At 72.6% G+C, this 55,791-nt stretch carries 60 protein-coding genes, 1 tRNA gene and 1 riboswitch (2 of these 62 running past the window's edge); of the genes, 20 read left to right on the top strand and 41 right to left on the bottom strand.

Translation table 11 applies throughout. The annotated features are described in order from the left end of the window. From AB4Y76_RS13935 to AB4Y76_RS13920, 4 genes are all read left to right on the top strand, one after another. Positions 1-961: part of an SbcC/MukB-like Walker B domain-containing protein coding region (locus AB4Y76_RS13935; protein WP_441926232.1), annotated on the top strand (this coding region is incomplete at its 5' end). Its footprint begins 1,103 nt before the window's first position; the window shows 961 of its 2,064 annotated nt. A 40-nt stretch (positions 962-1,001) separates the two neighbouring features. Beyond that, complete coding sequence (locus AB4Y76_RS13930; protein WP_441926230.1) at positions 1,002-2,564, top strand: TldD/PmbA family protein; 1,563 nt, start codon at positions 1,002-1,004, stop codon at positions 2,562-2,564. Continuing rightward, the gene (locus AB4Y76_RS13925) at positions 2,564-3,949 is read left to right on the top strand and encodes a metallopeptidase TldD-related protein (RefSeq protein WP_441926228.1); all 1,386 of its coding nucleotides are present in this window, start codon (positions 2,564-2,566) and stop codon (positions 3,947-3,949) included. Before AB4Y76_RS13930 ends, AB4Y76_RS13925 begins: the two co-directional genes overlap by 1 nt. A gap of 125 nt (positions 3,950-4,074) precedes the next feature. Further along, positions 4,075-5,283: a hypothetical protein gene (locus AB4Y76_RS13920; RefSeq protein ID WP_441926226.1), complete on the top strand. Its 1,209-nt coding sequence runs from the start codon at positions 4,075-4,077 to the stop codon at positions 5,281-5,283. Between the two features lie 19 nt (positions 5,284-5,302). Here the strand turns inward: AB4Y76_RS13920 and AB4Y76_RS13915 are convergent, their stop codons facing one another. The 11 genes from AB4Y76_RS13915 to AB4Y76_RS13865 all read right to left on the bottom strand — a co-directional run bounded on the left by AB4Y76_RS13915 (position 5,303) and on the right by AB4Y76_RS13865 (position 15,658). Further along, on the bottom strand, positions 5,303-6,562 hold the full coding sequence (locus AB4Y76_RS13915; protein WP_441926224.1) for a serine hydrolase domain-containing protein: 1,260 nt from the start codon (positions 6,560-6,562) through the stop codon (positions 5,303-5,305). Between the two features lie 36 nt (positions 6,563-6,598). Then, complete coding sequence (gene gcvP / locus AB4Y76_RS13910) at positions 6,599-9,433, bottom strand: aminomethyl-transferring glycine dehydrogenase (RefSeq protein WP_441926223.1); 2,835 nt, start codon at positions 9,431-9,433, stop codon at positions 6,599-6,601. A 93-nt stretch (positions 9,434-9,526) separates the two neighbouring features. After that, positions 9,527-9,639: riboswitch (glycine riboswitch) on the bottom strand. A 77-nt stretch (positions 9,640-9,716) separates the two neighbouring features. Continuing rightward, complete coding sequence (locus AB4Y76_RS13905; protein ID WP_441926240.1) at positions 9,717-10,301, bottom strand: MerR family transcriptional regulator; 585 nt, start codon at positions 10,299-10,301, stop codon at positions 9,717-9,719. A gap of 237 nt (positions 10,302-10,538) precedes the next feature. Further along, on the bottom strand, positions 10,539-11,012 hold the full coding sequence (locus AB4Y76_RS13900; RefSeq protein ID WP_441926221.1) for a bifunctional nuclease family protein: 474 nt from the start codon (positions 11,010-11,012) through the stop codon (positions 10,539-10,541). A 28-nt stretch (positions 11,013-11,040) separates the two neighbouring features. Beyond that, positions 11,041-11,763 (bottom strand): transcriptional regulator FtsR, encoded by a 723-nt coding sequence (gene ftsR, locus AB4Y76_RS13895; protein ID WP_441926219.1) that lies wholly within the window; start codon positions 11,761-11,763, stop codon positions 11,041-11,043. Between the two features lies 1 nt (position 11,764). Next, positions 11,765-12,277, bottom strand: coding sequence for an FHA domain-containing protein (locus AB4Y76_RS13890; protein WP_441926217.1), 513 nt, complete (start codon positions 12,275-12,277; stop codon positions 11,765-11,767). 180 nt (positions 12,278-12,457) lie between these two features. Beyond that, entirely contained in the window at positions 12,458-12,844 is a 387-nt protein-coding gene (gcvH, locus tag AB4Y76_RS13885) for a glycine cleavage system protein GcvH (RefSeq protein WP_441926215.1), read from the bottom strand. Positions 12,845-12,946: 102 nt separating this feature from the next. Then, entirely contained in the window at positions 12,947-13,771 is an 825-nt protein-coding gene (locus AB4Y76_RS13880; protein ID WP_441926213.1) for a DUF881 domain-containing protein, read from the bottom strand. A gap of 18 nt (positions 13,772-13,789) precedes the next feature. Next, entirely contained in the window at positions 13,790-14,122 is a 333-nt protein-coding gene (locus tag AB4Y76_RS13875; RefSeq protein ID WP_441926211.1) for a small basic family protein, read from the bottom strand. Then, a complete protein-coding gene (locus tag AB4Y76_RS13870) occupies positions 14,119-14,982 on the bottom strand; it encodes a DUF881 domain-containing protein (RefSeq protein WP_441926209.1) in 864 nt (287 codons plus the stop codon). The genes AB4Y76_RS13875 and AB4Y76_RS13870 overlap by 4 nt, the downstream gene beginning before the upstream one ends. A 1-nt stretch (position 14,983) precedes the next feature. Next, positions 14,984-15,658 (bottom strand): CDP-alcohol phosphatidyltransferase family protein, encoded by a 675-nt coding sequence (locus AB4Y76_RS13865; RefSeq protein ID WP_441926207.1) that lies wholly within the window; start codon positions 15,656-15,658, stop codon positions 14,984-14,986. A gap of 77 nt (positions 15,659-15,735) precedes the next feature. Here AB4Y76_RS13865 and AB4Y76_RS13860 point away from each other — a divergent pair, with 77 nt between their 5' ends. From AB4Y76_RS13860 to AB4Y76_RS13850, 3 genes are read left to right on the top strand one after another with little or no spacing between them, the layout of a single operon-like run. Further along, positions 15,736-16,404: an Abi-alpha family protein gene (locus tag AB4Y76_RS13860; RefSeq protein ID WP_441926205.1), complete on the top strand. Its 669-nt coding sequence runs from the start codon at positions 15,736-15,738 to the stop codon at positions 16,402-16,404. Beyond that, positions 16,401-17,666 (top strand): DUF445 family protein, encoded by a 1,266-nt coding sequence (locus AB4Y76_RS13855; RefSeq protein ID WP_441926203.1) that lies wholly within the window; start codon positions 16,401-16,403, stop codon positions 17,664-17,666. Before AB4Y76_RS13860 ends, AB4Y76_RS13855 begins: the two co-directional genes overlap by 4 nt. Before the next feature lie 6 nt (positions 17,667-17,672). Beyond that, positions 17,673-18,164 (top strand): hypothetical protein, encoded by a 492-nt coding sequence (locus AB4Y76_RS13850; RefSeq protein WP_441926201.1) that lies wholly within the window; start codon positions 17,673-17,675, stop codon positions 18,162-18,164. Here the strand turns inward: AB4Y76_RS13850 and AB4Y76_RS13845 are convergent. From AB4Y76_RS13845 to AB4Y76_RS13830, 4 genes are all read right to left on the bottom strand, one after another. Next, entirely contained in the window at positions 18,112-19,413 is a 1,302-nt protein-coding gene (locus AB4Y76_RS13845; RefSeq protein WP_441926199.1) for a M1 family metallopeptidase, read from the bottom strand. The two genes, AB4Y76_RS13850 and AB4Y76_RS13845, sit on opposite strands and share 53 nt — an antisense overlap. Next, positions 19,410-23,261 (bottom strand): Pls/PosA family non-ribosomal peptide synthetase, encoded by a 3,852-nt coding sequence (locus AB4Y76_RS13840; protein ID WP_441926197.1) that lies wholly within the window; start codon positions 23,259-23,261, stop codon positions 19,410-19,412. The genes AB4Y76_RS13845 and AB4Y76_RS13840 overlap by 4 nt, the downstream gene beginning before the upstream one ends. 94 nt (positions 23,262-23,355) lie before the next feature. After that, positions 23,356-24,225, bottom strand: a complete 870-nt coding sequence (locus tag AB4Y76_RS13835; RefSeq protein WP_441926195.1) for a CHAD domain-containing protein — start codon at positions 24,223-24,225, stop codon at positions 23,356-23,358. Then, the gene (locus tag AB4Y76_RS13830; protein WP_441926193.1) at positions 24,212-24,412 is read right to left on the bottom strand and encodes a three-helix bundle dimerization domain-containing protein; all 201 of its coding nucleotides are present in this window, start codon (positions 24,410-24,412) and stop codon (positions 24,212-24,214) included. The genes AB4Y76_RS13835 and AB4Y76_RS13830 overlap by 14 nt, the downstream gene beginning before the upstream one ends. 395 nt (positions 24,413-24,807) lie before the next feature. On the opposite strand from AB4Y76_RS13830, the gene AB4Y76_RS13825 reads away from it, so the two are divergent. Next, the gene (locus AB4Y76_RS13825; RefSeq protein WP_441926191.1) at positions 24,808-24,975 is read left to right on the top strand and encodes a hypothetical protein; all 168 of its coding nucleotides are present in this window, start codon (positions 24,808-24,810) and stop codon (positions 24,973-24,975) included. Here the strand turns inward: AB4Y76_RS13825 and AB4Y76_RS13820 are convergent. Both AB4Y76_RS13820 and rlmC read right to left on the bottom strand, forming a co-directional pair. Then, positions 24,969-26,312, bottom strand: coding sequence for an alpha-hydroxy-acid oxidizing protein (locus AB4Y76_RS13820; RefSeq protein ID WP_441926189.1), 1,344 nt, complete (start codon positions 26,310-26,312; stop codon positions 24,969-24,971). The genes AB4Y76_RS13825 and AB4Y76_RS13820 overlap by 7 nt on opposite strands. Further along, on the bottom strand, positions 26,309-27,439 hold the full coding sequence (rlmC, locus tag AB4Y76_RS13815) for a 23S rRNA (uracil(747)-C(5))-methyltransferase RlmC (protein WP_441926187.1): 1,131 nt from the start codon (positions 27,437-27,439) through the stop codon (positions 26,309-26,311). The genes AB4Y76_RS13820 and rlmC overlap by 4 nt, the downstream gene beginning before the upstream one ends. Positions 27,440-27,557: 118 nt before the next feature. Between rlmC and AB4Y76_RS13810 the strand changes: the two genes are divergently transcribed. Next, a complete protein-coding gene (locus AB4Y76_RS13810; protein ID WP_441926185.1) occupies positions 27,558-27,938 on the top strand; it encodes an SHOCT domain-containing protein in 381 nt (126 codons plus the stop codon). Between the two features lie 73 nt (positions 27,939-28,011). Here AB4Y76_RS13810 and AB4Y76_RS13805 read toward each other — a convergent pair whose 3' ends face one another. Both AB4Y76_RS13805 and AB4Y76_RS13800 read right to left on the bottom strand, forming a co-directional pair. Continuing rightward, positions 28,012-28,440, bottom strand: a complete 429-nt coding sequence (locus AB4Y76_RS13805) for an SRPBCC family protein (RefSeq protein ID WP_441926183.1) — start codon at positions 28,438-28,440, stop codon at positions 28,012-28,014. A gap of 92 nt (positions 28,441-28,532) precedes the next feature. Then, positions 28,533-28,727: a hypothetical protein gene (locus AB4Y76_RS13800; protein ID WP_441926181.1), complete on the bottom strand. Its 195-nt coding sequence runs from the start codon at positions 28,725-28,727 to the stop codon at positions 28,533-28,535. A gap of 152 nt (positions 28,728-28,879) precedes the next feature. Between AB4Y76_RS13800 and AB4Y76_RS13795 the strand changes: the two genes are divergently transcribed. From AB4Y76_RS13795 to AB4Y76_RS13770, 6 genes are all read left to right on the top strand, one after another. After that, a complete protein-coding gene (locus AB4Y76_RS13795; protein ID WP_441926180.1) occupies positions 28,880-29,443 on the top strand; it encodes a TM7S3/TM198-like domain-containing protein in 564 nt (187 codons plus the stop codon). Further along, positions 29,433-29,942: a DUF1269 domain-containing protein gene (locus AB4Y76_RS13790; protein ID WP_441926178.1), complete on the top strand. Its 510-nt coding sequence runs from the start codon at positions 29,433-29,435 to the stop codon at positions 29,940-29,942. The genes AB4Y76_RS13795 and AB4Y76_RS13790 overlap by 11 nt, the downstream gene beginning before the upstream one ends. A 117-nt stretch (positions 29,943-30,059) precedes the next feature. After that, complete coding sequence (locus AB4Y76_RS13785) at positions 30,060-30,458, top strand: DUF7144 family membrane protein (RefSeq protein WP_441926176.1); 399 nt, start codon at positions 30,060-30,062, stop codon at positions 30,456-30,458. Between the two features lie 313 nt (positions 30,459-30,771). Next, positions 30,772-33,453 carry a LuxR C-terminal-related transcriptional regulator gene (locus AB4Y76_RS13780; RefSeq protein WP_441926174.1) on the top strand — a complete coding sequence of 894 codons (2,682 nt, stop codon included), beginning with the start codon at positions 30,772-30,774 and terminating at the stop codon, positions 33,451-33,453. Between the two features lie 82 nt (positions 33,454-33,535). Then, the gene (locus AB4Y76_RS13775; RefSeq protein ID WP_441926172.1) at positions 33,536-34,153 is read left to right on the top strand and encodes an HdeD family acid-resistance protein; all 618 of its coding nucleotides are present in this window, start codon (positions 33,536-33,538) and stop codon (positions 34,151-34,153) included. Next, a complete protein-coding gene (locus AB4Y76_RS13770; protein WP_441926171.1) occupies positions 34,150-34,935 on the top strand; it encodes an MBL fold metallo-hydrolase in 786 nt (261 codons plus the stop codon). The genes AB4Y76_RS13775 and AB4Y76_RS13770 overlap by 4 nt, the downstream gene beginning before the upstream one ends. On the opposite strand, the gene AB4Y76_RS13765 is transcribed toward AB4Y76_RS13770, so the two are convergent. Further along, positions 34,905-35,672, bottom strand: a complete 768-nt coding sequence (locus AB4Y76_RS13765) for an acyltransferase (RefSeq protein WP_441926169.1) — start codon at positions 35,670-35,672, stop codon at positions 34,905-34,907. The genes AB4Y76_RS13770 and AB4Y76_RS13765 overlap by 31 nt on opposite strands. Positions 35,673-35,757: 85 nt before the next feature. Next, positions 35,758-36,486 (bottom strand): ZIP family metal transporter, encoded by a 729-nt coding sequence (locus tag AB4Y76_RS13760; protein WP_441926167.1) that lies wholly within the window; start codon positions 36,484-36,486, stop codon positions 35,758-35,760. 18 nt (positions 36,487-36,504) lie between these two features. Here AB4Y76_RS13760 and AB4Y76_RS13755 point away from each other — a divergent pair, with 18 nt between their 5' ends. Further along, positions 36,505-36,792 (top strand): hypothetical protein, encoded by a 288-nt coding sequence (locus AB4Y76_RS13755; protein ID WP_441926165.1) that lies wholly within the window; start codon positions 36,505-36,507, stop codon positions 36,790-36,792. 7 nt (positions 36,793-36,799) lie between these two features. On the opposite strand, the gene AB4Y76_RS13750 is transcribed toward AB4Y76_RS13755, so the two are convergent. From AB4Y76_RS13750 to AB4Y76_RS13735, 4 genes are read right to left on the bottom strand one after another with little or no spacing between them, the layout of a single operon-like run. Beyond that, the gene (locus AB4Y76_RS13750) at positions 36,800-37,711 is read right to left on the bottom strand and encodes a hypothetical protein (RefSeq protein ID WP_441926163.1); all 912 of its coding nucleotides are present in this window, start codon (positions 37,709-37,711) and stop codon (positions 36,800-36,802) included. 7 nt (positions 37,712-37,718) lie between these two features. Next, complete coding sequence (locus AB4Y76_RS13745) at positions 37,719-38,087, bottom strand: STAS/SEC14 domain-containing protein (RefSeq protein WP_441926161.1); 369 nt, start codon at positions 38,085-38,087, stop codon at positions 37,719-37,721. 50 nt (positions 38,088-38,137) lie between these two features. Then, on the bottom strand, positions 38,138-38,584 hold the full coding sequence (locus AB4Y76_RS13740; protein WP_441926159.1) for an acyl-CoA thioesterase: 447 nt from the start codon (positions 38,582-38,584) through the stop codon (positions 38,138-38,140). A 27-nt stretch (positions 38,585-38,611) separates the two neighbouring features. After that, positions 38,612-39,274: a GAP family protein gene (locus AB4Y76_RS13735; RefSeq protein WP_441926157.1), complete on the bottom strand. Its 663-nt coding sequence runs from the start codon at positions 39,272-39,274 to the stop codon at positions 38,612-38,614. 100 nt (positions 39,275-39,374) lie between these two features. Between AB4Y76_RS13735 and AB4Y76_RS13730 the strand changes: the two genes are divergently transcribed. Both AB4Y76_RS13730 and AB4Y76_RS13725 read left to right on the top strand, forming a co-directional pair. Continuing rightward, positions 39,375-39,448, top strand: a tRNA-Pro gene (locus AB4Y76_RS13730). 153 nt (positions 39,449-39,601) lie between these two features. Further along, complete coding sequence (locus tag AB4Y76_RS13725; protein ID WP_441926155.1) at positions 39,602-40,009, top strand: hypothetical protein; 408 nt, start codon at positions 39,602-39,604, stop codon at positions 40,007-40,009. Between the two features lie 33 nt (positions 40,010-40,042). On the opposite strand, the gene AB4Y76_RS13720 is transcribed toward AB4Y76_RS13725, so the two are convergent. The 15 genes from AB4Y76_RS13720 to AB4Y76_RS13650 form a co-directional block, all read right to left on the bottom strand. Continuing rightward, a complete protein-coding gene (locus AB4Y76_RS13720) occupies positions 40,043-40,999 on the bottom strand; it encodes a hypothetical protein (RefSeq protein ID WP_441926153.1) in 957 nt (318 codons plus the stop codon). After that, entirely contained in the window at positions 40,996-42,333 is a 1,338-nt protein-coding gene (gene der, locus AB4Y76_RS13715) for a ribosome biogenesis GTPase Der (protein ID WP_441926151.1), read from the bottom strand. Before der ends, AB4Y76_RS13720 begins: the two co-directional genes overlap by 4 nt. Continuing rightward, positions 42,330-43,073, bottom strand: coding sequence for a lysophospholipid acyltransferase family protein (locus AB4Y76_RS13710; RefSeq protein WP_441926149.1), 744 nt, complete (start codon positions 43,071-43,073; stop codon positions 42,330-42,332). The genes der and AB4Y76_RS13710 overlap by 4 nt, the downstream gene beginning before the upstream one ends. After that, a complete protein-coding gene (gene cmk / locus AB4Y76_RS13705) occupies positions 43,070-43,759 on the bottom strand; it encodes a (d)CMP kinase (protein ID WP_441926147.1) in 690 nt (229 codons plus the stop codon). Before cmk ends, AB4Y76_RS13710 begins: the two co-directional genes overlap by 4 nt. Before the next feature lie 81 nt (positions 43,760-43,840). Further along, the gene (locus AB4Y76_RS13700; RefSeq protein WP_441926145.1) at positions 43,841-44,926 is read right to left on the bottom strand and encodes a prephenate dehydrogenase; all 1,086 of its coding nucleotides are present in this window, start codon (positions 44,924-44,926) and stop codon (positions 43,841-43,843) included. Next, the gene (gene aroH / locus AB4Y76_RS13695; protein WP_441926238.1) at positions 44,919-45,296 is read right to left on the bottom strand and encodes a chorismate mutase; all 378 of its coding nucleotides are present in this window, start codon (positions 45,294-45,296) and stop codon (positions 44,919-44,921) included. The genes AB4Y76_RS13700 and aroH overlap by 8 nt, the downstream gene beginning before the upstream one ends. Before the next feature lie 44 nt (positions 45,297-45,340). Beyond that, complete coding sequence (locus tag AB4Y76_RS13690) at positions 45,341-46,090, bottom strand: pseudouridine synthase (RefSeq protein ID WP_441926143.1); 750 nt, start codon at positions 46,088-46,090, stop codon at positions 45,341-45,343. Next, entirely contained in the window at positions 46,083-46,799 is a 717-nt protein-coding gene (gene scpB, locus AB4Y76_RS13685; RefSeq protein ID WP_441926141.1) for an SMC-Scp complex subunit ScpB, read from the bottom strand. Before scpB ends, AB4Y76_RS13690 begins: the two co-directional genes overlap by 8 nt. After that, the gene (locus AB4Y76_RS13680) at positions 46,796-47,656 is read right to left on the bottom strand and encodes a segregation and condensation protein A (RefSeq protein ID WP_441926236.1); all 861 of its coding nucleotides are present in this window, start codon (positions 47,654-47,656) and stop codon (positions 46,796-46,798) included. The genes scpB and AB4Y76_RS13680 overlap by 4 nt, the downstream gene beginning before the upstream one ends. Positions 47,657-47,684: 28 nt before the next feature. After that, the gene (locus tag AB4Y76_RS13675) at positions 47,685-48,071 is read right to left on the bottom strand and encodes a hypothetical protein (protein ID WP_441926139.1); all 387 of its coding nucleotides are present in this window, start codon (positions 48,069-48,071) and stop codon (positions 47,685-47,687) included. Beyond that, the gene (locus AB4Y76_RS13670) at positions 48,068-48,955 is read right to left on the bottom strand and encodes a ParA family protein (protein WP_441926137.1); all 888 of its coding nucleotides are present in this window, start codon (positions 48,953-48,955) and stop codon (positions 48,068-48,070) included. The genes AB4Y76_RS13675 and AB4Y76_RS13670 overlap by 4 nt, the downstream gene beginning before the upstream one ends. A gap of 434 nt (positions 48,956-49,389) precedes the next feature. Further along, the gene (locus AB4Y76_RS13665) at positions 49,390-50,331 is read right to left on the bottom strand and encodes a site-specific tyrosine recombinase XerD (protein WP_441926234.1); all 942 of its coding nucleotides are present in this window, start codon (positions 50,329-50,331) and stop codon (positions 49,390-49,392) included. A gap of 53 nt (positions 50,332-50,384) precedes the next feature. Next, positions 50,385-51,515, bottom strand: a complete 1,131-nt coding sequence (gene ald, locus AB4Y76_RS13660) for an alanine dehydrogenase (RefSeq protein WP_441926135.1) — start codon at positions 51,513-51,515, stop codon at positions 50,385-50,387. Between the two features lie 85 nt (positions 51,516-51,600). Continuing rightward, positions 51,601-52,188, bottom strand: coding sequence for an NUDIX domain-containing protein (locus AB4Y76_RS13655; protein WP_441926133.1), 588 nt, complete (start codon positions 52,186-52,188; stop codon positions 51,601-51,603). Between the two features lie 2 nt (positions 52,189-52,190). Further along, a complete protein-coding gene (locus AB4Y76_RS13650) occupies positions 52,191-53,888 on the bottom strand; it encodes a CTP synthase (RefSeq protein ID WP_441926131.1) in 1,698 nt (565 codons plus the stop codon). A gap of 165 nt (positions 53,889-54,053) precedes the next feature. Here AB4Y76_RS13650 and AB4Y76_RS13645 point away from each other — a divergent pair, with 165 nt between their 5' ends. Then, the gene (locus tag AB4Y76_RS13645; RefSeq protein WP_441926129.1) at positions 54,054-54,404 is read left to right on the top strand and encodes an MmcQ/YjbR family DNA-binding protein; all 351 of its coding nucleotides are present in this window, start codon (positions 54,054-54,056) and stop codon (positions 54,402-54,404) included. Between the two features lie 39 nt (positions 54,405-54,443). Next, the gene (locus AB4Y76_RS13640; protein ID WP_441926127.1) at positions 54,444-55,283 is read left to right on the top strand and encodes a class I SAM-dependent methyltransferase; all 840 of its coding nucleotides are present in this window, start codon (positions 54,444-54,446) and stop codon (positions 55,281-55,283) included. A gap of 22 nt (positions 55,284-55,305) precedes the next feature. Here the strand turns inward: AB4Y76_RS13640 and argH are convergent, their stop codons facing one another. Continuing rightward, positions 55,306-55,791 carry the end of an argininosuccinate lyase gene (argH, locus tag AB4Y76_RS13635; protein WP_441926125.1) on the bottom strand. 939 nt of this gene lie beyond the right edge of the window, so 486 of the gene's 1,425 nt are visible here — the last part of the coding sequence; its start codon lies beyond the right edge, outside the window — the gene reads right to left on this strand; it ends in the stop codon at positions 55,306-55,308.

Genomic DNA, 55,791 nt, shown 5'->3' with positions numbered 1-55,791 from the left:
GCTCACCGCCCGGGACGCGCGCGACGCGGCCCACGCCGCGGCCGCGGACGACGACGCCGCCCTCCGGCAGGCGGTCGCCGAGGCCGGTTTCCCCGACGTCGCGGCAGCGCTGGCGGCCCACCTGGATCCCGCGGCCGCGCACGCACTGGCCGACGTCGTGGCCACCACCGAGGCGCGGAGGATGGCCGCCGAGAGCACCCTGGCCGATCCGGAGATCCGGGCGGCCGCCAACCTGGACCTGCCCGATCTCGAACGGCTCGCCGACGCGCACGCCGGGGCCGCCCGAGCCCTGCGCGACGCCGCCGCCACGGCCGCCGCCACCAGCGCCCGCGCGACGCGCGTCACCGAGCTCGGCAACGGCCTGCGCGCCGCCCTGGCCACCTGGGCCCCGCTGCGCGCCGAGCACCGGCTCACCGCCGACCTGGCAGCCCTGGTCGAGGGACGCAGCGTCGACAACCCGTTGCGGATGCGGCTGGCGGCGTACGTCCTCTCCGAGCGCCTCCGCCAGGTCGTCGCGGCCGCCAACGAGCGGCTGACCCGGATGACCGGCGGTCGCTACGCGCTCGAGCACACCGAGGACCGCGGCGTCGGCGAGCTGCGCGGCGGCCTCAGCCTCCGGGTCCGCGACGACTGGAACGGCGTGCACCGCGACCCGGCGACGCTCTCCGGGGGTGAGACCTTCGTGGTCTCGCTCGCCCTCGCCCTGGGCCTGGCCGACACCGTCGCGCACGAAGCGGGCGGCACCGACATCGACACCCTCTTCATCGACGAGGGCTTCGGATCACTCGACCCGGACACGCTGGAGGACGTGATGGACACCCTGGACGCGCTGCGGGACGGCGGCCGGGTGGTCGGTCTGGTCAGCCACGTCCCCGAGCTCCGCAGCCGGATCACCACGCAGCTCGAGGTCGCCAAGGGCCGGACCGGGTCGACGCTCCGCCCCGTCCACGCCGGGGGCTGACCTGCGTGGATCCGCTGCCGCCTCTGGATAGGGTCGGCAGATGTCCTCGGCTCACGACCGGATCGATCCGACCTTCACCGCACTGCCCTACCGCCGGCTGGCGAGCGCAGCCCTCAGCCGGGCCCGCGACTTCGGCGTCACCCACGCCGACTTCCGCTTCGAACGGGTCCGCTACCAGCACATGTCCGTGCGCGACGGCGTGCTCCAGGGGGCCGAGGACAACGAGGATCTCGGCTTCGCGGTCCGGGTCGTGCACCAGGGCGCGTGGGGCTTCGCCTCCGGCGTCTCGCTGACGACCAGCGAAGCGGTGCGGGTGGCCGAGCAGGCGGTCCACGTCGCCCAGGTGGCCGCGGCGATGACCCGGGTCCCGGTCCTGCTCGCCGACGAACCGGTCTACGACGACGTCGCCTGGTGCTCGGCGTACGAGGTGGACCCGTTCTCGGTGCCGTTGCACGAGAAGGCCGCGCTCCTGGAGGGCTGGACCCGCCGGCTGCAGGCGGACGACACCGTCGAGCACGCCAGCGCCAGCCTGCAGCAGGTCCACGAGTGCAAGTTCTACGCCGACCTGGCCGGCACCACGACGACCCAGCAGCGGGTCCGGCTGCAGCCCTCCGTCGAGGCCTACGGCTCGCACGGCGACCGGTTCGACTCGATGGCCTCGATCGCGCCGCCGGTCGGCCGGGGTTGGGAGTACCTCGTCGGCGGCTACGACTTCGACACCGAGGTGGCGGCACTGCCCGGCCTGCTGGCCGAGAAGCTGGCCGCGCCGAGCGTCGTCGCGGGAACCTACGACCTCGTCGTCCACCCCTCGAACCTGTGGCTGACCATCCACGAGTCGATCGGCCACGCCACCGAGCTCGACCGCGCTCTCGGCTACGAGGCGAACTACGCCGGCACGTCGTTCGCGACGCCGGACAAGCTCGGCACGCTGCGCTACGGCTCGCCCCTGATGCACGTCACCGGCGACCGCACGGTCGAGCACGGCCTCGCCACCGTCGGGTACGACGACGAGGGCGTCGCCACCCAGTCGTGGGACATCGTCAAGGACGGTGTGCTGGTCGGCTACCAGCTCGACCGCCCCATCGCCGGTGCGTTCGGCGCCGGTGCGTTCGGCGCCAGCCTGAACGACGGCCGGTCCAACGGCTGCGCGTACGCCGACTCCCCCGGCCACATCCCGATCCAGCGGATGGCGAACGTCTCGCTCCAGCCCGTCGCGGACGGACCGGACACCGCCGGGTTGATCTCCCAGGTCGAGCGCGGGATCTACGTGGTCGGAGACAAGTCGTGGTCGATCGACATGCAGCGGTTCAACTTCCAGTTCACCGGACAGCGGTTCTACGCGATCGAGGACGGCGAGCTGAAGGGCCAGGTCCGCGACGTCGCCTACCAGGCCACGACCACCGACTTCTGGGGCTCGATGTCGGCGGTCGGCGGGCCGCAGACCTACGAGCTGCACGGCGCGTTCAACTGCGGGAAGGCGCAGCCGGGGCAGGTGGCCGCGGTCAGCCACGGGTGCCCGAGCGCGTTGTTCCGGGACATCCGCATCCTCAACGTGGCCGACGAGTCCGGGGTCGATGGCGGCACCGAGGGAGAGGAGAACTGATGAGCATCGGCACGGTCCGTCCCCAGCAGCTCGTCGAGCACGCCCTGGCCGCCAGTCGCTCCGAGCACTGCGTGGTGATCTTCCGCGACATCACCAGCGCCAACCTGCGCTGGGCCAACAACACCCTGACCACCAACGGGGTGATGCACGGCCTGGACGTCAGCGTGATCGCCTTCGCCGCCGAGGGCAACGCCTCGGTCAGCGGGAGTGCGTCGACCCTCGAGCAGGTCACCGCTCTGGTCGAGCAGGCCGACGCCGCCGCCGCGGTGGCCGAGCCCGCAGAGGACCGCGCCGTGCTCGCCGAGGGCGTCGTCTCCCCCGACTGGGAGGACGCTCCGGTCGACACCTCGATCGAGGTCTACAGCGACTTCGCCCCGGCGCTCGGCCAGGCCTTCGACGAGGCGCAGGCCGGCAGCCGGATCCTCTACGGCTTCGTGAACCACGAGATGACCACGACCTACCTCGGCTCGAGCACCGGCCTCCGGCTGCGGCACGTGCAACCCACCGGGCACTACGGCTGCACCGGCAAGAGCGCGGACCTGGGCAACAGCGCCTGGGTCGGCGGGGCGACGCGGGACTTCTCCGACGTCTCCGCGCACCGGATCGCCGAGGACGTGGCCCGGCGGCTCGCCTGGGGCGCCCGGCGCGTCGATCTCCCGGCGGGCCGCTACGACACCGTGCTGCCGCCGACGGCGGTCGCGGACCTGATGATCGACACCTACTGGAGCGCCGGGGCCCGGGTCGCGCACGAGGGCCAGTCGGTCTACTCCCGGCCCGGCGGCGGCACCAGGATCGGTGAGCCGATCGTCGACGGCGCGGTCACGCTCTTCTCCGACCCCGTGTACGCCGGCCTGGAGTGCGCGCCGTTCGTGGTCGCCAGCGGCTCGTCGAACGAGTCCAGCGTCTACGACAACGGGCTGCCGTTGTCCCGGACGCCCTGGATCGCCGACGGCGTGCTGTCCTCGCTGATCCAGACCCGGCACTCGGCCCGGCTGACGGGCCAGCCGACGACCCCGGGGATCGACAACCTGGTCCTGGAGGTCGCCGGCGGCGCCGGAACCGAGGCCGACCTGGTCGCCGGGGTCGAGGACGGCCTCCTGCTGACCTGCCTGTGGTACATCCGCGAGGTCGACCCGCAGACGCTGCTGCTGACCGGCCTGACCCGCGACGGCGTGTACCGCGTCGAGGGCGGCGAGATCACCGGGGCGGTCAACAACTTCCGCTTCAACGAGAGCCCGGTGGACCTGCTGCGCCGGTTCACCGCCGCGTCGGCGACGGTGCCGAGCTTCTCGCGCGAGTGGGGCGACGACTACTTCTCGCGGACCGCGACGCCCGCGCTCCGGGTCCCGGACTTCAACATGAGCTCGGTGTCGCAGGCGCTCTGACACCGCTGGACGGCGAGGTTACTTAGCAGTCACTAACCAGAAGAACAAGACTGCCGCCGATGTGACCCACACCACTACCTTCCTGCTGGGTCCACCCGGGACCCCTCACCCCCAGGAGGCAGCAGGTGTCATCCCTCTCCCGCGCATTGCTGACCGCGCTCACCGCCGGTTCGCTCGGTCTGGGCGCGCTCGCGCTCGCCGCCCCCGCCCAGGCCGACGGCCCCGGCAGCGGAACCCCGTGGATCGTCTCGGTCGGCGACTCCTACATCTCCGGGGAGGCCGGCCGCTGGGCCGGCAACACCAACAACGGCGAGTCCCTGCACGATGCGCTCGGCAGCACGGCGTACTTCGACAACGCCGCGAACACGGCGGAGCAGATCAACCGCTGCCACCGCAGCAAGGCGGCCGAGATCCACATCGGCGGCGGGGTGAGCTCGCTCAACCTGGCCTGCTCGGGCGCGAAGACCGGGACCTTCACCGACGGCAGCTACTTCAAGCCGGGCATCGACTTCTACAGCAGCGGGGCGGACCAGGGCCAGGCGCTGATGCTGCAGAACTTCGCCGCCGGCCACAACGTGAAGATGGTCCAGATCAGCATCGGCGGCAACAACTTCAACTTCGCCGGCATCGTGACCCAGTGCGTGACCGACTTCCTCGGCTCTCCGTCGTGGTGGCCGGACTACTGCAAGGACGACAGCATCGTCACCAACGCGATGAGCACGTCCTCGGTGAACGCCCGCCGGAGCGAGATCACCACCGCCTTCCAGAACGTCCGGGCCGCGATGCGCAACGCCGGGTACGCCGACAACGCCTGGACCCTGGTCGTGTCCAACTACATGTCGCCGCTCCCGAACGGCTCCGGCATCCGCTACTCCGAGTCCGGCTACACCCGGCAGAGCACCGGTGGCTGCGGCTTCTGGAACGCCGATGCCGACTACGCCAACGGCACCCTCCTCCCGAGGATCAACCAGACGATCGCCGAAGCCGTGACCGCATCGGGGCTGACCAACGTCAAGAGCCTCAACTACGCCAGCGCGTTCAACGGCCGACGGCTCTGCGAGAGCACTGTCGGGCTGCTGGAGGAGAAGGGCCTGTCCAGCTGGACCGGCGCCGGAGCGGTCGACAAGACCGAGTGGATCAACACCATCCGCACCGCCACCGCGACCGGGAACTACTACATCCAGGAGTCGCTGCACCCCAACTACTGGGGTGAGAAGGCGTTGCGCAACTGCGTCCGGCAGGCCTGGAACGGCGGCGCCGTGAAGGGCGGAACCTGCGTCCGTGGAGCCAACGGCCTCAACGCCAACGGCGAGCCGAACATGGTCCTCCAGTAACGCTGCGCCGGGTCGGCGATCAGGGGCCGTCGGGGTAGGGGGTTCGGGTGAAGCGGAAGGTCGCGCACTCGAGGTGGCTGACTGTTCCGTCGGGGCGGCGGGCCACCTCGAGGGTCTCCCCCAGGAGGTAGCCCTCGACGCCGCGGATCCGGTCGGGCTCGACCACGAAGCGGTCCGCGAGCTCGGCCGGCTCCAGCGTGCGCAGCTCGAGCTGCTGGTTGGTCCAGCGCATCTCGTGCGCGCTGTTGCCCCAGAACCACAGGCCGAGCAGCTCGGCCACCCGGTCCGGCACCGGGACCGACGGGGACCACGGCTCGCCGTCGTACGGGTCGGCGCCCTGGAGCAGGCTCGCGGCGAGCCTGTCGGTCGAGACCCCGGTGGTGGCGTTGCAGAGCGCGACGACGCCGGACCGTGTCCCCGGGTCGACGAACGCGGTCGCCAGGAAACCCGGCATCGAGCCGGTGTGACCGACGTGGGTCCGCTCCCCCACGACCAGCCGCCGCAGGCCGAGTCCGTACTCGGCGAACGGCGCCGGCGGCCGCATCTCTGCCACCGTGGCGGCGCTCAGCACGGCCGGGTGCCCGGTCGCCAGGAAGTCGAGCCAGCGTGCCAGGTCCTCCAGCGTGCTCCAGAGCTGGCCGGCCGCGGCCATCGCGCCGGTGTCGGTGTGCGGCTCGCGGGTCAAGGTGCCGTCGAAGTGGCCGACGCTGTAGCCGAGGGCGTGCTCGCCGTCCGGCTGGTACGACGTCCGGGTCATCCCCAGCGGCGCCAGCAGCCGTTCGCAGACCAGGGACCGCCAGTCCTGCCCGCGAAGCCGGGCCACCACCTCGCCGAGCAGACCGAACCCGAGATTGCTGTAGTGGAAGGCCGTCCCCGGCGCCAGCACCCGGCCGCTGCCGTCGTTGGCCGCCAGCAGCTCCGCGGCCGACCCGCCGTCGTTCCGCTCCCACCACGGGCCGACCGGTTCGGCCTGCATCCCCGAGGAGTGACCGAGCAGCGAACGCAGCGACGCGTCGCCGTACCCGGTCCCGGGCAGGTGCAGGCCGAGCGGCTCGTCGAGGTCGAGCAGGCCGTCGTCGCGGCACTGCAGCACCAGGACCGCGGTCAGGGTCTTGGTGATCGAGCCGATCCGGTACTGGGCGTCGACGCCGCCGGCGGCACCGGCGACGCCGCGCCAGGTGATCCGGCCCTGCTCGAACGCCGCGCCGACCACCGACGGCAGCCGTCCTTCGGCCTGGACGCGGTCGAGGACGGCCTGCCGCCCCAGATCAGTCGGCACGCACCTCACCCCGTCTCGACAGGCTCGACGACCGGCTCAGGCGAACGCCTCGGGCGGCGGGCAGGAGCAGACCAGGTTGCGGTCGCCGTACGCCTGGTCGATCCGGTTGACCGGCGGCCAGTACTTGTCCGGGTCGAAGCCGTTCGGGAACACCGCGGTGGCGACGTCGTAGCCGAGGTCCTGGTTGATCGCGTCGGCGGTGTGCGGTGCGCCGGCCAGCGGGTTCGCGGCGGCGTCCCACTCGCCCGAGGCGACCTTGTCGATCTCGCCGCGGATCGCGATCATCGCGTCGCAGAACCGGTCGAGCTCGACGAGGTCCTCGCTCTCGGTCGGCTCCACCATCAGGGTGCCGGCGACCGGGAAACTCATCGTCGGCGCGTGGAAACCGTAGTCGATGAGGCGCTTGGCGACGTCGTCGACGCTGACCCCGGTCTCCTTGGAGATGCCGCGGACGTCGAGGATGCACTCGTGCGCGACGAGGCCGTTGTGACCGCGGTAGAGCACCGGGAAGGCCTCGTCGAGCCGGGCCGCGACGTAGTTGGCCGCGAGCACCGCGACCGCGGTCGCCCGGGTCAGGCCCTCGGCGCCCATCATCCGCACGTAGGCCCACGAGATCGGCAGGATGCCGGCCGAACCGTACGGCGCGGCACTGATCGGACCGATGCCGGCGCGCTTCCCGGACTCCGGGTGCATCGGGTGCGTCGGCAGGTACGGCGCGAGGTGCTCGCGGACCGCCACCGGGCCGACGCCCGGGCCGCCGCCGCCGTGCGGGATGCAGAACGTCTTGTGCAGGTTGAGGTGGCTGACGTCGCCGCCGAACTTGCCGGGCCGGGCGTGGCCGAGCAGGGCGTTGAAGTTGGCCCCGTCGACGTAGACCTGACCGCCGTGGGCGTGCACGATCTCGCAGAGCTCGGAGATGGTGTCCTCGTAGGCTCCGTGCGTCGACGGGTAGGTCACCATGATCGCCGCGAGGTCCGCGGAGTGCGCGTCGCACTGCGCGCGCAGGTCGTCGAGGTCGACGGCGCCGTCGTCGGTCGACTTGACCACGACCACCTTCATGCCGGCCATCACCGCGGAGGCGGCGTTGGTGCCGTGCGCGGAGGACGGGATCAGGCAGACGGTCCGCTCCCCCTGGCCGTTGGCCCGGTGGTAGCCGCGGATCGCGAGCAGCCCGGCGAGCTCGCCCTGCGAGCCGGCGTTCGGCTGGATCGAGACCCGGTCGTAGCCGGTGACCTCGGCGAGCCAGCCCTCCAGGTCCTCGATCAGCGAGAAGTAGCCCTGGGCGTCCTCGGCCGGCACGAACGGGTGCAGGTTCGCGAAGCCCGGCAGGCTGACCGGCTCCATCTCGGTGGTGGCGTTGAGCTTCATGGTGCACGAGCCGAGCGGGATCATGCCGCGGTCCAGCGCGTAGTCGCGGGCCGAGAGCCGGCGCAGGTAGCGCAGCATCGAGGTCTCGGAGCGGTGGGTGTTGAAGACCGGGTGGGTCAGGTACCCGGTGCTGCGGCGCAGCGCCTCCGGGATCACGACCGAGCCGGCCTCGGCGGTGCCGGACGCCGCCGGCGCGAACGCGCGGACCGCCGCGTCCAGCTCGGCCGCGCCGACGTCCTCGCCGACGCTCAGGCCGACGTGGTCGGCGTCGACGAGCCGCAGGTGGACCCCGTTCGCGCGGGCCGCGGCGATGACCTCGGCCGCCCGGCCGGGGACGCGGGCCAGCACGGTGTCGAAGAAGGCGTCGTGAACGACCTCGACACCCTCGGCGCGGAGCGCGGCGGCGAGCGCCGAGGCGCGCAGGTGGATCCCGGTCGCGATCGCCCGGAGCCCGTCGGGACCGTGGTAGACGGCGTACATGCCGGCGACGACGGCCAGCAGCACCTGGGCGGTGCAGATGTTCGAGGTGGCCCGGTCGCGGCGGATGTGCTGCTCGCGGGTCTGCAGCGAGAGCCGGTACGCCGGCCGGCCGGCCTTGTCGACCGAGACGCCGACGAGCCGGCCGGGGAGGTGCCGCTCCAGGCCGGCGCGGACCGCCATGTAGCCGGCGTGCGGACCGCCGTAGAAGAGCGGCACGCCGAAGCGCTGCGAGGAGCCGACGACCACGTCGGCGCCGAGGGTGCCGGGCGCTTCCAGGAGGGTCAACCCGAGCAGGTCGGCCGCGACGACGGCGAGAGCGCCGCGCTCGTGGGTCGCTTCGATCACCGGCCGCGGGTCGACGACCCGGCCGGACGCGCCCGGGTACTGCACCAGGACGCCGCAGACGTCACCGTCGGGCAGGCCGGCGGTCAGGTCGGCGACGACGACCTCGATCCCCATCGCCTCGGCGCGGGTGCGGACCACCTCGATGGTCTGCGGCAGCGCGTCGGCGTCGACGACGAACGGGCCGGCGGCCTTCGGCGCCGCGCGGCGCACCAGGGTCATCGCCTCGGCGGCCGCGGTGCCCTCGTCGAGCAGCGAGGCGTTCGCGGTCGGCAGGCCGGTGAGGTCGGCGACCATCGTCTGGAAGTTGATCAGCGCCTCGAGCCGGCCCTGGCTGATCTCCGGCTGGTACGGCGTGTACGCGGTGTACCAGGACGGGTCCTCGAGAACGTTGCGCCGGACGACCGCCGGGGTGATCGTGCCGTGGTACCCGAGCCCGATCATCGGGACGAGCGGGTTGTTCCGGGCGGCCAGGGCGCGCAGCTCGTCGGCTGCGAGTGCCTCGGAGGCGGCGTCGGCGAGGTCGAGGACCTCCTCGGCACGGATCCGGGTCGGGACCGCGGCCTCCATCAGGGCGTCCAGCGAGTCGAAGCCGACCGCCTTGAGCATCTCGGCGATCGAGGCCTCGTCGGGACCGATGTGGCGGTCGACGAACGGGCGGGCGGCAAGCTGGTCTGACATGAGGCTCCCAAGCATGGAGTGTCGATCGCGCGGACGCGGTCTGCGGGTCACCTCCCCCTCTGTCGTCCACCACATCGTGGTCTCCAGAGTTGCCTGACCCGCACGGTCCTTGCGCCTGAGAGGTTCCGGGGAGGGATTGCCCCTTCGGCGCTCCGGCTCGGCTGCACACGCGGTGCGACCGCCGGAGACTCTCCCATGCAGGGTTGTCAGCGACACAAAAATACCAGCCCCGCCCGCACCTGAGGTGCTGACGGGGCCGGTACGAGACTTCGTGGGAGGAGAGTCAGCCCGACATCCGGGCCTGTCGGCGCGCGGCGAGCTCGTCGCTGGCGTCCGGGGCCGTGGACTCCGAGGCGGTGCGCTCGGACGGGAGCGCGGAGAGCGAGCCCTCGATCTCGCGCCAGACACCGCCGATCGCGATGCCGAAGACGCCCTGGCCGCCCTGGAGGAGGTCGATGACCTCGTCGTTGCTGGTGCACTCGTAGACCGTGGCGCCGTCGCTCATCAGCGTGACGCGGGTCAGGTCGTCGGTGCCGCGGGCGCGGAGGTGGGCGACGGCGGTGCGGATCTGCTGGAGCGAGATGCCGGCGTCCAGGAGGCGCTTGATGACCTTGAGGAGCAGGATGTCGCGGAAGCCGTAGAGGCGCTGGGTGCCGGAGCCGCCGGCGCTGCGGACCGAGGGCTCGACCAGGCCGGTACGGGCCCAGTAGTCGAGCTGGCGGTAGGTGATGCCGGCGGCGTTGCACGCCGTCGGGCCGCGGTACCCGAGGTCGTCCGGCAGCGTCGACACGTCGTCGCTGAAGAGCAGTCCCTGCTCGTCGGCGGTGTGAGCGGCCTCAGCCGCTGCAAGCCGTGCCTGCTCGTCGATCTCGGCTACGGACTTGCCGTCTCCCTGGTTGTTGCCCACTGCGGACCTCCGAAGTCTCCCTCCGCTGAGCGTAACCCCTGGGGAAGGGCGGCGGAACGACTGGCGGGCAGAAGTTTCAACCGTGGAGTTACAGCGAAGACATCCCGAACGGTAAACCTGAGGTTGAAGGTTCGCCAACACGACACGCGGCGTGTCGCGGAAACCTTCAAGCAGTGGTGGAAGGTTTCCGCGGGGCGTTCAGGATTGCGGCTCTTCGAAGTCTTCCGGTGAGACGTGGTCGAGGAACTCGCGGAACGCCTCGACCTCCTCCTCGCGCTCGTCCGGGACCGCGATCCCGACCTCGTCGAGGAGCTCCTCGGCGCAGACGATCCGGGAACCGGTCCGCAGCGCCAGGGCGATCGAGTCGGACGGACGCGCGCTCACCTCGACGCCCGAGCCGAGCACGAGGGTCGCGAAGAAGACGCCGTCGTTGACCTCGGTGATCCGGACCTCCGCCAGGGCGTTGCCGGTGGACTCGAGCACGTCCTTGAGCAGGTCGTGCGTCAGCGGCCGCGGCGGTACGACGCCCTGCTGCGCGAACGCGATCGCGGTGGCCTCGACGGCCCCGATCCAGATCGGCAGGTAGCGCTCGCCGTCGGACTCCCGCAGCAGCACGATGGGTTGGTTGGAGGGCATTTCCACCCGGACTCCGACGACTTCGACCTCGCGCACCCCCTCAGCGTAGCCGGGGAAGGCACGATCAGCGCAGCGAGCGGAGACCGGCGCGCACCAGGGTGGCGTGCAGCCGCAGCGACAGCAGCGCGATGTCGTCCATCGCCTGGGCCGCCCGGCCCTCGGCACCGTCCTCGCGGCTGCGCCGGATCGGTGCGACGACCTGCTCGACCAGGCCGACCTCCCGGTCGGCCGCGGTCTTGAAGGCCCGCAGGTGCCGGGGCTCGATACCGAACGCGGCCAGCTCCCCCGCCGCCTTCGCGACGACCACCGCGTCGCTGTCGTAGTGCTTGGTCCCCGGACGGGTCCGGACCAGGCCGAAGCCCTCGAGCTGGGTCAGCAGCTCCTCGGTGATCTCCGCGGTCTTCACCAGCTCGCGCCGTGAGATCCGGACGTCGCCACGGTCGCCGCGGAGCAGGTCGGCGCTGATGCCGGCGTCGCCCAGCGTCCCGGCCGGGACCGTCGGGCTGCCCCCGGGCGCGGGCGGCTGCAGGCCGCGGTCGATCGCGTCCAGGTGCTCCTTGATGACCTTGAGCGGCAGGTAGTGCTCGCGCTGGGCGCGGATGATGTAGCGCAGCCGCTCCATGTCCTCCACGGAGTACTTGCGGTACCCCGAGGGCGTCCGCTCGGGCTCGACGAGCCCCTCGGACTCGAGGAAGCGGAGCTTGGACTCCTTGATGTCCTCGTCCGGGAACTCCGCGGTGAGGTCGGCGAGCGCCTGTCCGATGCTCTTCCGTGCCGTCTGCCGCACGTCAGGCTCCCGAGGCCGCCGAGGCGAAGAAGACCAGCCGGAACTTGCCGATCCGGACCTCGTCGCCGTTCTGCAGCAGGGCGTCGTCGATCCGGTCCCGGTTCACGTAGGTGCCGTTCAGGCTGCCGACGTCGGCGACGCGGTAGGTGCCCTCGGTGCGGGTGAACTCGACGTGGCGCCGCGAGACCGTGATGTCGTCCAGGAAGATGTCGCTCTCCGGGTGCCGCCCGGCGCTCACCGTCTCGGTGTCGAGCAGGTAGCGGCTGCCGGCGCCGGGACCGCGCTGCACGATGAGCAGCGCGCTGCCGGGCGGGAGCGCGTCGGCCGCTGCCGCGTCGGCCTCGTTGAGCGCGGCGCGCTCGTCGGTGTCCGGCCGGGCCGCCCCGAAGGTGATCGTGGCGGTGGTCTCGGTGGCAGGCACCTCGGCTGCCGCTACCGGCAGCGCTTGACCGCACTGGGAGCAGAACTTCGCGTCGTCGGCGTTCTGGCTCCCGCACTGCGAGCAGGTCTGCATGGTGGTCTGCCTCCCGGTTCCGGCGGTGTCCTGCGGCGGGCTGCTCTCCCGAACCCTCAAGGCTCAGTAGAGGTTCACACTTGGTGCGGCCAACCTATCAGTGCTCGGCAACCGGGAGGCGTACCTCCGTGTACACCTCAGCGCACGCCTCTGCGCACACCTCTGGGCACACCTCTGGGATCAGGACGCGACGGTCGCCTCGTACGCCGCGGCGTCGAGCAGCTCGGAGGTCTCGCCGCCGTCGGCGACGACGACCTCGAACAGCCAGCCGGCGCCGTACGGGTCGCTGTTGACGAGCTCGGGGGTGGCGTCGAGCGACTCGTTGCGGGCGCTGACCTCGCCGGTCACCGGCGAGTAGACGTCGCTGACGGACTTGGTCGACTCCAGCTCACCGACGGCGGCGCCGGCGCTGACCGACTCCCCCACCTCGGGCAGCTGCACGTACACGATGTCGCCCAGCGCGTCCTGCGCGTAGTCGGTGATGCCGATCCGGACCGAGCCGGCGGTCTCGCCCGGGGTGCGGACCCACTCGTGCTCGGCGGTGTACTTCAGGTCATCGGGAAACACGCTGCTGCTCCTCGGGCTGGCGGTGGTCGGTGCTGTCCGGCCCAACCTATCGTCAGCCGACGTGCCTCAACCGCTGGGTCAACCGCTGGGTCAGTCGCTGGGTCAGTCGCTGGGTCGGGCGAACCGCGGCTCGGTCGGCGTGCGCAGCGAGCTCACCTTGACGGCGGGGCTCTTCTTGATCGTCACCTTGCCCTCGTCCAGGGCGATGTCGTCGACGAAGCCGCCCGGGAAGCGGAGCGCGGTGGCGAGGCTCTCCGGGTCACCGATCGCGTCGATCACGAACGGCGCGGTGAGCACCCGGCCGTCGACGTTGACGCCGCCGTCGGCGGTCTCGAACGAGCTCTGCGCGACGATCCGGACCGAGTCGTTGATCTCCATCGCCTCGGCGCCCGCGTCGCGCAGCTCCTCGATCCCGTCGAGCAGGTAGTTCAGGCTGATCCGCGAGTCCGGGACGTCCACGGTGATCCGGACGCCCTGGCCGGTCGCGGGCACGGTGCCGGCGAGCACCCCGAGGGAGGCGAGGTCGCCGCGGGCCTTGTCGAGCGCCGCGGCGCGCTTGTCGGCGTCCGAGCGCAGCGCGTCGCGGGTGTCCTCGAGATCGCGGATGTCCTGCTCGGTGCGCTGGGAGGAGGCCTGCAGACCGTTGAGCGCCTGGACCAGGTCGGCCTGCCGCATCCCGGCGTAGTCGTCGTCGGTCCCGGCGAGCCGCACCTGGGTGACGGCAGCGGCGCCGAGGACGGCGAGCAGGACGGCGGCGGTGACCTGGCCGGGACCCGGGCGCAGCATCGCGCGCTGGAGCCGCTGGCGCGCGGTCGGACGGCCGTGGACCGTGTCGTCGGCGACGGCAGCGGCGGGATCGATCAGGTCCAGCTCGTCGAGCTGGTCGGGATCGGCCCCGTCGGCGGGTGTCTGGTCGTGCTCGTTCATCGGGTCTCGGTCGTCAGGTCAGGCGTGGAAGATGTGCCGGCGGATCGCGGCGACGTTGGCGAAGATGCGGATGCCGAGGACAACGATGACACCCGTGGACAACTGCGCCCCGACGCCGAGCTTGTCCCCGAGGAAGACGATCAGCGCGGCGATGAAGACGTTGCTCACGAACGAGACCACGAAGACCTTGTCGTCGAAGACGCCGTCGAGGAAGGCGCGCAGGGCGCCGAAGACGGCGTCGAGGGCCGCGACGACCGCGATCGGCAGGTACGGCTCGAGGCCGATCGGCACGTCGGGCTTGAGGAACAGCCCGACCGCGACCCCGACGACGAGCCCGATGATGGCGATCACGACAGGTCCTTCCCTCGAGGCTCGGCTTCTCCGTTGTTCGCGTACCGCAGGTTCGGGACGTCGGCCCCCGGCAGCCGCAGCGAGTCCCGGGTCCGCATGCTGAACCGCAGCCCGACCTCCCGCTGGAGATCCAACCACGCCTGCCCGCTGGAGGTGTCCGCGAAGCGCGCCGGCAGCGTGTCGGGGTCGCCGATCGCGAGCACCCGGTAGGGCCGGCTGAGCGAGGTGTAGTTCACCGTGATCGCCTCACCGGCGTGCCGGATCGCGGAGAGCGCGGTGAGCCGTTCGCCGTTGATCGAGACCGCCTCGGCCCCCGACTGCCACAGGCCGTTGACCAGCTTCTGCAGGTCGGTGTCCAGGACCTTGTTCCGGTCGCTCTCGGCGTTCGGTGCGTTGTCCACGACGACCTCGACCCCCGGGCCGCGCACCGGCTCGACCCCGGTCTTCAGCCGGAGCAGCCGGAGGTCGTCGACGACGCCGGAGTCGTTGCTGCCGCGGAGCAGCTCGTCCTGGAGCCGCCGGGTCTCGGCGCGGAGCCCGGCCTGCTGGTCGCGGTCGGAGCCGAGCGCCTTCTTGCGCGCGGTGACCTGCTGGACCAGTGCCTGGCGGTCGTTGTCCTCCGAGGTGCTGTTCTGCGAGGTCTGCAGCGCGGCGGTGGCCAGCAGGACGCCGAACGCGCCGACGACGACCGCCCCCATCCGGCCGACCCGCCGGCGCTCCCGGCCGCTGCCGGTACGCCGCCGCGCGGCGGCCTGGGCGTAGTCCTCGTCGAGGGCGTGCGCGTTGAGGTACGGCAGCAGCCCCATCGTGACCCGGTCGGGGAGCGGCTGCTCCGGCCGGGGCGTCTCGTCCGCGGCCATCTCAGGCGGTCGCTTCCGGACCGACGCCGGGGGCGCCCGGCTCCCGGTCGGCTCCCAGGTCGGGGGCCCGCCGATCACGGTCGGCGAGCAGCTTGCGGACCTGCCAGGCGTAGAGCAGCCCGGCCCACCAGTACAGCCCGATCCCCCAGATCGCGAACGCCCAGCCGAACACCTTGCCGAGCGTCGCGACGGCGCCGGTCCCGTCCCCGACGAACAGCAGCGGGAACGCGTAGAGCAGGTTGAAGGTGGCCGCCTTGCCGAGGAAGTGCACCGGCAGCGCGCTGTAGCCGCGGGTCCGCAGGAACGGCACCAGGCACCAGAGGAACGCGTCCCGCAGCGGCAGCAGGATGACGACCCACCACGGCACGATGTCGCGCAGGCCGAGGCCGACGACCACGGCGAGGATGTAGAGCCGGTCGGCGACCGGGTCGAGGATCTCGCCCAGCCGGGAGGCCTGGTTCAGCCGCCGGGCCAGGTAGCCGTCGAGCCAGTCCGTCACCCCGGAGAGCATGAGCACGACCAGGGCCAGCACGTCGGCCTCGGGACCGAGCACCAGCCAGAGGAACAGCGGCACGCCCAGCAGCCGGAGCAGGCTGATCACGTTCGGCCACGTCCAGATCGCCGAACCGCCGGTCTCGGGGCGTCCGGCAGTTCTGGTGCCTCTCGTCCTGCTCATGTCGGGGCCCACCTTAGCCGTGCACGCACACCTGAGACCGGTCCCCCGGGCCGCTCGCGGCGGGGTACCTTCTCGCCGTGTCCTCCCGCCTCGACCCGTTGCGCCTGTGGGGTACGACCGTCGGTGTCGTACGCCACGTCGGCGGTGCGGTGACCGGTGCCGTCGGGGACGCCGTGGGCGAGGTCGTCGGCAGCTTCGTCGAGGGTCTCGCCGAGGGTTCGGCGGACCGTAAGCAGGAGCAGGTGGTGACCCCCGACGCGGCTCCCGGCACCGGCCTGGACGTGAAGATGCAGGCACTCCTGTCCCGGGCGCTGGAGCAGAGCACGGCATCGGGCCAGGACGAGCTCTTCCACCGGATCCTCGACCAGCTGGTGCCGGACGAGGCCCGGATCATCGGGGCGCTCTCGGACGGGACGCCGTCGCCGCTGGTCAGCGTGCACGCCCTCACCCGGGCCGGACTGCTCGGCGAGGCCCTGATCGAGAACGCCTGTCTGGTGGGCCGCACCGCGAACGTGGCACTCCCCCGCCTCACCCCGACGTACGTCGGCCACCTGATCGCGCTCGGCCTGGCCGAGGTCGGTCCCGAGGACGACGGGCTCAAGGACGAGTACCAGATCCTGATGGCCGAGACCGACGTCCTCGCGGCGCTCCGCACCGGATCCCGCGGACCGGTGCCGGCCCGGGTGGAGAAGCGCACCCTGCGCCTCACCGCGCTCGGGCACGCGCTCTGGGAGGCGAGCACGTGACCGCGCTGCTGCTTCCGATGGTCCAGACCTGGAGCGAGGTCAAGGAGGACTTCGCGGCCAACACCCTGATCTACCTGTCGATGCCCTTCGTGGCGGCCTTCGTCGGCTACACCACGAAGCTGCTCTTCCTGCAGATGATGTACCGGCCGCTGGAGTTCCGCGGGATCGGCTGGTTCGGCTGGCAGGGCATCGTCCCCCGCCGGGCCGGCAAGGTCGCCGCGACCACGATCGACATCCTCACCGAGAAGCTGCTGCGGCCCGAGGAGCTGCTCGACAAGTTCGACGCCCAGCAGGCGCTCGAGGAGCTCCGCGAGCCGCTGGAGGCGACGGTCGACTCGATCGCGCGTGAGCTCGCCGAGCAGTTCCGGCCCGGGCTGTGGGACTCGCTCCCGGAGGCCGGACGGCGCGCGGTGCTGGCCCGGGTGCACGCGCAGGCGCCGGAGATCACCGAGAACCTGCTCGCCGAGATCCGCTCCGACCTGCCCCGCTACGTCGACCTGAAGTACCTGACCGTCACCACCCTGGTGCGGAACAAGGAGCAGCTCAACGACCTGATGAAGACCATCGGCGGACGCGCGATGGGCTTCGTGCGCCGCAGCGGGATCTGGTTCGGCTTCGCGATCGGCCTGGTCCAGATGGTCGCCTGGGGCTTCTTCCAGAACCCGTGGATCATGCCGGTCTTCGGCTTCAGCGTCGGGTTCCTCTCCGACTGGCTGGCACTGACCATGCTGTTCCGGCCGCACGAGACCCAGCGCTACCTGGGGTTGATCCCGTTCCAGGGGATCCTGCACCAGCAGCGGGAGCAGATCACCCGCGACTACGCCCAGATCCTCGCCAAGGACCTCTTCGCCCCGGACGTGCTCTTCGACGGCATCCTGAACGGCCCGACCGCGGACAAGCTCTTCGACACCCTCCAGCGCGAGATCTCCGCGGCGATCGATGCCCAGACCGGCATCGCCCGGCCGCTGGTCGTGCTCGCGGTCGGCACCCGGCGCTACGGCGCGCTCAAGGCCACCCTGTCGCAGATGCTCGTCGAGAGGCTCCCGCAGTCGCTGGACGTGGTCAGCGACTACGCCACCCGGACGCTGGACATCGAGAACACGATCGTCGAGAAGATGAGCGCCCTCGACAGCGAGCAGTACGAGGCGATCCTGCGGCCGGTCTTCAAGGACGACGAGCTCCTCATGATCGGGGTCGGCGGCATCCTCGGCGGCCTGGTCGGTGAGCTCCAGGTCCAGGTCATCGAGCACTTCTCGAAGTAGGCGGAGGTGCCCCAGGTCGTGCCCGAGGTCGTGCCCCAGGTCGTGCCCGAGGTCGTCGTCACCTGGACGGCAGGTGACGCGGTCGCCACAGCGCAGCAGCTCGCCGCCGGGCTGCTCGGGCGCCACCCCGGACCGCTGCACCACGCCTGCCCGACCTGCGGCAGCATCGAGCACGGCCGGCCGTACTTCGACGCCGCGGTCGCCGTCAGCGTGGCCCACGCCGGCGGCCTGCACCTGGTGGCGGTCAGCACCGCCGGCCAGGTCGGGGTCGACCTGGAGCGCAGCGGTGCGGCGGACGCAGCCTGGGTCCGGCACGAGGCCCTCGGCAAGGCGCACGGCACCGGGATCGTCGCGCCTCCGGGCGAAGGCACGGCCTTCGTGCTCGACCTCGACATCCCCGGCCACGTGGCCGCGCTGGTCGTGCTGACCGACGTGGTGCCGTCGGTCAGCCTGCGGCCGGGAGGTCCGGCAGCGCCGTCTCCTCCAGCCACGCGGTGAACAGCTCCCGCAGCGGGCGTCCGGCGATCTCCTCGGCCAGCGCGACGAACTCCGGCGTGCCCGCGGTGCCGAACCGGTACCGCTCGACCCACTGCGCAAGCAGCCGCCACAGGGCGTCGTCGCCGACGGTGAGCCGCAGGGCGTGCAGCAGCAAGGCGCCCCGCTTGTAGACCCGGTCGTCGAACATGTCGGCCGCCCCCGGGTCGCCGAGGACGAGGTCCTGGGGCAGTCCGGACAGCCGGGCGTGGTGCGCACGGGCGTGCTCGTCGGCGCTCTCCCGGCCGCTGCGCTCGGACCAGAGCCACTCCGCGTAGCAGGCGAAACCCTCGTGCAGCCAGATGTCGTCCCAGCCCGGCACGGTGACCGCGTTCCCGAACCACTGGTGGGCGAGCTCGTGGGCGACCAGTCGCTCGCTGCCCCAGTCGTCGTCGAGGTAGTTCAGCCCGAAGACCGAGACCGTCTGGGACTCCAGCGGGATCTCCAGGTCGTCCTCGGTGACCACCACGGTGTAGGACCCGAACGGGTAGGGGCCGAAGAGCTCGGTGAAGGCGGTGAGCATCTCCGGCTGCCGGCGGAACGACTCCGGCAGGGTGACCTGGCGGCCTCCCGGCACGACGACCTGCATCGGCACCGCGGCGGGCAGCTGCTGGACGGCGTACCGGCCGATGCTGACGGTCGCGAGGTACGGCGCCATCGGCTCGTCGGCGGCGTAGACCCAGGTGACGCCGCTCGCGCTGCGCCGGGACTCGACCAGGGTGCCGTTGGCGACCACGTGGTAGCCGGTCGGTGCGGTCACCGTGAAGCGGTAGCCGGCCTTGTCGTCGGGGCGGTCGTTGCACGGGAACCAGGACGGCGCGCCGTACGGCTGCGCGGCGACGATGACCCCGTCGGTGAGCTCCTCCCAGCCCGCGTCGCCGAGCACGCCCGGCATCGGGCGCGGGGTGCCGCGGTAGCCGACGACGACGGTGAAGCCGGTCCCGGCCGGGACCACCCCGGCGAGCTCGACGACGAGCTTGCCGTCGCGGTGCCGGAACCGCCGCGGCTTGCGGCCGTCGACCGCGACCCGGGTGACCGCGAAGTCACCGAGGTCGAGCTCGAGACGGCGCAGGTCCACCAGCGCGGTCGCGGCGATCGTGGCGCGGCCGTCGAGGCGGTTGCCGTCGATCCGGCAGGCCAGCTCCAGCTCGTAGTGCTCGGCGGAGTAGCTCCGGTCGCCGTGCCCCGGGAAGTACGGGTCGGGTCGGCTCACTCGTCCGCCGCCCACGGACCGATCGGGTTGCCGGTCCACCGGGTCCGGTCGGGCACCGTCTCGCCGCGCATCACCAGCGACACCGGGCCCACCGTCGCGTGCTTGCCGAGCGTCGCCGCCGGCAGGATGACGCTGGCCGGGCCGAGCGTCGCGCCGGCACGCAGGGTCACGGTGTCCATGCTGAGCATCCGATCATGGAACAGGTGCGTCTGCACAACGCAGCCCTGGTTGACGGTGGATCCGTCCCGGAGCTCGACCAGGTCGGCCTCGGGCAGCCAGTAGGTCTCGCACCAGACACCGCGTCCGATCTTCGCGCCGAGCGAGCGCAGCCAGAGGTTGAGGACCCAGCTGCCGGTGACCGGCCGGGCGAACCACGGCGCCGCCAGCACCTCCACGAAGGTGTCGGCCAGCTCGTTGCGCCAGACGAAGGCGCTCCACAGCGGATGCCGGCCGGGACGGACCCGGCCGATCAGCAGCCACTTCGCCGCGGTGGCCGACGCCGCGGCGACGCCACCCGCGAGCAGCAGCACCGGGCCGGCGAGGACGGCCGCCAGCCACCAGCCGACGGAGTCCGCCAGCGCGAGCAGCGCGAACGCGACCGCCCACCACAGCAGCGTGTTCAGGACCGCCGGGACCAGCCGGCACAGCTCCATCCCGGCGCGGGCGACCCGGAGCCGGGTCGGCGGCCGGAAGGTCCGGCTGTCGTCGACCTCGCCGGCGACCCGGCGCAACTTGGTGGGCGGGCTCCCGATCCAGGAGGTCCCGGCCTTCGCCTTGGCTCTCCGCGGCGCCGCGGAGAGCACCGCGACCAGGCCCTCCTTCGGCACCTTGCGGCCCGGTGCGGCCATGCCGCTGTTCCCGACGAAGGCGTGCTTGCCGATCCGGACCCGGTCGATCCGGAACCAGCCACCGCCGAGCTCGTAGCCGCCGATCAGGGTGTCGTCGGCCAGGAAGGCGCCGTCGTTGACCGTGGTCAGCTTCGGGATCATCAGCACGGTGGACGCCTCGACGTCCTTGCCGATCCGGGCGCCGAGCGCGCGCAGCCACGTCGGGGTCAACGAGCTCGCGTACAACGGGAACAGCCAGGTGCGGGCCTCGTCGAGGACCCGCAGCGTCGACCAGGCCTGCCAGGCCTGGCGGCCGTGCACCGGGAAGTGCCCGCTCTCCAACCCTGCGCCGAGCACCCGGACGCCGACCAGGACCACGGCGGCGATCACGACCAGACCGATCAGCGTCCCCGGTACGACGAGCCCGAGCGTCGTCGACGCCAGAGCGTCGAGGCTGGCGGCGTCGCCCAACCTCCCGGCGAACACCCCGGCGGCGACCAGGACGGCCAGCACCGGCAGCAGGGCGATCGCCGCACCGGAGGCGGCGTACGCGAGCAGCCAGGCCGGCCTGTTGGCCGGGGCCGCGTCGTCCCAGGGCCCGCGGGTGCTGCGGGCGGCCCGGATCGCGGGCGCGCCGGACCAGTACTCCCCCGCCGCCACGTCGGACAGGACGGCCGAACCCGGCGCGATCTCGGCCCGGTCGCCGACCGTCGCGCCACCGAGGACCAGGCTGCGCGCACCGATCCGGGCCTTGCTGCCGAGAACGATGCGGCCGAGGTGGAAGTGGTCGCCGTCGACCCAGTGACCGGTGAGGTCGACCTCGGTCTCCACCGAGCAGCCGTTGCCCAGCTCGAGCATCCCGGTCACCGGCGGGAGCGCGTGCAGGTCGACGTTCTTGCCGACCCGGGCCCCCAGAGCGCGCGCGTACCAGCGGATCGCGGCCGCGCCGGCCAGGTTGGCGGCGCCGAGCTCGTCGACGAGCCGTTCGGCCAGCCAGACGCGGAGGTGGATCCGTCCGCCGCGCGGGTAGCGGCCGGGCTCGATCCCGGCCAGGACGAGCCGCGCCCCGAGGGCGCTGAGCAGGATCCGGCCGGCCGGGAAGATCAGCAGCAGCCAGCCGAGGAGCACCCAGCCCCAGCCCGGGTCCGGCAGGAAGTCCAGGCCGAGGACCGCACGGGCGAGCAGGGTGGCCAGCGCCAGCCAGACCACCACCCGGAGACCGGAGATGGCCCGCAGCGGCAGCAACGCCGCGACCTGCCCGAGCTGGGTCTTGCGCGGGACCGGCGGGACGGTGCGGTCGGAGGTGTTGGTGCCGCTGCCGAGGCCGTCGACGAGCTCGGCGAGGCGGTCCAGCCGCGAGGCGTCGTACACGTCGGCGACGGTGATCTCGGGTGCCCGCTCCCGGAGCCGGGAGACCAGCTGGGCCGCGGTCAGGCTGCCGCCGCCGAGGTCGAAGAAGTCGGCCTTGGCGTTGGCGACGTCGGCGCCGAGGATGTCGGACCAGAGCTCCTGGATCCAGGCCTCGGTGCCGGCCAGGGCGGTCCGCTCGCCGGCGCCGATCGCCGGCGCCGGCCACGGCAGGGCGTCCCGGTCGACCTTGCCGGAGGTGCGCGTGGGCAGGGCGTCGACGGCCACCAGACGCGGCACCAGCGCCGCCGGCAGCGACGCGCGCAGCCGGGCCAGCGCGGCGGTGGCCTCGAAGTCCGGTGCTGTGGCCAGGTAGCCGACGAGCAGCTTGTTGCCCGACTTGGTCGAGCGGACGGCGGTCGCCGCGGCCTCGACACCCGGCAGCGCGAGCAGCGCGTTGTCGATCTCGCCGAGCTCGATCCGGCGGCCGCCGAACTTGATCTGGTCGTCGGCCCGGCCGAGGAAGGCCAGGCCCGCCTCCTCCTGGCGGACCAGGTCTCCCGTCCGGTAGGCCCGGTCCCAGCCCAGCGACGGCATCGGCGCGTACTTCTCGGCGTCCTTCTCGGCGTCGAGGTACCGCGCCAGGCCGACCCCGCCGATGATCAGCTCGCCCGGCACCCCGGGCGCGACCGGCCGGCCGTCCGCGTCGACGACGGCGAGGTCCCAGCCGTCCAGCGGCAACCCGATCAGCACGGGGCCGCCGCCGTCGAGCCGGGCGCCGCACGCCACCACGGTCGCCTCGGTCGGCCCGTAGGTGTTCCACACCTCCCGATCGCCGGTCGCGAACCGCTCGCCGATCTCCGGCGGGCACGCCTCGCCACCGAGGATCAGCAGCCTGACCCGGTCCAGCGACTCGGGCGGCCACATCGCGACCAGGGTCGGCACGGTGGACACGACGGTGACCTCGTTGGCCACCAGCCACGGCCCCAGGTCGATGCCGCTGCGGACCAGCGACCGCGGCGCCGGCACCAGGCAGGCGCCGTAGGCCCAGGCGAGCCACATCTCCTCGCAGGAGGCGTCGAACGCGACCGAGAGACCGGCCATCACCCGGTCCCCCGGGCCGATCGGACGGTCCTGGAGGAACATCCGCGACTCGGCGTCGACGAAGGCGGCCGCGTTCCGGTGACTGACGGCGACGCCCTTGGGGGTTCCGGTGGAGCCCGAGGTGAAGATCACCCAGGCGTCGTCGGCGGGCTCGGGTCCCGGCTCCTCGTCCGCCGCGGGTGGCGGCCGGTCGCCCTGCGGCACCGGGACCAGGTCGTCGCCGAGCACGGCCGCCACCGACGCTTCGGCGAAGACGGTGCGGGCCCGTTCGTCCGGGTCCTCGGCGTCGACCGGCACGTACGCCGCTCCGGCCACCAGGACGCCGGCGATGGCGACGTACAGGTCGGTGGTGCCGGACCGGATCCGGACGCCGACGCGGTCGCCGCGCCGCACCCCGACCGCCCGGAGGGCGATCGCGACGTCCTCGGCCGCGCTCAGGAGCTCGTCGTAGGTGAGCACCTCGGAGCCGTTGTCGACGGCAGGCTGGTCGCCGCAGCGGGAAACCGTCTCGAGCAGGATGTCGACCAGGGTGCGGGGCGGCGGTGCGAGGTCGGCGCGAAGCAACGTCACCGGCGGTTTCCCACAAGGGATCCCACAAGGCGTCGAGGGAAGGTGGTCACGACCGGGATCATGGCGAGCCCAGGTGAACGTCCGGTGTACGGCGTCACGGGCCGGCCCGGTCCAGGTGCTTCGCGGCGCGGCGTACCCGGGCGACCGCCGGGCCGAAGGCGTCCCGGGCCGTCCGGGCCGCGGTCCGCTCCCGCTCGGCCAGTACGCCGGCCAGCGGCGCGACCCGCGGGGTGTCCGTGCCGAGCCGGTCGAGCAGCTCCGCGGTCACCACCGCGTCCTGGTACGCACCGAGATCGTCCTGCAGGTCCTCGAGCGCGTGCACGACCCGTGCCGTCCCGTTGCGCCCGCTGCCCCGGAGCGACGCGAGCGCGAACCGGACCCGCTTCACCCGCTTCCGCAGGTCGTGGAGGCGCTTGTCGCCGGCCTTGCCCGCGAGGGTCTTGTCGGCCAGCACCAGCAGGTCGTCGAGCTGGGCGGCGCTCCGCTCCCGGAGCACGTCCCCGTCGACGGCAGGCAGGGCCAGTCCGCGGAGCCGGACGTCGGGCAGGGCCGCGACGAGCGCGGCGGTCCGCGGCTCGACGAGCGCGGCGCCGGCGCGGACCCAGGCCGGCCGCAGCATCCGGTCGAGCTCGGCCAGCAGCAGGTCCCGGTCGCCGGGGTCGGCGGCCGCGGCGTGCAGAGCGGTCGTGACCCGGGACCTCACCACCTGGGCGTCACGCGCGTCGCTCAGCGTGCCCGCGAACCAGCGCAGCTCCGCGGCGAGGGCGGCGGACCGCTCCGGGTCCAGCAGCGGCCGGAAGACGACGAGGGTGCTGCGCAGCTTGCGCACCGCGACCCGGGCGTCGTGCACCGAGCCGGGCAGGTCGTGCCCGAGGTCGTCGACGACGGCCAGGACCTCGAGGGCCTGGTCCTCGACGATCCGGTCGAGCGCTGCCGGGGTCAGCGGGGAGTCAGGCGCTCCCACGGCTCAGCAGATCAGCGGCGTCGCGCTCGACGAGGATCTCGACGAAGTCGCGGATCCGCGCGCCGTCGAAGTCGTGGTACTTGGTCGCGACGACCTCGGTCACCCGCTGCGCGGGCACGTCGGGGAACCGCGTGGACAGACGGTCGCTGACCTGGGTGAGGACCCGGGTCTCCTCGCTGGTGGCCATGCTCCATGGTGCTGCCCGGAACCGGTCACGCCAAGTGAACATTGGGTGAACGAGCCCCGTGGCCGCGTTGCAGGCGGCGGGGGGCTCACTGGCCGCGGCGCAGGTCCCGTCCGCAGCGCGGGCAGTGCACCCGGGAGCAACCGTCGAGGTCCTGCCCGCAGGAGCAGGTGGCGGCGTGAACCTGGTGGACCGGAACGACCATCGCCGGTACCTCCTCTTCATCCGGTGTTCACCTACCGAGTAGAACGACCGGGCGCGCCGTCACCTGACGCATTTGCCCGAAGATGACCCGTTCGGGCCATCACACCTGGCCCACCCGTCCCCCGGCAGCACGCATGGTTCCGGGCCGGGTGGGCACCTCGGGGGAGAACCGTCGACGAGAAGAGGTGACCACGATGGACTCGACCACGGGCGCCGCCCTGCTGCTCGCAGTGCTGGCCGTGCTGATGGTGGGTGCGTTCCTGCTCCTCTGGGTCCGGGACCGCTCCCGCGCCAAGGAGGAGGCGGGCGACACCGAGCGGATCGCACCGCCGACGCGGGTCGACGGGCCGGAGCGTCACTGACGCGACGGGTTCGGGACCAGCAGGTCCCGGGTGATCCCGGCCAGGTCCGCGACGCCGGTGAGCGCCATCGTCAGGTCGAGCTCCGCGATCACGTTCGCGATCACCTCGGCGACGCCGCGTTCTCCGGCGACGGCCAGGCCGTACATGTAGGGCCGGCCGAGCAGCACGGCGTCGGCTCCCAGGGCGAGCGCGGTGAACACGTCCGCGCCGGTCCGGATGCCGCTGTCCAGCAGCACGGTCGGCTCGGCGCCGACCCGTTCGCGGATCGCGACCAGGGCGTCCAGCGACGCGATCGCGTTGTCCACCTGGCGACCGCCGTGGTTGGAGACGACGATGCCGTCGACGCCGGAGTCGAACGCCCGCTGGGCGTCGTCCGGGTGCAGGACGCCCTTGAGCACCACCGGGAGCCGGGTCCGCTCCCGGAGGGTGGCCAGGTGGTCCCAGCTCAGCCCGGGGTTGGAGTAGATGTCGAGGAAGGTCTCGACGGCGGCCCGGGGTTCCGGTGAGCGCAGGTTCGCCAGGAACCGGCCCGGGTAGGCCCGCGTCATCGAGAGCAGCGTGCGGACCGCGCCGAGGGTGACCTGGACGTCGTCCTTCGCCCCGCTCTGCCGGGCCGCGGCCACGCGCCGCCGGACGACCTCGGTGAAGTGCGGGTCGGAGGTGTACTGCGCGATCCCGACGCCCTGGCTGAACGGGAGCGACCCGAGGGTGAGGTCCTGGGGCCGCCAGCCCAGCACGGTCGTGTCGAGCGTGACCACCAGCGCCCCGGCACCGAGGGCCTCGGCACGCCGGATCGTGGAGTCCACCAGGTCTTCGTCGGTGCTCCAGTAGAGCTGCACCCAGCGCGGCGTCTCCCCCATCGCCGCGGCGGTCTCCTCCATCGGGTTGCAGCCCTGGTGGGAGAAGACGTAGGGCACGCCGAGAGAGGCGGCGGCGCGGGCGATCTTCACGTCGCTGTCGGCACCCATCAACGCGCCGGCGCCGACCGGCGCCAGCAGGACGGGCGAGGTCAGCGGGGTGCCGAGCAGGTCCCGGGAGAGGTCGCGCGTGACGTTCCCGTGCGCCATCCGGGGGACGATCGCCCAGCGGTCGAACGCGTCCCGGTTGTTCCGCATCGTGCGGCCCTCGCCGGCGCCGCCGGCGACGTAGGCCCAGGCCTTGCCGGTGCTGGCCTCGTGCGCGGCGCGCTCGAGCCCGGCGAAGTCGGCCGGGACCGCGGGGCGGCGACCGAGGGCTCCGCCACGGTAGATCTCGGCCTGGCGCTCGCGGCCCGGCCCAGAGGTGGGCCCAGAGGTGGACCCAGAGGTGGCCCCAGAAGTGGACCCAGAAGTCGTCATGGCCGGAGCCTACGGCGCAGCAGCACCAGCACCTCGGCGTGCGCGGTGTGCGGGAACATGTCGAAGACCCGCGCCCGGACCGGCTCGAGGCCGGGCATCACCGCCAGGTCGCGAGCCAGCGACTCCGGGTTGCAGCTGGAGTAGAGGACCGCGCCGGCGTCGCTGCCGTCCAGCCAGCCCGCCAGCTCCGGCCCGATGCCGCGCCGAGGCGGGTTGACCACGACGAGGTCGGGAGCGGTCGGCCGGGCCAGTGCCCACGCCGTCGCGTCGGCGACCTCGAACTCCACGGCGGCGCCGCACCGCCGCGCGGTCTCCTGCGCGCTCGCAACCGCCTCGGCGCTGGACTCGATCCCGGTGACCCTGCGCCCGTCCTCCGCCAGGTGCAGGGCGAACCCACCGACGCCGCAGTAGAGGTCCCAGACCGCACCCGGATCCAGGCCGTCGACCCACCCCGCGGCCTCGCGGTAGAGGGCCGTGGCGATCCCGGTGTTCGTCTGGAAGAAGCTCTGCGGGCGCAGCAGGAGGTCGAGGCCATCGATCCGCATGGTGAGCGCGGACTCCTCGGTGAGCACGATCTCGTGCGTCCCCTCGACCACCGCCTTGTGCTCCGGCTGCAGGTTCACCGAGGCGACCACCAGTCCGGGCAGCCGCTCGGCCAGCCACGGCAGGTGCTTGCGGATCCGGGTCACCGGCTCCTGGGACCGGGTCACGAACCGGACCATCAGCTCCTCGTCCGGGGACGCCGTCACGAGCACCAGCTTGAGCTCGCCGCGCCGCGCGGCCACGTCGTACGGCGTCAGCGCGGCGCGGGTGACGAACTCGGCCAGGACCGGCAGCGCGCGCTGAACCGCAGACTCGTGCAGCCCGCAGTCGCGGATGTCGACCCCGAGCCCGTCGGCGCCGAGGATGCCGAGCCGCGGCTCGGCGGCCGTTCCGCTGACCACCATCTTGGCCTTGTTGCGGAATCCGGACGCGGCACTGGCCACCGGCTCGTCCCAGACGATCGACGGATGGGCGGCGAGCGTCGCCGCGCACGTCTCCTGCTTGGCGCGCAGCTGGTCGGCGTACGGCGTCGGCAGCCAGCGGCAGGACCGGCAGCGGCCGGCGTCGTAGTGGTGGCAGTCCATCGCGGGATCAGGCTATCCGGGCGTGGAGTCACCCGTTTCCGGCGACTCCGGGACACCGCGTCAGGCGTTACGTTCGAGCGGTCCGGCCACCGAGCGCCGGTGACCAACGGAGGAGTGCATGAGTTTCTGGGACATCATCTGGTTCATCATCATCTCGTTCGCGTTCATCGCGTACCTGATGGTGCTGTTCAACATCATCGCGGACCTGTTCCGCGACCACGACCTCGGCGGGGGGTGGAAGGCCGTCTGGATCGTCCTGCTGATCTTCTTCCCGCTGATCACGGCGCTGGTCTACCTGATCGTCCGCGGCCGGGGCATGGCCGAGCGGCAGATGAAGTCGGTCAACGCGGCCGTGGCGGCGCAGGACGCCTACATCAAGCAGGTCGCCGGGAGCGGTCAGTCGGCCTCGGACCAGATCGCTTCCGCCAAGGCGCTGCTCGACAGCGGGGCGATCACGCAGGCGGAGTTCGAGGCCCTCAAGGCCAAGGCGCTCTCCTGACGCGACCCGCTCCGACGTACGACGCCCCGCCCGGTGTCCGGGCGGGGCGTCGTGCTGTCGGGCCGAGGAACGCTCAGCGCTTGCTGGCGCGGACCAGGGCGGTGAGCAGCACCCGCGCGACGAGGGCCGCGGCCCCCTTCTCGACCAGCGGGACCCGCTCGTCGAGGGAGATGGCGTAGTCGATCCGGGTGCCGCCGTCGACCGGGGTCAGCCGGACCTCGCCGCCGTAGTTCTTGAACGGCACGCCCGCGCGGGCGCGGTAGCCGAGCAGGCTGCCGGGCTCGAACGCGACGATCTCCTCGACGATCGCCGGTGCCGGGCCGGGGGCGCTGATCCGGCGCACGGCGCCGACGCCGTTGCGGTCCTCGTCCCCGGTCTCGTCGAGGGTCACGTGCAGGCCGGGACCCCACGACGACATTCCTTCGTGGTCGGCGAGAACGGCCCAGACGTGGTCGACGGGACGGGCGACGGTGGCGGTCGCGGTGGCGGTGGGCTGGGACATGGTTCTCCTCGGGTGCGTGGGATCGGCGCACGGTCCCACCCAGCGTGCCCGCGCGCAAGGACCTGCGTCACAGCCGGCGGACACCGCCGTCCTCAGGCCTCCGGGATGGTGACGACCTCGGTCACGGTGATCCCGAGCGAGTGCAGCAGGTTCAGGACGCCCTGGAGCTCCTCGGCGTCGGCGACCTCGCCGGTGAGCGTCGAGTGCGCCCGGTGGGTCTTGGCGGCCAGCTGCGGGAACGCACTGAGCAGCTCGTCGGTGAGCTCGGTGTCCACGCGGATCATCATGCGCGCCATGGTCTTCACCACCTGACCTCCTGAACGGGGGCCGGGACCCCACCTTGCTCCCGGCTCGTCCCGAACATTTCCACGATCCCGCGCCGAGCACCTCACCGGAATCGGGCGAGGACTGCGGCCCGCCGGGACGCCAAGGTAGAGCCATGACCGCGGCCCTGCTCATTATCGTCGGCGCAGTGCTGTGCTTCTGGGGCTCCCGGTCGATCCGGGTGGCGGTGCTCGCGGCCGGCTTCGGCCTCGGCTGGCTGCTCGGCCAGATCTTCGGTTCCTCGTGGACGACCGCCCTGCTGGTCGGGCTCGCGGCCGCGGCGGCGACGCTCGTGCTGACCCTCGTCTTCGCCCGGTTCGTGCTGTTCGTCGCCGGCGCCCTGGTCGGCGCGGTGCTGGGCGCGCGGATCTTCCTGCTGGCCGACTCGGACGCCTCCGAGTGGGTCCTGGGGCTCATCTTCGTCCCCTGCGTCGCGCTCCTCGGCGGCTTCCTCGCGAACCGGTGGCGGCACCCGTTCCTCCGCTGGGGCACGGCGATCGCCGGCGCCTCGCTCCTCCTCGCCGGCATCGGCCAGATCGGCAGCGACTCCACCAGGATGCTGTGGCGCCCGGACAGCACCGGCGGCGACGTGGTCTTCGGCGTCCTCTGGGTCCTGCTCACCGTCCTCGGCCACCGCGTCCAGGGCAGCCAGGACGAGGACGGACGTCGTGGCCGCTGAAGCCGAGGTCCCCGCGGCCGCGCTCACCGTGTGGCGCTTCGGCAGCGCGACCGGGGCCCCGCAGGCGGCCCGCCGGCTGGAGCAGCTGAACGCGAAGGGGTCCCTGGTGGTCGCCAACGCGGCCGTGGTCGCCTGGTCGCGCGGCACCCCGACGCCGAGGGTGGAGCACCTCGCCCTCCCCCCGGTCGCCGGCACCCTCACCGAGCCGTTCTGGGGGCTGCTCTTCGGGCTGGTGTTCTACATGCCGCTCATCGGCGCTGCCGTCGGCGCCACCACCGGGACCCTCACCGGCCCGCTGGCCGACGTCGGCATCGACGACACCTTCATCAGCAAGGTCCGCGACCGGGTCACCCCCGGCACGTCGGCGCTCTTCGTGCTGACCGAGGAGGCGGACCCGGGCGAGATCCGGAAGGCGCTCGCGGTCCACGAGCCGACCGAGGTGCTGTTCACGAACCTGCGGTCCGAGCACGTGCAGGCGCTGCGGTCGGTGTTCGGGTAGGGCGCTGTTTCTGATTGGCCCGTTCCGGGTGAGGGCGTCGTACCGGCGGAGGCCTAGTTTCGGGAACGTGCCGCGCCGGTCCAGGTGTGCGGCAGTGCGCACCACGAGGAGGACAGGATGAGCAACCCCCAGCGCAGTCCCTCGCTGATGGTCACCGGGACCACGGCGTTCGCAGGAATGATGCTTGCCACTCTCGGCGTCTTCCAGATCCTCGAAGGCATCTCGGCGATCGCCAACGACCACATCTACGTGTCCGGCGTGAAGTACGTCTTCGACGTCGACATCACCGCGTGGGGCTGGTTCCACCTGATCCTCGGGATCATCGGCCTCGCGACCGGTATCGGCATCCTGATGGGCCAGACGTGGGGCTACATCGTCGGTCTGGTGATCGCGTTCATCAGCGCGGCGTCGAGCTTCGCCTTCCTGCCGTACTACCCGGGCTGGGCCTTCGTGATCATCGCGTTCGACGTGCTGGTCATCTGGGCACTGACCCGCCAGGTGGTCGACGCGGACTAGCTGCTGACCAGCAGCGCAACGACTGCGCAATTGAGACCGAGGGCCCGTCCGGTGGACGGGCCCTCGTCCACGCCCGGGGCCAGCTCTCGCTCCCGGCGAAGCGAAAATCGGACGAGGTGAATTCTCGGTGTGCCCACTGTCACCAGGAGTATCCGTTGTGAGACGCTGCGGATGTTCCGGCTCCTCCGCGGCACCGCCTCCTGGGATGAAGGCTGCACCGCGGGACCGGAGCGGTTGACGATTTCGGGTCCCCCGCGACGTCGGGGGACGCGTGTTCTGCGAAGCACCAAGGTCGAAAGCCGGGGAGGGCTCGATGGTGGCGTCACAGGGGAACCGCAGGCGGACCGGGACCGAGGGTGCCGTCGAGGGCGCCGCACCGGTACCGGTCCACGACCACGGGGTGCCGCGGCTCCCCCGCGTCTACGTCGCCCGGACCCGGCTCTGGGACGAGCTCGACCGCGCCGCCGGAGCGGCGGTGACCCTGGTCGTCGCGCCGGTCGGCGCCGGGAAGACCCTCGGCGTCGCCGGCTGGCCGCGCCTGGCCGAAGCCGACAGCCGCTGGCTCCTCGGCGGCCCCGACTGCACTCCCGAGGCGATCGCCGACGTCCTGGCCGGACAGCAGGGCCGCGGCCCCGACGGAGCTCCCGGTCTCGTCGTCGTCGACGACGCTCACCAGCTCCCGTCGGCGACACTGCGCCTGCTCGAGCGGCGGCTCAACGACGAGCCCGATGCCCTCCGCATCGTCCTGATCTCGCGCTGGGACCTTCCCTTCGGCAGGCTGGTGCCCGAGCTCCTCGGTCACTTCGCGTCCGTCCGCGGCGAGCTGCTGGAGATGACCGACGCCGAGAGCGAGGAACTGGTGCGCGCCCACGCCCGCACCACCGACCCGGGCGTCATCAAGGCCATCACCCGGCACGCCCGGGGCTGGTGCGCCGCGGTCGTGCTGACCGCGCGCGCCGTCGCCGCCTCACCGAGCCCGCAGGCCGCCGCGAGGCTGTACGCCGACGGCAGCGCCTCGGTCGCCGACCGGCTGGCGACCGAGGTGTTCTCCGCCCTCAAGCCCCGCGAGCGGCACCTGCTGCTCTGCATCGCCAGCGAAGGCATCGTCACCACCGAGCTCGCCGAGCACCTCTCCCACGACCCGCACGCCGCGGACGTGCTCGAGGGGCTGGAGGCGACCGGCCTGTTCGTCACCCGGGTCCCCGACCGCCAGCGCCCTCGCGGCCGGGCCGCCGATCCCGACCACGACGGCGGCTCGACCCGCTACCGGATCCACCCGCTGATGGTGGAGATCGTCCGCCGGCGCCTCGTCGCCGGCGGGGTGGACGTCGTCCAGGCCCAGTCCACGGTGAGCCGCGCGGTCCGGCTCGACATCCACCGCGGCGAGACCGCCGACGCCTTCGACCGGCTGGTGGCGGCCCAGTGCCACGGTGAGGCCGCCCGCGTCCTCGCCGATCTCGGCCCCGAGCTGCTCCTCCGCGGCCGGCTCAGCGCGCTGCCCGCCTTCGTACGCCGCCACCCGGACGTGGTCGACGGCCACCCGCGGACCTGGTTCACGCTCGGGCTCGACCGGTGGCTGGCCAACGACACCGACGGCGCCGGCCACTGGCTCGACCGGGCGATCACGCACGGCGCCGAGGACGGCGAGGAGGAGGAGAGCCGTGCCCGGCTGGCCTGCATGCACCTGGTGCGTGCCCGGATGGGCGCGGAGCCGCTCGCCACCGCCGTCGGCGAGGCCTCCGCGGCGCTGGCGTCCTGCCAGGACTCCCCGGAGCCGCACCCGGTGGTCCCCCTGCTCGCTCTCGAGCTGGGCATCTGCCGGAACTGGGACGGGGACCACGAGCGGGCCGAGGCCGATCTGACGACCGCGATCGCGCTCGGCAAGGCCCGCGGCCTGTCCTGGCTGACGGCGGACGCGCTCTCCCACCTGGCGCTCGCGCTCTTCTTCCAGGGGCGGGAGCACGCCGCCCTCGGGATCGCCGACAAGGCGCTGGAGGCGCTCGGCAGCGGGACCTGGCACTCGGACTGCGCCCGGTCCCGAGCCGAGACCGTCCGCCTGCTCGCGGTGATGTCCGAACGTCCGCTGCCGCGCTCCTCGTCGCCCGCCGCCGAGCGGCTGGACACCGGGCCCGGGCGCACCGTCCATCTCTGCGACGGCCTCACCCAGTTCGCCGCGCAGCTCGCCGACGCCCGGTCCGCGCTCACCCGCGGGGACATCTACGAGGCCGAGCAGCTGCTCCAGGTCCCGGAGACGACCGCCCCGCTGCCTGACCACCTGCGGGTGGTGCTGCTGGTGGAACGCGGCGCCCTGGCGAGCCTCGCGGGCGACGTCTCCACCCTCGAGGCCGCCGAGCGCGACCTCACCGCGCTCGGCGCCGAGCCCGAGGCCAGCCTGCTCGCCGGGCTCCGGCTCGAGGCCGACGGCAGCACCCGTCGTGCCCTGGAGGCGTACGCCGACGCGGCGAGCACCGCGGTGCGGCAGCAGCCGGCGACCCAGGCGATCGCGACGGCCTGCCAGGCCCAGCTCCTGGACCTCTTCGGCTCCCGGGCCGAGGCGTTCCAGCGGCTGCGCGAGGCCGTCACGATGACCGACGTACGACGGCACGGGATCCCGTTCCTCGGCTGGAGCCGGCTCGGCACCCCGATCGGCTCCCTGCTCACCGCCCTGGTCGACGAGGGCGCCTCGCCCTGGCTGACCGACCTCGCCGAGGCACGGGCCGGGCAGGTCGACATCGCGACCGCGTTCGTCCCGGTGATCCCCAGCCAGCGCGAGCGCGACTCGGCCCCCGACGACGGCAGCCGGCCGAACCTGAGCACCCGCGAGCGTGAGGTCCTCAACGGCCTGGCCCGCGGCGCGACGTACGCCGACATCGCGGCCGACCTGTTCGTCTCGGAGAACACGATCAAGAGCCACGTCTCGAGCCTGTACGGGAAGCTGACCGTGAACCGCCGCAGCGAGGCGCTCGCCGTCGCCCGCAGCCTGCACCTGATCTGACGCCCCGGGAGGACAGGGCTCACCCGGATAGGGGGATACCGCCGGGGCGCGGTGCGCGACATCCTGGGACGGAGGAGGCCTGATGAGCGATCTTTCCGACACCCCGCACCCCCACGACCAGAGCGACCTCGGCGCCCGGGTGGTGGTGACGACGAAGACCATCGCCGACTTCTGGGGCGTGCTGCTCGCCCTCGGCGTGGTCAGCGTGGTCCTCGGCCTGGTGCTGGCGTTCTGGCCGGGCGAGACCGTCAAGGTGGTCGCGCTGCTGGTCGCGCTGAACCTGATCGTCTGGGGCTGCGGGCAGCTGCTCCTCTCCTTCGCGCCGTCCTCGCTGCACAGCGGCTCGCGGCTGGTCGGCGCGCTGGCCGGCCTGTTCGCGGTGGTGGTCGGCGTGCTCTTCCTCTTCGACCCGACCCGGACCGTCGGCGCCGTCTGCACCCTGGTCGGGATCGTCCTGATCGTGGCCGGCGTGGCCGACGTCGTGCAGTGCTGGATCACCGGTCCGATCGAGCGGATCTGGGGCATCGTCGGCGGACTGGTGCTGATCGTGGCCGGCATCTTCCTGTGGGTCCGGCCGGCGCAGTCGCTGACCTTCCTCGTGGTGCTGACCTGCGTCTGGCTGATCGGCTACGGCCTGGTGACCGTGATCGCCGCCCTGCGGCTGCGCAAGGCCTCCCTGGAGAAGGCTGCGCAGGTGTGAGCTCGGCAAGCGGTAGGGCACCGCTCGCGCTGACCTGGCTCGGGCACGCCTCCGTCGTGCTCGACCTGGACGGGGTGCGGATCACGGCCGACCCGCTGCTGCTGAAGAACAACGGCCCGCTGCGCCGTCTCGGCCCACCGCCGGAGCGCAGTGCGTGGGAGGGCACCGACACGGTCCTCATCTCGCACCTGCACCACGACCACGCCGAGATCCGGTCGCTGCGGATGATGCCCGGCGTCCCGGTGCTGACCGCGGAGCAGAACGCCACCTGGCTCCGGCGCAAGGGCATCGTCGGGGCACTCGGGATCGACGGCGGCTGGCAGCGGGTGGGCGACAGCCCCGTCGAGGTGCACCTGACCCGGGCCGACCACCATGCGCGCCCGATGCCGCACCGGCCCAACGGCGTGAACGGTCACCTGGTCCGCGGCTCCGACCGGACGCTCTGGCTGGCCGGTGACACCAGCCTGTTCGACGAGATCGCCGACCTGCCCGAGATCGCGGACCGGCCGATCGACGTCGCCGTCGTCCCGATCGGCGGCTGGGGGCCGAAGTTGTCCGAGGGCCACATGGACGGGGCCGACGCGGCGGAGGCGTGCCGCATCCTCGGTGCCCGCTACGCGGTCGCCGTCCACTGGGGCACGCTGCACCCGCCCTTCATGGGGCGCCCGTGGATGGAGCGCCCGTTCGTGCAGTTCGCCGACGCGCTGCGCGAGAAGGCGCCGGACTGCGAGCTGATCGCGCTGCGCCCGGGTCAGGGCTGGACGGAACCGGTCGCCGGCTGAGGCTCGTCGTCCCACGGCAGCCGGACCGGGAGCGGCGGCGCCGGCGGCTCCGGGGCGCCCGCGAGCATCGCCGCCACCTGCTCGGTGGTCCAGGCGGGCCGCAGGTCGGTGCCCGTCGCGGAGAGCCAGCCGACCCCCGGGACCAGGCGCCGGACCGGCTTGGCGGGTACGCCGGCGACCACGGCGTGGTCCTCGATCGTGCCGCGGACGACCGAGCCGGCCGCCACGACCACGTTGCGGCCGATCTTCGTGCCGGGGAGCAGGATCGCGCCGTGGCCGATCCAGGAGCCCGACCCGACGACGACCGACTGGTGCCGGCCCAGCTGGACCCCGATCGGCGTCTCCGGGTCCTGGTAGCCGTGGCTGGCGTCGGAGATGAAGACGTTCTGCCCGAACCAGACGTCGTCGCCGATCTCGATCGACTCGTGCGCGGTGAACACGTTCCGCGCTCCGATCACGCAGCGGTCCCCGATCACCAGCCCGCGCTCCGGGAGGTCGACGTCGTCGGGCGCGTAGCCGACCAGCAGCGAGCAGTGCTTGCCGATCAGGGTGTCCTCGCCGATGTGGATCGAGCGGGCGCCGTACAGGGTGGCCGTGGGGTGCGCGACGAAGCTGCCGGCGCCGAAGGTGCCGAACGCGTCGGCGAGGTCGGTGCCGGGCTGGATCGCACCGTGGCGCTCCACCCAGCGGGAGGCGGCGAGCACGGCGCGGTTGAGGAGGCGGCGGGACCAGGGCACGCCGGGAGGCTATCCCCTCGGCCGAGGTAGCGGGGCCAGAGTCCGGACCAGAGTCCGGACCTGGGTCCGGACCTGGGTCCGGACCTCAACCCGCCACGCTGAGCAGCCCGGCGACGAGGAAGCCGAGCACGGTGGCCAGCCCGACCGCGCGGCCGCCGTGCTCGAACGCCTCCGGCATCATCGAGTCGGCCAGCATCATCAGCACCGCTCCCCCGGCGAACGCCTCCGCCTTCGGAGCGGCCCCGGACAGGTTGTCGGCGAGCACGAACCCGAGCAGAGCGGCGAACGCGCAGGTGACGGTCAGCGCACCCCACATCACCGTGATCTTCCGGCGGCTGTAGCCGGCGTGCTCGAGGCTGGTGGTCCCGGCGAGCCCCTGCGGGATGTTCGAGACGAAGATCGCCGCCAGGAACGCCACGCTCACCGAGCCGCCGAGCGCGAGGGTGAGCCCGAGGATGAACGCCTCCGGGATGCCGTCGAGCAGTGCCCCGAGGAACATCGCGGCGCCGGAGCCCTCGTTGTCGGGCTGTCCGATCGCCTGGCGCTCCTCGCCTCCGTTGCTGTCGATGACGCGGTCGCCGACGTAGTAGACGAGCGCGCCGGCGACGAAGGCGAGAGCGAGCCCGGTCCCGGCGGCGAGCGAGGACTCCGGCACCAGCTCGTAGGCGAGCGCGCTGATCATCGTGCCCGCCCCGAAGCCCATCATCAGGCCGGTCGCCCGGCGGGAACGGCCGACTGACCCGGCCAGCGCCTGGCCGAGGTAGAGCGAGGCCGAGGAGAACCCGCCCCAGAACAGCGCGGCCCCGGCGCTCAAGGCCCTAGGCTCGCGGTCGTGCAACGAGCCGTGGCCCTGGTCCTGATGCTGGTGCTCGGCCTGCTCAGCCTCCCGGTCACGGCGTACTTCCTCGACGGGCAGGGCACCGAGAACTGGATCCTGCCGGTCCAGGTCGCCGTCACCGGCGCGTTCGGCGCGGGCGTGTCGATGCTCTTTCCCGGCCTGACCCGGACCGGTTCCTCGACCCGCCGGCGGTTGCTCGTCGGGGCCGCGCTCGGGGTGGTCACCGCGCTGGTCGGCGTGGTGATCTTCTTCCTGCTGCTCAACGGCCTCGGCGGCGCCTGAACCGGCGTCACTGCGCCACTGGACCGGCCGCAGGACCGGTCTCGGGCGCCGGCGGTCGGAGTGCCGCCTCCAGGTTGGCAGCGACGGCGTCGAGGTCCGCGGTGACGTCGGGTGCCCGGGTCGACGCGAGCTCCTGGATCCGCGCCTGCGAGGACCTGGTCACGTCGAGGAGGCTGGTCGCCCGGGTGCGCCCGGCGTCGTCGCGGGCGGTGGACACCAACGTCACCAGCGCGGCCTCGGCGTCCTGGACGCGGGCCGCGCCGACCCGCCAACCGTCCTGGAGCCCGTCGGCCGACCCTGCGGCCCGGAGCTGCGGGAGCAGCACCCGGGCGAACCAGGTGACCTCCGCCTCGGCGTCGGCGAGGTCGCGGTACCAGGCGCGCCTGCGCGAGGCGGCGACCAGCAGCGGCACGGAGACGGCGGCTGCGATCGCCAGCGCCGCGAGCAGCCACCACATCCACGGCTCGACCCCGTCGGACTCCGTCTCCGCGGAGGCGGGCTCGGTCGGTGCGGCCGTCGGCGTCGGGCTGGGCGTCGGGGTGATCGTCTCGACCGGGCCCGAGGTTTCGGTCGGGGTCTCGGTCGGCGTCGGGGTCGGAGTCGGGGTGGGCGTGGGCTTCTGGGTCGGGGTCGGCGTGGGCGTCGGCGTGGGTGTCGGCGTGGGTGTCGGGGTCGGGGTGGGAGTGGGAGTCGGCGTCTCGCTCGGGGTCGGGGCCTCGGAGCTCGGCGTCGGTGCCGGTGCGGCCGACTCGGTACCGGTCGGGCTCTCGGTCGGACTCGTGCCCGCGGTCGGCAGGGTGCGGGTCGGCGTCGGGACGCCGGTCAGCGTCGGCCGGGGCCGTTCCCCGTCCCCGCTGCCGCAGGAGACCAGCAGCCACGCCACCGTGAGCAGCGCGACGACGCGCAGAGCCGACCGCACGGGGATCTCAGTCCGTTCCCGCGGCCCAGGACTTCGCCGACGGTAGGTCGGCGAGCGGGAACGCCTTCATCTGCCCGGGCCACAGCGCACTGAGAACCTTGAGCGCCGGACCGGCCCAGCGCGCGTCGGTCACCAGCGCCACCCTCTCGAAGGAGGCGGCGTTCTTCACCCCGAGCTTGAGGTCCTCCCAGACCGCCTCGCCCTCGTACTCGTCGAATTCAGGCCCCAGGACGTACACCATCCGGACTTTGCCGTGCGCTGCCTTCGCGTTGCTGATCGCCGGGACGAGGACGTTCTCGTAGTCCTCCTTCTCGACGTCGTCCACCGCTTCGAAGCCGAGTACGCCGGCCGGCATGCCCTCCAGGAGACGGATCATGGACCACACTCTGGCGGCGGGCCGAGAGCGGTGTCAACGGTCGGTTCGGGTCAGCCGGCGAGCGCGACCAGCCGTTCCCGGAGAGCGTCGGAGATCGCCGCCTTGGTGCCGGCGACGTAGTCGAACATCACGATCAGGCTGTCGCCGTCGGCGGCGACGGCCTCGTGCTGGTGGCTCACGGCGCGGTACGTCATCACGTACCGGTCCTCGGTGATGTCGCTGATGCGGGCACCGACGGTGACCGTGTCCGGGTGCGTCAACGGGATCCGGAACCGGCAGCTCGCCGAGTGCAGGATCGGCCCGACCCCGCCCTCGGCCGCGGCGATGTCGGCCAGCCCCAGGCGGCCGAAGGCAGCGATCCGCACCGTCTCGAAGTAGCGGAAGTAGACGGTGTTGTTCACGTGCCCCATCGCGTCCATGTCGCCCCAGGCGACCGGGATCTCGACGGCCACCGGGAAACCGGCGAGCAGGTCGGCGACGGCGTTCGGAGCGGTCATGCGAGGAGGCTACCGGCGCCGGTGCGCTCACAGACCGCCGAGGCCCTTGACGAGGACCACCACGCCGAGCGCCAGGAACACGACCGCGACGATCGCCTCGGCGTGCCGGGTGATCGCGACGTCCGCCCGGGCGAGCACCGGCGCCGCCCGCCGCCCGAGGACCATCCGGACCAGGGCGGGCACGGCGACGCCGAGGCTGGCCACGACGACGAAGACCGCCAGGGCACCGGCCTGTTCCGCGACCAACGCGGTGGTGTCGGCGATCACCGTGGCGCCCGCGGCGACGATGACGATGTTCTTCGGGTTGGCCGCCGCCAGGGCGAAGCCCGTCACGAAGGTCCGGCGCACGTCACCGTCGACCACCCGGTCCAGGAGGCTCGGGCCGGAGTCGTCCGCGGGTGCCGAACGCTTCCGCCAGCGGGTGACCGCGAGCACCAGGAGGACCATGCCGAGCACGATCTCCACGTACGCCGCCCAGTCGGCAGGCTCGTCGCCGAGCATCAGCAGGTCCGCGGCCAGCACGACCGCGCCGCCGACCACGAACAGCCCGAGCAGCCACCCGGCAAGGAAGGCCCAGGAGTGCCGCAGCGGTCGCTTGATCACCAGCGTGACGGTGATCAGCAGCATCGGGACCGAGGCCAGCGCCAGCCCGACCGCGATCGGCAGCGACTCCTCGATCGCCGTCAGCACGAGAACCCCGGGCAGCCGGTCACACGGTGAGCGTAGTGGCCCGATTCGAACTCCCGGACACGCCTGCGATAGTCTTCGGGCGCTCGCTCGCGCGGGCACTCGGGCTGTGGCGCAGCTTGGTAGCGCACTTGACTGGGGGTCAAGGGGTCGCAGGTTCAAATCCTGTCAGCCCGACCGAGAAACACCGGAAGGACGTCGCCGTGAGGCGGCGTCCTTCTGCGTTCATCAGCGTTCCCGGGGGTGCGACCGGGACAGTTCGCACGGTTCGGGTGATGCGCCCGCCGCCGCGACGGCGTGCGATGGGAACCCGCGACCCCGGAGGTACCGATGAGGCTCCACGTACCCGCCACCGCCCTGTGCGGGCTCCTGCTCGCCGCCACCCTGACGGCCTGCGGCGGCAACGACCAGCCGGCAGTCTGCGGCGACGTCAACGACCTCAAGGACTCGATCGCCGGCCTGAAGGACATCAAGGTCGGCTCCGGGAGCGCACTCGACGACCTCGAGAGCGCGCTGAACAACATCCGCGGCGACCTCACCACGGTGAAGAAGGAGGCGAACTCGCAGTTCGCGACCCAGATCGACGGCGTCGAGTCGGCGCTGAACGCGCTGCGCGCCGGGGTCACGGACGCGGTGAAGGACCCGAGCGCGGCAGCGGTCGCGGCCGTGGGCACGACGCTGTCCACCTTCGTGACCGCGGTGCAGACCCTCGTCGACGACGTCCAGGCGACCTGCTGACCCGCGCTCGCGGGAACTGCGGTCAGGGCACATCTAGCGCAGGGACCGGGTGTCGACGGCCTCGAACGCCGACGCCGGGATCTTCTTCAGGTCCTCGACCAGCTGGTCGGGCCAGGCGGCGTTCCGCTCGCCCTGGAAGAACCACGGCGACCCGTTGTCGGCAAGCACCAGCCCGTAGCGCTTCATCGCCCGGACGACGACGCGGGCCCGGGCGCCCAGGTGCGTGTCGTCGTACGACGCCCTGAGCCGGAACCGCGCTCCCATCGGCGGGTACGCCCAGCTGTTCGTCGATCCGGCGTGGTGCCTGGCCGGCCACAGGTGGTGGTTGCTGGTGACGTCGGTGGTGAACCGGATCGCGTGGTCGACGCGGCCCGCGCGGACCTCGCTCCAGCGGACCAGGCCCGGCAGGATCGGCAGCCCGGCCGCGTCGGCGGAGGTCCAGCCGTCCGGCCGGAGCCGGTTGCTGCGCAGCGACCAGGTCGCCCCGGACCCGGCGCGCCACTTCCCCGCGACCGTGCGGGTGGCCCAGGTCTCGTAGAGCCGGCAGGTCCGCCGGTTCACCACGACCGCGTGCCGGTCGCCGTCGGAGCCGCGGCCGCCCTCGATCCGGGTGTCGCGCCCGAACGGGTACCGCACCCGGTCGCTCTCGCTCGCGTAGTCGAACCGCACCCGCACGGTCCGGTGGGTGCCCTTCACGACCGTGACCGGGATTCCGTAGTCCGGCCCGTCCCCGTACGACGGACCGAAGTCCGGGTGCAGGTTCCGGCCGGTCGACATGTGCGACAGCCAGGTGCGGCTGCGGGCGTCGACCGGGAGCCGGCTGACGTCGGCGTGCCACCAGCTGCTCTGCGGGAACACCGGGCAGCTCGTCCCGGCCAGCGGGCGCGGCCCGGCGGCGTACGACGGCCGCGCCGCGGTCGGAACGGTCGCGACGACGGCAGCGAGCAGCGCGGCCGTACCGACCGCGCCGAGGGCGAGCAGGCGCCTCAACGCTTGCGCTTCTCCCGCGGCCGGACCGAGAGCGCGATCGGCGTCCCGACGAAGCCGAACTCCTCGCGCAGGCGACGCTCGATGAACCGCTCGTACGCCGCGTCGAGCTTGCCCGAGGTGAACAGGATGAACGTCGGCGGCGAGGACTGCGCCTGGGTGCCGAAGAGGATCCGCGGCTGCTTCCCGCCGCGCACCGGGTGCGGGTGCTCGGCGACCAGCCGGCCCAGGAAGGCGTTCAGCTGGCCGGTGGAGATCCGGGTCTCCCAGCCGGCGAGCGCGGCGTCCAGCGCCGGCACCAGCCGGTCGATGTGCCAGCCGGTCCGCGCGGTCAGGTTGATCCGCGGCGCCCACTGCACCTGGACGAGCTCGCGCTCGTACTCGCGCTCCAGGTAGTAGCGGCGCTCGTCGTCGACGAGGTCCCACTTGTTGAAGCAGATCACCAGCGCGCGGCCGGAGTCGCGGACGGTCTGGATGATCCGCATGTCCTGCTCGGAGATCGACTGGCTGCCGTCGATGACGAGCACGGCGACCTCGGCCCGCTCCATCGCGGTGGCGGTGCGCAGCGAGGCGTAGTACTCGTGCCCGGAGGCGGTCTTGACGCGCTTGCGGATGCCGGCGGTGTCGATGAACTTCCAGGTCCGGCCACCCAGCTCGACCAGCTCGTCGACCGGGTCGACGGTGGTGCCCGAAGCGTCGTCGACGACCACGCGCTCCTCGCCGGCGAGCTTGTTGAGCAGCGAGGACTTGCCGACGTTCGGGCGGCCGATGATCGCGACCCGGCGCGGGCCGCCCATCTCCTCGCCGAGGGTCTCCTCCGGCGTCTCCGGGAGCGCCTGGAGGATCGCGTCGAGCAGGTCGCCGGAACCGCGGCCGTGCAGCGCCGAGATCGGGAACGGCTCCCCGAGCCCCAGGTTCCACAGCCCGAACGCCTCGGTCTCGGTGCGCTGGTCGTCGACCTTGTTGGCGGCCAGCACGACCGGCCGGCCGCTCTTGCGCAGGATCCGTACGACGGCCTCGTCGGCGTCGGTGATGCCGACGGTGGCGTCGACGACGAAGAGCACCGCGTCGGCCAGCGACACCGCGACCTCCGCCTGGGCGGCGATCCGCTCGGCGAGGCCGCGGGCGTCCGGGTCCCAGCCGCCGGTGTCGACGACGGTGAACGCCCGGCCGTTCCAGTTGGCGTCGTAGGAGACCCGGTCCCGGGTCACCCCGGGCTTGTCCTCCACGACGGCCTCGCGGCGTCCGATGATCCGGTTCACCAGCGTGGACTTGCCGACGTTCGGGCGGCCGACCACGGCCAGGATCGGGGTCCGGACCTCTGCCTGTTCTGTCACTGCTCTTCCTTGCTGTCCTCGGGTGCGGTTTCCGGGAGGGGTCCCGGCAGCCGCATCCCGGTTGCTTGTTCGGCCGACCGCACCGTGGCGACGAGCGCCAGGCGGATCTGCTCGGTGAGGTCGCGGACCTCGGCCGGGCGTCGTGGCCAATCTTGCCGCGACACCGCGATCGGGTCGCCGTAGCTCATCACCAGCCGGCTGCCTGCCGGGGCGAAGGTGCTCGCCGAGCCCGCGAGGCGGGTCCCCAGGAACGCCGTCGGCACCACCGGTGCGCCCGAGGCCAGCGCCAGGTAGGCGACTCCCCCGGCGGCGTGCTCCACGTCCCCGGCGCCACGGGTGCTCTCCGGGAACATGCCGACCGCGCCGCCGTCGCGCAGGACGCGCAGCGCGGTGCGCAGCGCCTGCGGGTCGACCTGGTCGCGGACCAGGGAGATCTGTCCGGACGCGACCAGGAAGGCGCCGAGCGGCCCGGTGAACAGCTCGCTCTTGGTGAGCGCGTGCACCGGCCGCGGTCCGACGATCGCCAGCAGCGGGCCGTCGAGGAAGCCGACGTGGTTGGCGGCGAAGATCACCGGACCGTCCGCGGGCACCTTCTCCGCACCGTGGACCTCCACGTCCCAGCGGTGCCGCGCGAACGCCGCGAAGGCGCCGCGCACCCGCCGCAGCAGGAACCGGCGCGGGTGCGGGACGTCGTCGGTCCGGGGCAGGCCGGCGTACGCCTCGTTCACCGACGCGGTCACCGTGCGGCCTTCGAACCCACCGTCTGCTCGACGATCCCGACGACCAGGTCGATGACCTGGTCGAGGTCGTACGGCGTGGTGTCCAGGTGGACCGCCCCCTCGGGGACGACGAGCGGCGCCGCGGCGCGGCTCGAGTCGATCGCGTCGCGGCGCAGCAGCTCGACCTCGGTGGCGGCGACGGTCCCGGTGCCGTTCTCGAGGTTGCGCCGCGCGGCCCGGGCGGCGGCGTCGGCGGTCAGGTACAGCTTGACCTCGGCCTCGGGCCAGACGACCGAGCCGATGTCGCGGCCCTCGACGACGATGCCACCGTCGGAGAGTGCGTCGGCGATGATCCGGCGCTGGAGCTCCAGCAGCCGGGTCCGGATCGCGGGAACGGTCGCGACCGGGCTGACCGCTGCGGTCACCGCCTCCGAGCGGATCTCGACGGCGACGTCCGCGCCGTCGAGGGTGATCGTCGGTGCCAGCGGGTCGGTCCCGGAGACGATCACGGGCTCCCCCGCGCGCGCCGCCACGGCATCGGCGTCGTGCACGTCGACCCCGTGGCCGAGCATCCAGGCCGTCATCGCCCGGAACTGGGCGCCGGTGTCCAGGTAGCGGAGCCCGAGCCGGTCGGCGACCCCGCGGGAGGTGCTGGACTTGCCGGACCCCGAGGGACCGTCCATCGCCACGACCACGGCGTTGCTCACGGGAGAGGCTCCTGACCTTGAAGATTTCGGTGTCACGGTCCTCCGTGACCGAGGAAGTCTACCGGCGGCCGCGGAGCGGGCCTAACGGTGCGCTGTCCAGTTCCTGTCCTCGAGCGCCGCGCGCAGGCGCTCGGCGGCGCCGGCCTCGACCTGGAGCTCGACCAGACCCGACGGACGGCCCGGGTCGTGGTCGATGCGCAGGTCCTCGACGTTGACGCCGATCTCGCCGATCTCGACGAGCAGCCGGGCCAGCTCGCCCGGGTGGTCGGGCACCAGGACGTAGACCTGTCCGGTCTCCAGCGCGGGCCGGCCGTGCTTGCCCGGGATCACCTGGGTGCCGGCGACGCCGCGGTCCAGGATGGTCTCCAGGGCATCGCCGGAGGCGTCGTCGACGGCCGCGATCAGGTCGTCGAGCTGGCCGCGGACCTCGCGGAGGAGGTCGGCGACGGTCGCGCGGTTCCCGCGGATGATCTGGCCGTACAGCTCGGGATCCCCACCGGCGACCCGGGTGACGTCGCGGACCCCCTGCCCCGACAGCGTGAGGTGCTCGGGTACGGCGTCGGTGAGCTGTCCGGCGGCCAGCACCGCGAGCAGGTGCGGGAGGTGCGAGGTGCGGGCCACGGCGAGGTCGTGCTCGACCGGCGAGAGCCGGACCGGGACGGCACCGCAGAGGTCCACCAGCTCCTCGACCAGGCGGACCGCCGCCGGGTCGGCGTGCACGTGCGGCGTGATCGCCCAGGGGCGGCCGTCGAAGAGCGCGGCGCTGCCGGCGAGCGGACCGGACCGTTCGCTGCCCGCCATCGGGTGGCTGCCGACGTAGCGGCGCAGCGCCGCGTCGTCGACCCGGTCGGCGACCTGGTCGAGCGGGAGCGCCTTCACGCTGCCGACGTCGGTGACCACCGCGCCCCCGGCGAGCGAGTCCGCGACGACCTCGGCGATGTGCAGCGGCGGCACGGCGACCACCACGAGCTGGGCGGTCTCCCCCGCCGGCGGGTGCTGCCCCGCGCCGAGGCCGATCGCGGTGCGCACGTGCTCGGCGTTGGCGTCGCTGAGCCAGACGGTCAGCCCGGCCCGGGACGCGGCCAGCCCGATCGAGGTGCCCAGCAGCCCGGCTCCGATGACGTGGACCGGGCCGGTCAGCAGCCGCGTGGCGGCGTCCTCACTCATCGGGCAGCGACCGGACCTTGGTCAGGTCGGAGCGCAGCGCCGCGGCGCCGTGCAGGTAGACGTGGGTCACGTCGGCGCGGGCGCGGTCGGTCTCCACGTGCGCGAGCATCCGGACCACACGCGGCATCGAGCCCTCGATCTCGAGCTCGCGAGCACAGATCAGCGGGACCTCGCCGAAGCCGAGCCGGCGGGCGGCGTACGCCGGGAACTCCGAGACCAGGTCGGAGGTCGCGGTGAAGATCACCGAGATGAAGTCGTCCACCTCGAGCTCGTTCTCCACCATCACCTGGGTGACCATCTCGGCCACCCGCTCCAGCATCTGGTCGCGGGTGTCCTCGACGAGCTGGGTCGCTCCGCGGACTGCGCGCACGGACAAGGCTGCTCCTTCTTGCTCGGGGCGGGGTCGCTTCGAGCCTATAGGTCGGCGACGTCCAGGAGCGTCCCGACCTCGTCGGGGGTCAGCTCGCGGATCTGACCCCGCTTGAGGTTCCCGACCCGGACCGGGCCGACCGCGGTCCGGGTGAGCCGCTGCACCGGGTGCCCGATCTGGTCGAGCAGCCGCCGCACGATCCGGTTGCGGCCCTCGTGGATGACCAGCTCGACGATGCCGCGCTTGTCGGTCGAGGAGATCACCCGGGCGCGGCGCACCTCGACCGGCCCGTCCTCCAGGGTGACCCCGTCCAGGAGTGTCTTGACGGTGTTCTTGTCGACCCGGCCGCTGACCTCGGCGACGTAGGTCTTCTCCATCTCGTACGACGGGTGCGCGAGCCGCTGCGCGAAGTCGCCGTCGTTCGTCAGCATGATCAGGCCCTCGGTGTCGGTGTCGAGGCGGCCGACGTGGAAGAGCCGCTCGGGCCGGTCGGCCACGAAGTCGCTCAACGTCGGCCGGCCCTCGGGGTCCGACATCGTCGAGACGACGCCGCGGGGCTTGTTCAGGACCAGGTAGACGTGCGCGCTGACCGGGGGCAGCCGCTTGCCGGAGACGTGGATGACCGCGGTCCGCGGGTCGACCTTGGTGCCGAGCCGGGTGACGACCTCGCCGTCGACCTCGACCTCGCCGGCGAGCATGAGCTCCTCGCACTTGCGCCGGCTGGCCACGCCGGAGGCCGCGAGCAGCTTCTGCAGCCGGACGAGACCCTCCTCGTCGGGTTCGAGCTCAGGCATCGGCAGCGGGCTCGTCGTCCTCGGGCTCAGAAGCCACGACAGGCTCGGGCTCGCCGCCCAGGTCGGGAGCGCTGCCGGTGGCGATGAGCTCCTCCTCCAGGTCCTCCATGTCCGGCACGAACGGAGCCAGCTCGGGCAGGTCCTCCAGCGAGGTGACGCCGATCCGCTCCAGGAAGTAGGACGTGGTCCGGTAGAGCGTGGCGCCGGTCTCCTGGTCGGTGCCGGCCTCCTCGACCAGCCCGCGGGTCAGCAGCGTGCGCATCACGCCGTCGACGTTGACGCCGCGGATCGCCGAGACGCGGCTGCGGCTGACCGGCTGCTTGTAGGCGACGACCGCCAGGGTCTCCAGCGCGGCCTGGGTGAGCCGGGCCTGCTGCCCGTCCAGGACGAACTTCTCGACCACCGACGCGTACTCCTCGCGGGTGTAGAAGCGCCAGCCGCCGGCGACGTTGCGCAGCTCGAAGCCGCGACCGGCCTCGTCGTACTCGGCGGCCAGTCCCTGCAGCGCCCCGAGCACCTCGGCCACCGGGTAGCCGGCGACGGTCGCGAGCGCGACCTCGTCGAGCGGCTGGTCGGCGACCATGAGGACGGCCTCCAGGGCCGGCCGCAGCTCCGCCTGCGGGATCGCGAGCGTCTCGCCCTCGACCTGGTCCTGCGCTTCTTCCGGTGCTTCTTCTGTCGCTTCTCGTGGGGCCACCGTCTCGGTCATCCCTCGTCACTCCCTGCCTGCTGGTCGATCGGCAGCGGGGTGCCGTCGAACTCGTCGTTGATCTCGATCTCGGCGTCCTCGTCCCCGGTCCACCGGATGGTGAGCTCGCCCAGCGGGGTGACCTGGTCGAACGCGACCACGCCCTCGCGGAACAGCTCCAGCAGGGCCAGGAACCGGGCGACCCGGGTCATCGTGTCCGGCGCGTCGCCGGCGAGCTTGCGGAACGTCATCTGCCCGTCGACGCGGAGCCGCTCGACGACCACGTGGGCCTGCTCGCGGACGCTCACCGCGGGGGCGTGGATGTGCGCCAGCGAGAGCACCGGGACCGCCTTCGGCTCCAGCGCCTTCGCGGCGAGCCCGGCGAACTCCTCCAGGCCGAGGCCGATCAGCACCTCGGGCAGCAGGGTGGCGAACCGCTCGTCCAGGCCGACCGCCCGCGGGAACCGCCGGGACTCGCCCTCGATCCGGTTCTCGAGCACCGTCGCCACCTGCTTGAACGCCCGGTACTGCAGCAGCCGGGCGAAGAGCAGGTCGCGAGCCTCCAGCAGCGCCAGGTCGTCCTCGTCCTCGACGTCGCCGGACGGCAGCAGCCGCGCGGCCTTCAGGTCGAGCAGGGTCGAGGCGATCAGCAGGAAGGACGTCGTCTGCTCCAGGTCCCAGACCTCTCCGGCGGCCTTGATGTGCGCGATGAACTCGTCGGTGACCTTCGACAGCGCCACCTCGGTGACGTCCATCTTGTGCTTGCCGATCAGGGACAGCAGCAGGTCGAAGGGGCCCTCGAAGTTGTCCAGCCGGACCGCGAAGGCGTGGTCGCCGACGCCCTCGCCCGCCTCGCCGGTGCCGAGGTCGTCGGTCACGGCGGTGCTCACAGCCCTTCCCCCCGGGTCATCCGATCAGCCGCCGGACGAGCTCGCTCTCGTCACCGGCGTGCTCGAGCTCGGCCAGCGCGATCGCCAGCGCCTCCCGCACCAGCCGACCGCGGTCCACGGCCAGGCCGTGGTCGCGGCGCAGCGCCAGGCGGGCGTGCTCGATGTCGAGGAGCTCGTCGGCGGTCACGTAGACCGTCATCTTCTCGTCGTGCCGGACCCGACCGCTGGACCGGCGCTGGGACGGCGCCTTCTCGACGGCCTGCGGAGCGGTCTTCTGGTCGGCCTTCGGGGCGGCCTTCACGGCCGGCTCGGGCACCGCGCTGACCGCGGGCGCCGTCGCAGCGGGATCGGTGCCGTTCTCGGCCGTCGGGCGGAACAGGTCGTCGGCGGCCGGCAGGCTCACGCGTCGCGCCAACGCCCCAGCACCTCCTTGGCGAGCTGGCGGTAGGCGTCCGCGCCCGTCGAGGACGACGCGTAGCTGGTGATCGGCTCACCGGCCACGGTCGAGTCGGAGAACTTCACGGTCCGGCGGATCACCGTGTGGAAGACGGTGTCGCCCCACGCCTCGACGAGCCGCTCCATGACCTCGCGGCCGTGCAGCGTGCGGCCGTCGTACATGGTGCCGAGGACGCCCTCGATCTCCAGCTTCGGGTTGAGCCGCTCCCGGACCTTGTCGATCGTGGTCTTGAGCAGCGCGACGCCGCGCAGCGCGAAGTACTCGCACTCCAGCGGCACGATGACGCCGTCGGAGGCGGTGAGCGCGTTCACGGTGAGCAGGCCGAGCGACGGCTGGCAGTCGATCAGGATGATGTCGTACTGGGCGATCGCCGGCGCGAGCACCCGCTGCAGGGTCTGCTCCCGGGCCACCTCGTGCACCAGCTGGACCTCGGCCGCCGAGAGGTCGATGTTCGACGGCAGCAGGTCCATGCCCGGGACGCCGGTGGGCACGACGACCTCGTCGAGCTCGACGTCGCGCTGCATCAGCAGGTTGTAGACGGTGAGGTCCATCTGGTGCGGGTTCAGGCCGAGGCCGACCGAGAGCGAGCCCTGCGGGTCGAAGTCGACGAGCAGCACCTTGCGGCCGTACTCGGCCAGCGCGGCGCCCAGGTTGATGGTGGTCGTCGTCTTGCCGACGCCGCCCTTCTGGTTGCACATCGAGATGATCCGCGCGTTGCCGTGCTCGGTCAGCGGCTGCGGCTCGGGGAAGACCGGCAGCGGCCGGCCCGTCGCGCCGAGCTTGGCGTCGGCAGCGGGTCCGGTCCCGGGGATGATCTCGGTCGTGGTCACGGTGCCCTCCTGAGGGGACGGAGCCTGGGGGGTCGGGGCGGCCTGCTCCTCCAGTGTGACCCCGCCGGGGCGCTGATCCTGGAAGGCGGGGCGGAGGACGGTCGCGTCGCGTTCGGTGGCGGAACCGGGCATCCGGGGCGGGATCTCGGAGGGACTGGTCCCCTGCCCGGTGAATCCGTCGGCACCGCTCATGGTCCGAACCCCTTTCCCGCCGGCACCGAAGCCGGGTCTGTCGACTGTATTTGTCGACTTGACGCCAAGTCGCACAGTGGCGCGAGCCTAGGCCCGGCGGCAGACGAGCCACAAGGCGGGTCGGCACCTTCGCAGACAGCCGGTGAAATCTGGGGAAACCGTGTGCATCCAGCCCCGCTCAGATGCACAGCTCAGGCGCTCCCTGTGCATAAACCTGTGGGTTCAGCGGCGCTGGCCGCGGCTCAGGACAGCGCCCGCGGATGGGCCGCGGCGTACACCTCGCGCAGGCTGTCGACGGTGACCAGGGTGTACACCTGCGTGGTCGTCACCGACGCGTGCCCGAGCAGCTCCTGGACGACCCGGACATCGGCGCCGCCCTCCAGCAGGTGGGTCGCGAACGAGTGCCGCATCGTGTGCGGCGACACCTCGGCGGTGACACCGGCACGCTCGGCCGAGCGGACGATCACCGTCCACGCGCTCTGCCGCGACAGCCGGCCGCCGCGGGCGTTGAGGAACATCGCGCCGGCGCGCTCGGTCGCCGCCTTCGACGACGCCGAGACCAGGCCGGGACGGGCCCGGGTCAGGTAGGCCTCGACAGCCTCCCGGGCGAACCGCCCGACCGGGACGATCCGCTCCTTGCCGCCCTTGCCTCGCAACAGCACGGTGCCGCCGGACTCGGCACTGCCGAGGTCGAGGTCGTCGACGTCGAGGCCGACCGCCTCGGAGATCCGCGCCCCGGTGCCGTAGAGCAGCTCCAGCAGGGCCCGGTCCCGCAGCGCCAGCACGGTTCCCGGGGCACCGGCGGCCTCCAGGATCGCCTCCACGTCGCCCAGCGAGAGCGCCTTCGGAAGCCGCTTGGCCGGCGACGGCGGCCGGACCGAGGCCGACGGGTCCAGCGTCGCCAACCCGTCGCGGACGGCGAACTTGTGGAACCCGCGGACCGCGACCACCGTGCGTCCCGCCGAGCTCGCGCTCAGCGGCGGATGGTCCCGGTCGCCCTCGCGCAGCGCCATCAGGAAGCCCTGGACGGTCTGCTCGCTGACCTGGTCGAGCGCGGTCACGCCCGCGCCGTCCAGGTACTCCAGGTACCGCCTGAGGTCGCGCTTGTACGACGTCAGCGTGTTCGCGGCCAGACCGCGCTCGACCCCGAGGTGGTCGAGGTAGGTCCGGACGGCCCGGACCAGCGCGTTGGGCCCCGCGGGCTGCGCCGGTGGCGTCGGTGGCGTGGTCGTCTCCGTCAGAACGAGGCTCCCCCGTCGAGGGCGTCGCCCACGGGCACGAACGTCATCCCGTGCGCCTCCGCGACGGGCCCGTTGGTGAGCTCACCGCCGTGCGTGTTCAGGCCGAGCGCGAGCGCCGCGTCGTCGCGGCACGCCTGCTGCCAGCCCTTGTCGGCCAGCGCGACCGCGAACGGCATCGTCGCGTTGGTCAGCGCGTACGTCGAGGTGTTCGGCACCGCGCCGGGCATGTTCGCCACGCAGTAGAACGTCGAGTTGTGCACCTGGTACGTCGGGTCGGCGTGCGTGGTCGCGTGGGTGTCCTCGAAGCAGCCGCCCTGGTCGACGGCGATGTCGACGAGCACCGAGCCGGGCTTCATCCGGGAGACCAGCTCGTTGCTGACCAGCTTGGGGGCGGCCGCACCCGGGATCAGCACCGCGCCGATCACCATGTCGGCCTCCATCACCTGCTGCTCGATCGCGAGCTTGGAGGACGCCAGGCCGTGCACCCGGTTGTTGTACCGCCAGAACGACATCCGGAGCTTGTCCAGGTCGGTGTCGAGCAGGGTCACGTCGGCGCCCATGCCGAGCGCGATGTTGGCCGCGTTCTGGCCGGAGACGCCGGCGCCGATGATGACGACCTTGGCGTTCGCGACGCCGCCGACACCGCCCATGAGCACACCGCGCCCGCCCTGGGCCTTGAGCAGCGAGTAGGCCCCGACCTGCGGCGCCAGGCAGCCGGCCACCTCCGACATCGGGTACAGCAGCGGCAGCCCGCCGGACGGCAGCTGCACGGTCTCGTAGGCGATGCCGGTGACCTTGCGGCTGACCAGCTCCTCGGTCAGCGGCCGGTCGGCGGCCAGGTGGAGGTAGGTGAAGAGCGCCAGGCCCTCCCGCATCCGGTGGTACTCCTCGGCCACGGGCTCCTTCACCTTGAGCACCAGGTCCGCGTTGCCCCACACGTCGTCGGGCGACTCCAGCAGCTTGGCGCCCGCGGCGGCGTACTCGTCGTCCGCGATCGAGGAGCCGAGCCCGGCCCCGGTCTGCACGACGACCTCGTGGCCGTGCGCGACCAGCTCGTGGACGCCGACCGGGGTGATCGCCACCCGGTACTCGTGGTTCTTGACTTCCTTCGGTACGCCGACCCTCACAGCGGTCCTCCCTGAACGATGCCGGGCACGTCGTTGTGCCGGTCCCCCGGAGTCTATTCCCGGGTGACCGGGGTCACAGAACCGGTCACAGAGCGCCCCGGTGCCGGAGCACCTCGCAGGCCAGCAGCGCGCTCGCCAGCGGCGCGTCGGCGACCCGACCGTCCAGGACCGCGCCGAGCAGGTCGGCGTACGCGACCCGCTCCATGGTCATGTCCGCCTCCTCGTGGTGCGGCTCGAAGTCGCGCTCGACCTCGCGGAGCTCGCGGGCCAGGTAGAGGGCGTGCGTCTCCGAGGTGATCCCCGGCGAGGCGTAGGTGGTGAGCAGGTGCGTCCACCGGTCCGCGGCCAGGCCGGTCTCCTCGCGGAGCTCGCGCTGCGCCGCCTCCAGCGGGTCCTCGCCAGGCTCGTCGAGCTTGCCGGCGGGCAGCTGGATCATCCGGCGCTGCACCGGGTGCCGGTACTGACGCAGCACGACGACCCGGTCCTGGTCGTCGACCGCGAGCACGACCACGGCGCCCGGGTCGTCGACCACCAGGCGGGTGAACTCGTGGTCGGGCTCCCCCGGCACGGTGATCGTGTCCTCGCGGAACCGGACCACCCAGCCGGAGTCGTGGACCACCCGGGAACCGACCACCGGCCAGCTCTGCGGGACGTCCGCAAGCTCCTCGGCCACGGTCACGCCTCGTCGGCGTCGGTGTGGACCCGCAGACCGGTCTCGTCGATCGGGATCCGCAGCTCGCGCTGGCGGACGATCGCGGCGCCGACCAGGCCCGCGAAGAGCGGGTGCGGCCGGGTCGGGCGCGACCGCAGCTCCGGGTGCGCCTGGGTGGCCACGTAGTACGGGTGCACGTCCGCGGGCAGCTCGGCGTACTCGACGAGGTCGCCGTCCGGCGACAGGCCCGAGAAGACCAGGCCGGCCTGCTCCAGCTGCTCGCGGTAGGAGTTGTTGACCTCGTAGCGGTGCCGGTGGCGCTCGGAGACGACCGCCTCGTTCCCGTACGCCGCCCGCGCGACCGACCCCTCCTTGAGGTGCGCCTCGTAGAGACCCAGGCGCATCGTGCCGCCCAGGTCACCGGCGCCCTCGACGAAGGCGTGCTGCTCGGCCATCGTCGCGATCACCGGCTCCGGGCACTCCGGGTCGAACTCGGTGGAGGCGGCCTTCTCCAGGCCGGCCACGTTGCGGGCGTACTCGATCACCATGCACTGCAGGCCGAGGCAGAGGCCCAGCGTCGGGATGCCGTGGGTGCGGGCGTAGGTGAGCGCGCCGAGCTTGCCCTCCAGGCCGCGGATGCCGAAGCCGCCGGGGACGCAGATCGCGTCGACCTCGGAGAGGTGCTTGGCCGCGCCCTCGGGGGTCTCGCAGAGGTCGGAGGCGATCCAGTCGATGTTCACCTTGGCCTTGTGGGCGAACCCGCCGGCGCGGAGCGCCTCGACCACGGACAGGTAGGCGTCCGGCAGGTCGACGTACTTGCCGACGAGCGCGACCCGGACCTCCTCGTCGGGGTGGTGGACCCGGTCCAGCAGGTCGTCCCAGACGGTCCAGTCGACGTCGCGGAACGGCAGGTCGAGCCGGCGGACGACGTACGCGTCCAGGCCCTCGCGGTGCAGCACCTTCGGGATGTCGTAGATCGACGGGGCGTCGGCGGCGGTCACCACGGCGTCCTGGTCGACGTCGCACATCAGCGAGATCTTCTTCTTGATGCCCTCGGGCAGCTCGCGGTCGGCGCGGCAGACGATCGCGTCGGGCTGGATGCCGATCGAGCGGAGCGCGGCCACCGAGTGCTGGGTCGGCTTGGTCTTGAGCTCCTTGGACGGCCCGATCCACGGGACCAGGGAGACGTGCACGAAGAAGCAGTTGTCCCGGCCGATGTCGTGACGGACCTGGCGCGCGGCCTCGAGGAACGGCAACGACTCGATGTCGCCGACGGTGCCGCCGATCTCGGTGATCACCACGTCGACCCCGTCACCGCCCATCGCGCGGATCCGGTCCTTGATCTCGTTGGTGATGTGCGGGATCACCTGGACGGTGTCGCCGAGGTAGTCGCCGCGGCGCTCCTTGGCGATCACCTGCGAGTAGACCTGCCCGGTGGTGACGTTGGCGATCTGGTTCAGCTCGGTGTCGAGGAACCGCTCGTAGTGCCCGATGTCCAGGTCGGTCTCGGCGCCGTCGTCGGTGACGAAGACCTCGCCGTGCTGGAACGGGTTCATCGTCCCCGGATCGACGTTGAGGTAGGGGTCCAGCTTCTGCATCGTCACGCGGAGACCGCGCGACTTCAGCAGCCGACCGAGGCTGGAGGCGGTGAGCCCCTTGCCGAGCGACGAGGCGACCCCGCCGGTGACGAATACGTGCTTGGTCGGCTGGCTCGATACCAAGAAGGGCTCCCGTGGTGTGTCGCAACATGGTGCGGATCGGGACCGGCGACGCCGTCCTCTCCACGGGGTTCGATCTTATCAACAAGCCGGCGTCACGGCGACCGACGCACCGGGCCGCGAGACCGGTCCCCCAGAATTGTCGGTGGTCGACGGCAGGATCGGCGTATGCCGGTCACCGCCGAGGACGTCCGCCAGATCGCACTCTCGCTCCCGCGCGCCTACGAGGCGTGGGTGCGCGACACCCGCAAGTTCCGGGTCGGCAGGATCGTCTTCGCCGCCGTCTCCCCCGACGAGCGCACCCTCGGGTTCGGCTTCCCGCGCGAGGAGCGGGCGGCGCTGGTCGCGAGCGAGCCCGGGAAGTTCCTGCTGCCGCGGCCCTCCGACATGCGCTACCAGTGGGTCGCGGCCCACCTGCACGCCCTCGACGTCGAGGAGCTGCGCGAGCTGATCGTCGACGCCTGGACGATGTGCGTCCCGAAGTCGGTCGCGGCCGCCTACCTCGCCGAGGTCGGCTGACCCCTTGCGTCACCGGGTGGCCCGGGCCACGCTCGACGCATGTCCAACAGCGAGTCCGGCGAGTCCCCGGGTCCCACCGTCGCCAAGGTCTTCGACAGCATCGCCGAGACCTACGACCAGACCGGGGTGGCCTTCTTCCGCCCGGTCGCCGAGCGGCTCGTCTCGTTGCTGGAGCCGCGCCCGGGCGAAGCCGCCCTCGACATCGGCTGCGGACGCGGCGCCGCGACGGTGCCGCTCGCGCACGCCGTCGGCCCACGCGGGTCGGTGCGGGCGGTCGATGCCTCCTCCGCGATGGTCGCCGCCACCCGCGGGCTCGTCGTCGACCTCGGCCTGGAGCAGGCCCGCGTGGACGTGTCCGACGCCGCCGACCTGTCCGGACTCGGGGACGCGACGTACGACGTGGTCGCGTCCTCGCTGGTGCTCTTCTTCCTGGCCGATCCCGCGGCGGCGCTCGCGCACTGGGCCGGCCTGCTGCGCCCGGGCGGACGGATCGGGCTGACCACCTTCGGCCCGCTCGACGACGCCACCCGGGCGATCGACGAGCTGCTGGTGCCGTTCCAGCCACCCGAGCTCCGGGACGCCCGCACCTCCGGGATGACGGGCCCGTTCGCCTCCGACGCCGGCATGGAGGAGCTGTTCGCCGGGGCCGGGCTGCGCGAGGTCAGGACCGTGGTCGAGCCCGCCGTCCTGGAGTTCCCCGACGGAGAGACCTGGCACCGGTTCTCGATGGCGACCGGCCAGCGCGCGATGTGGGCGAACATCCCCGACGAGGACAAGCCCGGGGTCGTCGAGCGGGCCGCGGCGATCCTGGCCGCCACCACTCCCGGCGGACCGGGCCGCCTGGTCTGGCAGATGCGCTACACGCTCGGCGTGCGGTGAGGTCCCGGCGGCCCGGACGTGATCAGCCGAGCCAGGCGCGCTCGACCGCGATCCGCTCGCGGAGCTGGGCGAGCTGCTCGCTCACCCGGACCGGGGCCGTGCCGCCGCGTCCGTCGCGGGAGGCGACCGAGCCCTCGACGGTGAGCACCTCGCGCACGGCCGGGGTCAGGTTCGGGTCGATCTCGGCGAACTGTGCATCGGTCAGCTCGTGCAGCTCGATGCCGAGCTCCTCGCAGCGGCGTACGCAGACGCCGGCGACCTCGTGGGCGACCCGGAACGGGACGCCCTCGCGGACCAGCCACTCGGCGATGTCGGTGGCGAGCGAGAACCCCTGCGGCGCGAGCTCGGCCATCCGGGCGGTGTCGAAGCGCAGGGTCGCGATCTGGCCGGCGAACGCGGGCAGCAGCACCTCCAGGGTGTCGACCGCGTCGAAGACCGGCTCCTTGTCCTCCTGCAGGTCCCGGTTGTAGGCCAGCGGGAGCGCCTTCAGGGTGGCCAGCAGGCCGGC

Origin of the sequence: Marmoricola sp. RAF53, assembly GCF_052114005.1 — a bacterium.
Lineage (GTDB): Bacteria > Actinomycetota > Actinomycetes > Propionibacteriales > Nocardioidaceae > Marmoricola.
The sequence above is the reverse complement of the archived record's forward strand: the minus strand, read 5'-3'. Positions and strand labels throughout refer to the sequence as shown.

Excerpts from the sequence above, each read along its gene's own strand:
- AB4Y76_RS13805 (WP_441926183.1), bottom strand. The coding sequence starts at position 28,440 with ATGTCCCAGCCCACCGCCACCGCGACCGCCACCGTCGCCCGTCCCGTC.
- AB4Y76_RS13745 (WP_441926161.1), bottom strand. The coding sequence starts at position 38,087 with ATGATCCGTCTCCTGGAGGGCATGCCGGCCGGCGTACTCGGCTTCGAA.
- gcvP (WP_441926223.1), bottom strand. The coding sequence starts at position 9,433 with ATGTCAGACCAGCTTGCCGCCCGCCCGTTCGTCGACCGCCACATCGGT.
- AB4Y76_RS13880 (WP_441926213.1), bottom strand. The coding sequence starts at position 13,771 with ATGAACGAGCACGACCAGACACCCGCCGACGGGGCCGATCCCGACCAG.
- AB4Y76_RS13870 (WP_441926209.1), bottom strand. The coding sequence starts at position 14,982 with ATGGCCGCGGACGAGACGCCCCGGCCGGAGCAGCCGCTCCCCGACCGG.
- AB4Y76_RS13640 (WP_441926127.1), top strand. The coding sequence starts at position 54,444 with ATGTCCAACAGCGAGTCCGGCGAGTCCCCGGGTCCCACCGTCGCCAAG.
- AB4Y76_RS13865 (WP_441926207.1), bottom strand. The coding sequence starts at position 15,658 with ATGAGCAGGACGAGAGGCACCAGAACTGCCGGACGCCCCGAGACCGGC.
- AB4Y76_RS13795 (WP_441926180.1), top strand. The coding sequence starts at position 28,880 with ATGACCGCGGCCCTGCTCATTATCGTCGGCGCAGTGCTGTGCTTCTGG.
- AB4Y76_RS13780 (WP_441926174.1), top strand. The coding sequence starts at position 30,772 with ATGGTGGCGTCACAGGGGAACCGCAGGCGGACCGGGACCGAGGGTGCC.
- AB4Y76_RS13740 (WP_441926159.1), bottom strand. The coding sequence starts at position 38,584 with ATGACCGCTCCGAACGCCGTCGCCGACCTGCTCGCCGGTTTCCCGGTG.
- AB4Y76_RS13830 (WP_441926193.1), bottom strand. The coding sequence starts at position 24,412 with ATGGCCACCAGCGAGGAGACCCGGGTCCTCACCCAGGTCAGCGACCGT.
- AB4Y76_RS13785 (WP_441926176.1), top strand. The coding sequence starts at position 30,060 with ATGAGCAACCCCCAGCGCAGTCCCTCGCTGATGGTCACCGGGACCACG.
- AB4Y76_RS13825 (WP_441926191.1), top strand. The coding sequence starts at position 24,808 with ATGGACTCGACCACGGGCGCCGCCCTGCTGCTCGCAGTGCTGGCCGTG.
- AB4Y76_RS13930 (WP_441926230.1), top strand. The coding sequence starts at position 1,002 with ATGTCCTCGGCTCACGACCGGATCGATCCGACCTTCACCGCACTGCCC.
- AB4Y76_RS13890 (WP_441926217.1), bottom strand. The coding sequence starts at position 12,277 with ATGCAGACCTGCTCGCAGTGCGGGAGCCAGAACGCCGACGACGCGAAG.
- AB4Y76_RS13645 (WP_441926129.1), top strand. The coding sequence starts at position 54,054 with ATGCCGGTCACCGCCGAGGACGTCCGCCAGATCGCACTCTCGCTCCCG.
- AB4Y76_RS13810 (WP_441926185.1), top strand. The coding sequence starts at position 27,558 with ATGAGTTTCTGGGACATCATCTGGTTCATCATCATCTCGTTCGCGTTC.
- AB4Y76_RS13775 (WP_441926172.1), top strand. The coding sequence starts at position 33,536 with ATGAGCGATCTTTCCGACACCCCGCACCCCCACGACCAGAGCGACCTC.
- rlmC (WP_441926187.1), bottom strand. The coding sequence starts at position 27,439 with ATGGACTGCCACCACTACGACGCCGGCCGCTGCCGGTCCTGCCGCTGG.
- AB4Y76_RS13700 (WP_441926145.1), bottom strand. The coding sequence starts at position 44,926 with ATGAGTGAGGACGCCGCCACGCGGCTGCTGACCGGCCCGGTCCACGTC.
- scpB (WP_441926141.1), bottom strand. The coding sequence starts at position 46,799 with ATGACCGAGACGGTGGCCCCACGAGAAGCGACAGAAGAAGCACCGGAA.
- AB4Y76_RS13690 (WP_441926143.1), bottom strand. The coding sequence starts at position 46,090 with ATGCCTGAGCTCGAACCCGACGAGGAGGGTCTCGTCCGGCTGCAGAAG.
- AB4Y76_RS13925 (WP_441926228.1), top strand. The coding sequence starts at position 2,564 with ATGAGCATCGGCACGGTCCGTCCCCAGCAGCTCGTCGAGCACGCCCTG.
- AB4Y76_RS13820 (WP_441926189.1), bottom strand. The coding sequence starts at position 26,312 with ATGACGACTTCTGGGTCCACTTCTGGGGCCACCTCTGGGTCCACCTCT.
- AB4Y76_RS13725 (WP_441926155.1), top strand. The coding sequence starts at position 39,602 with ATGAGGCTCCACGTACCCGCCACCGCCCTGTGCGGGCTCCTGCTCGCC.
- AB4Y76_RS13800 (WP_441926181.1), bottom strand. The coding sequence starts at position 28,727 with ATGATGATCCGCGTGGACACCGAGCTCACCGACGAGCTGCTCAGTGCG.